Consider the following 57,671-nt stretch of genomic DNA (forward strand, 5'->3'; position numbering starts at 1 on the left):
ATAAAGATATTTGCCCATAGACGGATTTGCACCGCCGCCTTTGATTTCCAACGCTCTACTTAAGCTACCCGGGCATATGAAATTAATATACAAAAATATACTAAATTAAAGCAATTGTTTTAATTTCAGCCGAACCCGCTGCAGAGCATTATCGACTGCCTTTGAGGAAACGCCGAGTTTCACCGAAATATCGTGGTAACTGCAGCCGCCCAGATAAAGCGTGAGCACCTGCTGTTCCAGCTTTGAAAGCAGCTGCTTCATCCGCAGCTGCATGGCCGCGTAGCTTTCGCTGTCCATCAGCACTGTTTCAGGATCCGAGGCGCAATCTGTCATATCCATGTGCGAACCGTCGTCGCTGAGAGAAACAAAATTATTCAGCGGAAGATTTTTGCGGCTGGCCGCCGTGCGGTAAGCCATAATAATCCGGTTATTGATGCAAACGCCGGCATATGTTTTAAAACCGGCCTTTCCGGCTGAGTCATAAGTACGCGCCGCGTTTAAAAGGCCCAAAAGCCCTTCCTGGCACAGATCGTCGGCTTCCAGCATCGCACAGCGAAACGGCGCCGCCTTGACCCTGATCAGCGACATATAGCGCGCGGTAAGTTCTACAAAAGCATCCGAATTTCCGCTGTTCACAAGGCAGGCAAGCTGACTGTCGGTATAATCTGCCATTTTATTAAAATGGTTGTTATCAACCAAGCCCAACACCTCATGGCTCACATTAAACTTGAATTCTGCATCTATCATACCTCATTGTGTCTATTAAGTCAACAAATATTTTGCTTTTGAAGCTAAATATTTGTTTTATTTAGTTAAATTTTATAAAAAGACCGATTTTGTCGGACAATGTCTGATTGGACCTCCCCAATATTTTCTCTTTACACAGATCAGGCCCTGTTTGTAAAGCAAAAATCCTGATCGGCCAAAATCACTCCGACCGCATCAAAAACACCCGGCATACGGAAAACGGAGCCTGCAAGCACGTTTTGCCCGGAGGTTCCCTCAAAGGGTCTCAAAGCGAAGTGTGCGGAAAACCGTATGGAATAACCGTGGGTGACAGAGGCGGGCAAGACGCTTTGCATCCGAAAATCCTCGATTTTTCATTTACAAACAAGGCCTGATAAAGGAATATTTTTATTATATCATAAGAATCGTAAAACATCCAGAAAAATCTTAATCAGCGCTTTTCCCCGCCCCCCGCGGGAAGCGGAAGCTTTTCCATCAGCACGGCGCGCTTAACGGAGGCTTTTCCGTATTTATTTCTGACATGCTCCATCCGGCTTTCCAGCCGTTCCGTTTTTTCATCGCACAGGATACTGTGAAACAGAGACGTCTGCTGCATTTCCGACTCCGGCAGAAGACCGAAACCGCTGATGCCCAGCGCCCGCACGGGGCAGGACCATCCGTAGCCCTTCTGAAACAGCTCTTTCGCCGCCCGAGCCAGGTCCATCGTCAGCCGGGTGGGAACCTCCAGCCGCATCTGATGCTGCGAGACGTGCAGTCGGTTGTCCTTGATGGAAAGCTGAAGGCCCGAAGCGACCGCCCCGGCGTCCCTCATGCGGAAAGAGACTTTTTCGGCAAGGTACAGCAGCACCGGCCAGACCTCATCGAAGCCGAAGAGATCATGAACGCAGGTGATGCTGTTGCCGATGCTTTTCGGCGCGGCGGAAACCTCGCTTGAGCATACCCCGGAATCATCCAGCCCGTTCGCGTTTTTCCACATGTCGTATCCTGTTTTACCGAAGGAGGAAACGATATATTTGGAATCGGTGCGCGCCAGGTCGCCGATCGTTTTGATTCCCAGCGAATTCAGGCGCCGGGCGGTCACCCTTCCCACTCCCAGAAGGGAGTCCGTCGGAAGGGGCCACACCTTTTCCCTGAAATTTTCCCGGGTAATCACGGTAGTGGCGTCCGGTTTTTTCATATCGCTGCCGAGCTTCGCAAAGATTTTGTTGAAGCTGACCCCGACGGAAACGCCCAGCCCCAGCTCCGATTTTGTACGGTCCCGTATCTGATCCGCTATCTCCGGCCCGTTTCCGAACAAGCGGGTGCTTCCGGTCACATCCAGCCAGCATTCGTCGATGCTGAAAGCCTCCACCTGATTCGTATAGCTGAGATAAACCTGCTTTACCAGACCGGAAAAATACAGATACCGGTCAAAATGAGGCGGAACGACCAGCAGGTCCGGGCATTTTTGCTTCGCCTGCCAGACGGGCTCCGCCGTTTTCACGCCGAAGCCTTTGGCCCGCTCGTTTTTAGCCAGCACGATCCCGTGGCGGTCCTCCACGCTGCCGCAGACCGCGACGGATTTTCCAAAGAGTTCCGGATGGTCCCTGCATTCCACGGAAGCGAAAAAATTATTCAGATCACAGTGTAAGATAACCCGCTCCACGACACATTCCTCCGCATACCGTTTTTCAGCATCCCCCGCCCTATCCTAAATGGGTACTGGGAAATCCGCTTATTTTTCATTGTAGAATCAATAGAATACAGAGTATCGAAAAACCTGTCATGCATTCGAGAAATCATGTCAAGACGGTAAGCGCAGCCAGCGCAGAAAGCAAAATCGTCCCACAAGTTTGCGGCTGCATGACTTTTTCGGTTGTTAAATAGAACAAATGTTTGATACTATTATATACCGAGGAATGGATTCTGTAAAGCGGCCATTTTATTCCAAGCCGGGAATTGCCAACAGAATTCGACAGGAGTATAATCATTTTAGAAAAATAAAGGGAGGAATGGGGATGGTATCACGTTCCTACAGCATGGGGCTGTACGGTCTGGATTCCTTTACCGTGGCTGTCGAAGCCGACATCAGCGTCGGCCTGCCCGGTTTTGACGTGGTCGGGCTGCCGGACGCGGCAGTGAGAGAATCCCGGGACAGAGTGCGCTCCGCGATGAAAAACTGCGGGTTTCAATTTCCCGTGCATAAAATAACGGTGAATCTTGGTCCGGCCGACAAGCGCAAGGAAGGACCGATTTACGACCTGCCCCTCTTTGTCGCGCTGATGAAAGCAAGCGGCCAGCTTGACGCCGGAGTGGAGGACAGCGTGTTTATCGGCGAGCTGTCGCTTACGGGAGAGGTACGGCCCGTAAAAGGCGTGCTTCCCATGGCGATCAAGGCAAAGGAAGCGGGCTTTCAAAAGCTCTACGTGCCGGAAGCGAATTCCGCCGAAGGCGTGGTCGTGGAGGGAATTTCCGTATACCCCGTCAGGGACCTGCCGACGCTGATGAAGCATTTCGCCGGAGGGGAAGAAATCCTTCCCGCCTCGGAAGTACCGGCATCGCGGCAAAACCAGCCCCCTTTGCCGGACTTTTCGGAGGTGCGGGGGCAGAACGAGGCGAAGCGCGCGCTGGAAATTGCCGCTGCGGGCGGGCACAACGTTCTCCTGATCGGCCCTCCCGGTTCCGGCAAAAGCATGCTCGCGAAACGGATTCCCTCCATTCTTCCCGACATGACGTTTACAGAAACCATTGAAACCACCAAAATCCACTCTATTGCGGGCACCCTTCCGGACGGAGTCTCCCTGATCACCTCCCGCCCGTTCCGTTCGCCCCACCACACGGTATCGCCCGCGGGCCTGTCCGGCGGCGGAAACGTTCCGCACCCCGGAGAAATTTCCCTGGCGCACAACGGGGTGCTGTTTCTGGACGAGCTGCCCGAATTTTCGCGCGGAGCGATGGAAGTCCTGCGACAGCCGATCGAGGACGGCAAAGTGACGATTTCCCGCGTCAACGGTACCATCTCCTATCCCAGCGCCGTGATGCTGGTAGCGGCAATGAACCCGTGCCCCTGCGGTTACTTCGGGCACCCGACCAAACCGTGCACCTGTTCCTCCGGCGCGGTCTCCCGCTATCTTTCCAGAGTTTCCGGTCCGCTGCTGGACAGGCTGGACCTGCACATAGAGGTCCCGCCGGTGGAGTTTGACGAAATCAGTTCCCAGGAAAAGGCTGAAAGCTCCGCGGTCATTAAAGAACGCGTAAACAGCGCCAGAAAGCTGCAGAATGAGCGTTTCAAAGGCACGGCCGTTACCTGCAACGCGAGAATCACGCCGGATATGCTCCAGGAGGTATGCCGGCTGAGCGAGCCGGGACGGGAGCTGCTGAAAAAAGCGTTTGAAAAGCTCGGGCTTTCGGCAAGGGCCTATGACCGGATCCTGAAGGTGTCCCGCACGATTGCGGACCTGGACCAAAGCGAAGAAATCGAACCGCGGCATGTCGCCGAAGCGGTGCAGTACCGCAGCCTTGACCGGAAATACTGGACAAAAGAGCTCTGATTCCGTGAAAAAATCCCTGCGGCCGAACTGGAACCGGCCGCAGGGATTTTATGATATCGGAATTTAATATTTGCCGCTCTGGCCGCTTTCGGAAACGGAACCGGCGTCAAAAGAGGAAACCGTTCCTCCCGTTTCGTCCGGGACGCTTCCGGCGGAATCCTTCAGCTTCAGGAACGCGAGGGATTCCTTGAGCTGCTGCGCCTGCGCGCTCAGTTCCTCGCTGGTCGCCGCGCTTTCCTCCGCAGTGGCGGAGTTGGTCTGCACCACGGCGGAAATCTGATCGACCCCCGTCGTGACCTGATTGATGGAAGAAGCCTGCCCATCCGAGGACTTTGAAATCTCCCCGATCAGGTCCGTGGTTTTTCTTGTGCTGTCTATAATTTTATTAAGGGATTTGGCGGTCTCATCCGCGATCTTTGTGCCGTTTTCCACCGCCCTGATCGAGCTTTCAATCAGGTCCGTGGTATTTTTCGCGGCTTCCGCACTCTTGCTCGCAAGATTGCGGACCTCATCCGCGACAACGGCAAAGCCTTTCCCCGCCGCGCCGGCACGCGCCGCTTCCACCGCGGCGTTGAGCGCGAGGATATTGGTCTGGAAGGCGATATCCTCGATCGTCTTTATAATTTTACCGATTTCCTGTGAAGTTTCACTGATCTGCGCCATGGCTTCCACCATCTGCTGCATATGCTCGTTTCCGACCTCAACTTCGCTGGACGCTTCCAACGACAGCTGACTCGCCAGGCGGGAATTGCTGGCATTCTTATTGACTTCGTCCGCAATTTCCGTAATGGAAGCCGAAAGCTGCTCAATGGAGCTCGCCTGCTCCGTAGCGCCCTGTGAAAGCGCCTGCGAGGCGGAGGAAACCTGGCCCGCACCGTTCGCCACCTGATCCGCCGATCCGTTGATACCGGAGAAGATATTGTTCAGATTGTCGATAATGGTGTTCAGGGACGTTTTGATCGATACAAAATCGCCCTTATAATCCTCTGTTACTTCAATCGTACAGTCACCCATGGAAAGGCTGTCCAGAACGACGGCGATCTCCCCTATGTAGCTGGTCAGGATATCGATCGTATGGGAGAAGGTCTCCGCAAGAGTGCCGATTTCATTCCTGTTTTGGATCACAGGCACCTCGGAGTGGAGATCGCCTTCCGACAGTTTTTCGATACGCTGCACAAGGCCTTCGACCGGCTTGGCGATCGGCCCGGCGATTCTGAAGGCAACGAAAACAGACAACAAAATGAACAGAAGCATTAAGCCGACGGTGATGGCGACCGCGGTATAGCATCCGCTCATCATCTCATTGACATCCGCGCTGACCGCCAAGGACCAGCCGTCCGTACCGCTCATCGGAGCATACCCTATCAGCTGCTTGGTGCCGTTTAACGTAATGGTCGCGCTTCCCGTTCTTGCAGCAATCATTTTTTTTACGACAGACGCGGCATCCACGTAGGAACTGTTTTCTTTCGCCCTATTGATATAATTAACGAATTCAAGGACATTTTTTCTGTCCTTATGGGCAATGATCGTACCCGATTTATCAACGATAAACCCGTACCCGGATTTACCGACGGAAATATTGTCGATCATCTGGCTGAAAGTATCGCTGCTCAAAGTCGCGTAGACAACGCCGTCATAATTTCTGCCGTTGTTCACTTTTGCCGCAACATACATTACAATATTGGAATCGGACTTTCTGACCATGGGGCTGGAAACATAGGAGGTCCCTGACTGAGCCGCCTGAAAATAGTCGCTGTGGCTGATATCGGTGCCGTCCAGTGTCTTTCCGTTAAAATCCGCAAGCCCGACTTCCATGAAATTATACCGCTGGCAAAGCGTCTGCAAAATTACTTTCCTGGAGGAGATGGGCAGCGTTTCGTCCGTGATCTGCTCATTGGAGGCGATGGATTCCGCCCTGAGCTTATACATATTGATCGCCTGCTGCACGGCCTGATTGTAAGCAACCGAATTGGTATTGATCAGGGAAACCATGTTGCTGCTGGAATTGGAGTAAAGCAAAAAAGCGTTTGTCACGCCGCAGACGACGCTGATTGCAACCGCCAGACCCACCATTCCGAGAAGAAGAGTTTTTTTCAGGCTGGTCTTCTTTCTCACCCTGATCTTCTTTTTTCTTTCTTTTTTCACTGAATACCACGTACCTTTCTGAAGTGCTTTTTCCGGAGTGCTTTTCGCTACAGCTCAAGCATGAAAAGTAACGCATTCTCCCACACAACCACAATCAAAAGAATGCCTTTCCCTATCCTAATATCGACAATATTTCATAAAATTTAATCCATTCAGGCAAATATTTTCATTATAAATATTATTTATTCAATTTTTGAATGATTAACCTGGCAATGGAGGAACAGGACGCCTGTTTTTCAACCGCGCCGATCTCAAACGCCACCATCGGCATTCCGTAGACAACGGAGGACTGCTTGTCCTGTCCGATGGTATAGGAGCCCTTCCGCCGCATTTCCAAAAGCCCGTTCGCACCGTCCTTGCCCATACCGGTCAAGATAATGCCCATGGCGTCCTTCCCGGCCGTTCTGGCCACTGAGCGGAACAGGACATCCACCGACGGGCAATGGCCGCTGACCTTTTCCCCCGCGGCGCATTTCACGTAGTAGCCCTTAAAATCCTTCTCCAGGGTCATATGCCTGTCCCCGGCGGCAATCAGCGCCTGCCCCTGCACGACCCGGTCCCCGTCACTCGCCTCCCTGACCGTAAATTTGCAGATTTTGTTCAGCCGGTCCGCATACATCTTGGTAAAACCCGCGGGCATATGCTGCACCACCAGAATCCCCGGTATATCGCAGGGAAGCTGCTGCAGGATTTCGGCGGTAGCCTCCGTGCCGCCCGTGGATGCTCCGATGGCGATAATATGCTCCGTCGGATCCCTTCCCGAAAGAACAAGCGGGAGGGAAGCGATCGAGGCAAGGGAGGGCGTGTGCTTTACCTTTGCGGAAGAAGCGATCTTGATCTTGACGCACAGTTCCTGACAGAAAATGGAAAAGTCGCTGCTGTCGCGCAGGTTCGGCTTCAGGACAAAATCAACCGCTCCCGCGCTTAAAGCCTCAAAGATTCCAATATCGAGCGAGCTGACCAGAACCACCGGAACCGGATGGACGGGTATCAGCTTTTTCAGGAAATCCGTCCCCCTCATATCCGGCATTTCCACATCCATGGTCACGACGTCCGGAGACAGGTCCATGATTTTTTTCTCCGCTTCGGCCACGTTGGACGCGCTCCCGATGATTTCAATATTCGCGTCGCTCAGCAGCGCTTTCTGCAGCGCTGTTCTGAAAAAGAGGGAATCGTCTACAATGAGGACCCGGATTCTTCGATTCATCGGCATATTGATACTGATCCTTTCTGATAGACTGACGGTTCAACATATAAAAATTTCGAGGTATCCCTCTGCACTGTTTCGGAATGTCCGATAAAAAGATAGCCGCCCGGCTTCAGCACGTCGTAAAACTTGTTGATCAGCGCGTTTTTGGTCGGCTGGTCAAAATAGATCATGACATTTCTGCAGAAAATCAAATCAAACGGCTGCCGGAACGAAAACGGTTCCATCAGATTCAGCCGTTTAAAAAGGACCTGGTTTCTGACTTCGTCCTTTAATTCAAAAAGATTTTCGCCCTGTTTATTAAAATACCTTTGCTCCCACGCCTTTGGAATATCCTTCAGGGATTCCGTTCCGTACAGTCCGTGTTTCGCCGCCTCCATGGCTTTTAAAGAAATATCCGTCGCAAGGATCCGGAAGTCCCAGCCGGCCCTTTTCAGCCCAAAATAGTCCATCATCGTCATGATGGCGGTATACGCTTCTTCCCCCGACGAGCACCCGGCGCTCCAAATGCGGATGTCCCTGCGGGCGTTCGTCTTTTCCTGCATCGGCAGAATGGTGTTCTTTAAAAAATTGAAATGTGCGGGTTCTCTGTAAAAATAAGTATGGTTCGTCGTAAGCTTATTCAGCATTGCGGTGATTTCGTCGGATTTATTCTGCTTTATCAAATTGAAATAGTCCGAAAAATTGTTCATTCCCTTTCCGAGCAGAACGGACTGCATCCGCGATTCTATCAGCTGTCTTTTGTTGGTAAGGTTAATCCCGTAATTGCCTTTTATGTAAGCTACGATATCGTTGAACTCTTTATCGGTCAAACGTATCATCGTTTTCCTCCGCGAATTTCATATCTCCCCTGAAACATCAGTGATTGTTGTAAAGATTGAGGATATCCAGGATCAGGCTGATGCTGCCGTCGCCGAGAATGGCGCATCCGGTGATGCCGGTTTCCTTCACATTGTACTGGTTGAGGTAAATCGGCAGGGATTTGACGACCACCTGCTGTTCCCCCAGAAGAGCGTCCGCAAAAATGCAGTACGCCTTCTCGTGCGTCTCCACAAGAATGACGATACCGCTGTCGATGTCGGTGATTTCGGTTTCGATCCCGAAAATCCTGTGCAGCCTGAGGACCGGATAATACTGGTTGCGGACCATGAGGATCTCGTTCATGTCGGTGTCATAGTGGAGACTGGACTGGTCCACCTTGAACGACTGGCGGATATTGTTGATCGGAATCGTAAACACCGTCTCGCCGACGGAAATTTTCATGCCGTTCACAATGGCCAGCGTAAGCGGGATTTTAAAGAGAATTTTGGTTCCCTTCCCGACCTCGCTGATCAGGGAAACGTCTCCGCCGACCTTCTCCACATTCTTTTTTACAACGTCCATTCCAACCCCCCTGCCGGAATATTCCGTCACGACGTCGTTGGTGGAAAATCCGGGCATGAGCAGAAAGTTATAGATTTCGCGGGTGGAATACTCTTTTTCCGGTTTTTTCAGAAGCCCCTGTCTTTTCGCTTTCTGCAGAACGGATTTCTTGTCGATGCCCTTGCCGTCGTCCTGCACCGAAATCAGGATTTCGCCGCCCGTGTTCTGAGCGGAGAGCGTAATGGTTCCTCTGGGGGATTTGTTCGTCTGCGCGCGCTCTTCCTTTGTCTCGATCCCGTGGTCCATGGCGTTGCGGACCAGATGCATGATCGGATCGCCGATGTTGTCAATGATGGTTTTGTCCACCTCGGTGTCCTCGCCGACCATGACCAGCTGGACATCCTTGTCCAGCTTTTTGCTCATATCGCGCACGATACGGTTCATTTTCTGGAATACGCCGGAAATCGGAACCATCCGGATGGACATTACGACTTCCTGCAGCTCGTCCGTCAGCTTGCGCAGCTGGCGGGACGCCTTGTTAAAGTTATTGTCCACTCCCGCGCCGCTCTGGGCGGAAGGAGTCGTCGTCACCATGGACTCGGTAATCACGATCTCCCCCATCAAATCCATCAGGTTGTCCAGCTTGGAAAGATTGACGTTGATCAGATTCTGCTTAACGGAGCCATGGTTGGCTCCCGGGATTTCCTGCCCGGCCGCGCCGCTCCCCGAAGCGGTTTTTTCCACAGATTCTGCTTTTGGCGCATTTTCCGGTTTGTCCAGAACGGTATAATTTTTGGTGTAGACAAAATTTTCAATAATTTTCAGCACGCTTGCCAGGCCCCGCTGCTCTTTAAAGGAAATCAGGAAACCGTCCCTGATGATTTCTTCGGCGCTTTTGGGATTCGTGTCGATATCCTCCGGAAAATACCGGATATCCTGATAAATATCCCGGATCGCGTTCACCAGAATGATTGCGCGGAGATTTTCCATCTCTGTTTCTTCATCGAAAAACACCCTGACGGAATAGGGATAGTCAGGGTCCGTCCGGGCGGGAGCGGCCGACGCCTGAATCTGTTTGGAGGCTTCTTTCGCGGGAATGGCTTTGGACGGAGCCGCAGGCTGTTCGGGAGCCGGCGCGGGGGCCGGTATCTGAGGCTGAATTTCGGCGTGTTCGGGTTCTTTTTGAGAAATCTTTTTAAGAAAATCATTAATTTCCTGCTCAAAAGTGCCGATATCTGTTGTGAGCGGCTCGTTGTTTTCCACCTTGGATATTTCATCCTTGATAAAGTCGCTGGAACGGAACATCAGTTCAAAAAGCTCCGCGTTGTATTTTTCGTCGATGCCGTTCTCGCGCACATAATAAAACAAATCCTCCGCCTTGTGCGAAATCGTCATCAGACTGTTGAACTGCATCATTGCGGAAGAGCCTTTAATCGTATGCATGATCCTGAAAATCTCATTGATGCTGTCGGTATCGAAAGCATCCGCCTTCTCACAGTTAATCAGAATTTCATCAAGGTGCTCAAGCAGGTCGTTTGCTTCAAATAAATATACTTCCAGCATGGATTCCATATTGTTGTCCATTAATTTTCACCGCCTAATAATACTTTGTAATATATATATCGTAACAAATTTTATAAAATTAACGCCAATTTATATTTTCGAGGTGATTTTATGCCCGATAACCTGAGAATTACCGCACCCGTTACCACAAATGAAAGCCTTCCTAAAATTTCATCGGCAAAACAGCCGGAATCCATGGTGCCCATCGACCCCACGAAGGTGCTTCAGCCGAATACCGACAAGCAGGGCAACCAGAACGCCAGCTTTGATCTGCTGCTGAACCGGAATTCCGTTTTCAGTAAATTTCTGCAGCAGCTGGGCGAAACGCCCGCGCTTTCACAGACTTTGCAGAAAATCGTATTTGAAACCTTCAGCCGATCGGAAAACGTCCATGACAACAGGCCGGTCTCCCTGCTGATGAAGCAGCTCTCCGCCGCAATGAAAATGCAGCCGGACGACATGTTGAAAAACCTCATGTTTCAGGGAAGCAATCACACAAAATTTTCCGGGCCCGTGTTCGACGTTCTCCGGAACCTGATGAACGAATATCCGGAAAGCGGCCTGGAAAAGCCTCTGGCCGATTTTCTGAAGGCATTCGACGGGTATTTTTCAATCTCGGAAACCACATCGGCGATCGCCCAGAGCCTCGACACCCTCGCCCGTCAGATTCCCGGCGCCTACGGCAAACAGCTGCGGGAGCTGGCGGACCAGATGATGACCGAGCAGCCTGTCAACAGCCTGGACAGGAACCTCAGCCTGCTGAAGGAGAAAGTGCTTCCCCTTCTGAGCAGGTATGTCGCTTCCACCAACGACTTCGGCGCCGCGAGGGACACCATTACCCTTCTGGTCCATCATATCGCCCGCCTGAACACCAGTTCCCATCAGGAAGTCGTGGAGAAGCTTACGGCGCTGCTCGACTACTGCAAATACGAGCTCAGTCTGCCCGAGGACAAAATGAGCCAGATCCGGGCCATGTTTCTGAAGAGCGTCACCAACGCCGCCCAGAGGCCGGAAAACCAGCTGTACGATTCCCTGGTGAAGGTCCTTTCCGAAAACCTGCGCCAAAGCCCTGCCGGCGCAAGCCAGTCGGCTTACAGGGATACGGTCCTTTCCCTGCTGCTGGACAACAGCGTTTATATGCCCTTCACCCATCTGTTGCTGCCGCTGAATTACAACGGTCAGTTCCTGTTTTCAGAAATCTGGATCGAAAAAGACGACGACAGCGGAAAATCTTCAAAAAGAAGCCGCGGGGAGCCGAAGCCGGTCCGGCTCTATCTGTCGTTCGGCATCAAGGCTCTGGGGAATTTTGAAGCTTCGATTGTCCTTTCAAGCGGGAAAGCCGACATCCAGATGCGCTGCCCGCCCGCTTTAATGAAAAACAGCCGGGAGATCGGCAGCCGGATTTCCGAAATATTTTCCAGAAACGGCCTGTCCGCGCAGAGCGTTGAGTTTCTGCAGGAAGGCGGCCCAAGTATAGAAAAGCAGGTTTTAAAAAGAATCTACGAAAGGAAGAATGTCATTGATGTCACAGTATGACCGGACGAATCACGCCGCCGCCCTGCGGTATTCCCAGGATTCCCCGCACAGCGCGCCGGTTGTCGTCGCTTCCGGTTCCGGCTACGCGGCGCAGAAAATCATAGACATCGCGCAGGAGAACGGCGTGCCGGTTTACCACGACGACTCCCTCGCGTCCCTCCTTTCCCAGCTGGAAGCGGGAAGGGAAATCCCCCCCGAACTCTATCAGGCCATCGTGGACATTTACATATATTTTCTGAACTATTCCTTCGAAGCCACGGGAAAAGGAGCGGCCTCTCCGCAGAACGGCTCCGCACCCGCCCCGGAAAAAAACGCGGAAAAACAGATATTTTCCGAGCTGTGATACTAATTATTTTAAAATTAAGCCGATATATATCTATAAGGATTTTTTATGTGACCCGATGGCTGCGCGCCGCCAAAATAATGCCGGGATTGGCGGCACAAAAACCCTTACCGAAACGGCAACGGTAGAAAAGGTGAACCAGTATGGCAGAAACAACAGCAGTAAAAAATGGAATTACGACCTCGGTCAATGAGAATATGACGACGGAAAAATATCTTACCTTCTTTATTGAAGGGCAGCTGTTCGCAATTCCGAGCAGTGAGGTGGTCGAGATCATCCGGATGCAGCCCGTCACCTTCATCCCCAATTTGCCGCCTTTTATCATCGGCGTTATTAATCTGAGGGGAAAAATTGTTCCGCTGGTGGATATCAGGCTGAAATTCAACAAGGCCCCGAAGGAGTATGACGACCACACCAGCGTCATCGTGGCTGAGACCGGCGACCTGAGCGTCGGATTCATCGTCGACAGCGTAAACGACGTCACAAACATTTCCAAAAACCAGATCAGCGAGACCCCCAGATTTGCAAGGGACACGGCCAACCATTATGTAAAGGGAATCGCCACTCTGAACGAAAATGCGGTCATGCTTCTGGATATTGAAAAAATCCTTTCAGACGGCGAGGAAGTCCAACTCCCCGTTAAGTAATTTTGCCGAATACGTTTGTTTGGAGGTCTTCCCATGTATCCGCTTTCTGAACAATATCAGCACTCGCCCTGCGAAATCAAGACCCTTACCAACGAACTGCTCGCTACCGGAGTCCTCAGCGAAATCCGTAAGGACTCCGTTAAAATCCAGAACAGCTTTGACATCCTGCCGACCCTGCATTGCAATATGCCCGTGAAAATCAATATTTACAATGAATCTCTGGGTTTTAAAGTACTGATTGGAAAGGTTTTTCTCTCCACCTCGGAAATGATGGCGATCACGGATCTGCAAAGCCTTGCCGAATTCGAGCGAAGAAGCTTTTTCCGCCTGAAAGTCAACATTCCGACAAGGGCTTTCCTGCTTCGGGAGGATCCGTCGCCTGAAGAGGAGGAAATGAAGCTGTTCGGCGTAACCGTGACGGATCTGAGTCTGAGCGGCGTATTTATCACAACGAGGGAACGTCTCGATATCGGCCAGTCCTTTATCATGACGCTGGATCTGTACGATATGGATATCACATTTTGCTGTCAGGTTCAGCGAACCGAGCCCGTGAATTATGCGCTGAACGGGTACGGGTGTTCCTTTCTGGATAATTCAACCCGCCAGTTTGACCTTTTGTGCAAATTTATTTTTGAAACGCAGAGGGAACAAATCAAAAATTCACGCGAGGAAAAAGACGAGTCGGAATAAGATGCTCATATTTTATATTGATGAATAGGGTGGTAAAAAATGGAGAATGAAAAAAATCCGGCATTATCGGATGAGGAAATCGAAACCAATGAAATGAAGGGTAAATACCTGACCTTCTGGACGGATCACCAGCTGTTCGGCGTTCCGATCGCAGACGTGGTCCAGATCATCGGCAAACAGGAAATCACACCCATCCCCGACTCTCCCGGCTACGCCAAGGGAGTCATCAATCTCCGCGGCGATATCATCCCTGTGATAGACGTACGCCTGAGATTTAAAAAAGAAGAAGTGGAATACGACGAGCACACCTGTATTATCGTAACGAAAATCGAGGAGACCCATATCGGGTTCATCGTGGATTCCGTCGACGAGGTTACAACCATCGGCGACGAGAATATTTCACCCGCCCCAAGGATGTCCAAGGATCGTACCACGGCGTATCTGACCGGTATCGGGAAGGTGGACGACAAAGTCGTCATGCTGCTGGACACCAGCAAAATACTGAATGAGAAAGAAATTGAAATTGTCAGCAACGCCGCAAAAGCAGAAGCAGAATAAATACTAGAGGGGAATTATAAAAATGCGATTGAACAATCTGAAAATCTCAAGAAAACTGATGTTTTCATTTGCCGCGGTGACGGTGCTGTCCATCGTCTGCAGCGGAGCCGCGGTTTATCTGTACCTGAAATCCAGTGCCCTTTTCCCGCTGGCCATTGGATTGATTGCGGCAGCCTGCTTCCTGTCAATCCTTGTTGCGAAGCTCGTCTCGGCCGGTATCCGCCGTCCGCTTACGGAGCTGACGCAGGCCGCCGACCAGATGGCCCGGGGAAATCTGAAGGTGGACATTCAGTACCAGTCAAAAAATGAAATCGGCAACCTGGCAAAAGCGTTTTCCAGTACCACCTCGGAGCTGAAACAAAACATCAGCGAAATCACGGAAGCCCTGGGCGAAATGGCAAACGGCAATTTCGATATTCAAATTTCCCGCGATTTTCAAGGCGATTTCGCGGAAATCAGGACGGCGCTTGAAAATATTTCCTCCAAGCTGAACACTTACATGGTTCAAATCGACCGTTCCGCCGATCAGGTCACGAGCGGCTCCGTGCAGGTTGCAAGCGCGGCCCAGGCTTTGGCGCAGGGCGCCACCGAACAGGCCAGCTCCATTCAGGAGCTGTCGGCCTCCATCACCGAAATTTCAGAACAGGTAAAACAGAACGCCGCCAACGCGGCGGAAGCGAACAGGGCTTCTACCGAAGCAGAAACTAAAATTCATGGCGTTTCTAACGAAATGAACCAGATGCTGCAGGCGATGAGCGAGATCAGCGAGTCGTCCACCAAGATCAGCAATATCATTAAAACCATCGACGATATTGCGCGCCAGACCAATATCCTCGCGCTGAACGCTGCCGTGGAAGCGGCCCGCGCCGGCGCGGCCGGAAAAGGCTTCGCCGTCGTCGCGGATGAAGTCCGCAATCTTGCGAGCAAGAGCGCGGACGCGGCCAAGGACACCACTGCCCTGATTGAAAATTCGCTTTCGGCAGTCGAAAAAGGCAAGAAAATTACGGACGCCACCGCGTCCACCCTGAACGACGTCATTCAGGCGACCCTGAAATCCACCAATCTGATCACCAGCATTTCAGAAGCTTCCAACGCGCAGGCGACCGCAATCAGCCAGGTCACCCTGGGCGTGGATCAGATTTCCGCTGTGGTCCAGACCAATTCCGCCACCGCCGAACAGAGTGCGGCGGCAAGCGAGGAGATGTCCGGTCACGCGCGGAATCTGAAAAAGCTGGTCGGCCAGTTCCACGTCAAAGCCGACGCGGACGGCGAAATTCCGAAGTCCGCCGATACACAGCCTGTGCTGGATATGGCGGTCGGACAGGATTTTTCATTCCCGAAATACTAAGCGATTCAGCTTTTCTATGCGGGGAGGGCATCAGACCATGGTCTGATGCCCTCCCCGCTTTCCGCTCAATAATCTTCCGCTGTTTTTACATCACAGATATTTTCAATAACGATATTCTGTACGTCGCGCTGCATGCACAAATCCATCAGGACGTCCGGCTTATCGAAAAGGCGGATCACCGGCCTGGACGGATTATAATCGTTCTGTCTGACAATAATGGCAAGCTCTCCGTTGCTCAGCTTGACGCATGAGCCAATCGGGTAAGGGGCGACCTTGTTCAGGAACGCCCGCACAATGGCGAGGTCGAACGCGATGCCGCTGGAACCCATGATATATTCGATCGCTTCCGCCGGGGTCGACGGCTTTCGGTACGGTCTGAAAGAGGTCAAAGCATCGTAAACATCGGCTACGGAAATAATCCTTCCGAACAGGGGGATATCGTCGCCGGAAAGGCCGTTGGGGTAACCGGTCCCGTCATACTTTTCATGATGCGTAAGCACGCCGGCGCAGATTATATTGTTGGCCAGATGGTGCTTTAAAAAGAATTCCGCTCCCTTGGCGGGGTGCTGCTTGACTATATTGAACTCTTCCTCCGTCAGTTTGGAGGGCTTTGCAATAATGGAGATAGGCACCGCCATTTTTCCGATATCGTGAAGCAGGGCGCACAGGCCGAGGTCATACAGATCCTGTGTTTTCAGCCCCAGCTCCAGCCCAATGGCGATGGAAAGGATGGAGACTCCCAAAGAATGGTTATATGTATAATCGTCATACATCTTCAAATTTGCGATACTGATTTTAGCCTCTACGTTACATCTTAATGAGTTGACAAGCTTTTTGGAAATATTCATCGTCTGGTTGATGCTGCTGACGTTAATTTTCTGTGCTACCTGGTTGAACATGTCGTATACCTGATGGATATTGATAAGGGCTTCCTGACGCAGCTCCCTTTTGATCGGCTGCCTGACATATGATTGCGCCGTGGTGATCGTTCGTTCGTTCTCCTGACCGGTATGAATATAGGCGCCAAGAATATCGAATTCGTGCAGTTTTTCAATATATGCCTGTGTCAACATCTGCCCGCATCGCAGCATAATGATTTTTGAAGTGATGCTGTTAAACAGATAGATGTCTCTGTCCAGAATCATTCCCGCCTTCAATTTGTCAATCGGAACAAAAGTCATATTCCATACCATCCCCTTTATATCTTCAAATTCGAAGCAATTGTACTCAAGCATTTCTATCATACCATATTACGATATATATCGTCAAAAGAAAGTGCTTCTTTAAAGATAATTTTATGCTTTTCCTAATTTTTTAGGTTTTTCATACGATATATAAGACAAAGAGGTTACTATGGAAGGCCTTTTCTGTCAGGAGGTAAATTATGATCAGTACAGCATCATCGAGTCTTGCATCTTCCTTAAATGCAACTTCGACTTCATCCAAGCGCCTGAGCGGTCTGGTATCGGGCCTGGATACGGACACCCTGGTCAAACAGCTGACCTCGGGAACGCAGAGCAAAATAGACAAACAGGGACAATTAAAACAAATTGCCCTTTGGAGGCAGCAGTCCTACAGGGAAGTCACCACAGCCCTGCAGGAGTTTCAGTCCAAATATTTTTCCTCGGCCACCAGCAGCTCCAGCATTCTGAACGCGGCCTTTTTCAATTCGACATCCATCAAGAATACCTCTTCCTTTTTAAATGTCAGCGGAAGCGCAAGCGCCGCTAAGAATATGGTTGTGACCGGGATTACGCAGCTCGCGCAGCAGGCCGGTTTCTCTTCAAAGTACAAGGTGACGGATCAGACGATTTCCGGCGCCGTGAGCGACGTCTGGCGGCCGGGCACGGTTGCGGGTTCCACCATTACGGTCAATTACGACGGCAAGGATTATCAGCTTGCTCTGGACAGCGATTTTACGTTCGCGCAGGGCGACGATATCAAAAAGGTTACGGACGCTCTGAACGCGAAGGTCGCCAAAACGGACGGGCTGGCCGGTAATATCGAATTTGCCGTTGTCGGTGAAAAAGTCACCCTGGCGAAAACAGGCTCTTCCAGCGCGGATATTAAAATAACAGCGGGAAGCGACAGCCTTTTAAATGGCTTGGGGTTATCTAAGGATACCTCCGACAGCACCGCGATCGAGGGCGGAGACACCAATACGGACAGCTTCTTTAAAAGCACGCTGGCTTCCGGTTCCACGCTGGACATCGAAATCGACGGCAATGCCTATACGCTGACCATCCCCTCCGACACGGCTGTTTCCGCCGATCCTTCGCTGGGTACGAAAAGCGTGCAGACAGTCCTTGAGGAAGCGATCCGTTCCAATTCCAATCTGAACGGTAAGCTGAATGTCACGGTAGGGACCGACGGCGCCGTGTCGTTTACGAAAACGGACGGCACCACGGATGGTCTGAGCATCACGGGCGGAAGCCAGAACCTGCTGCAGGGCCTTGGCCTGAAGCAGGAAGACGGTTCCATCGCCATCACCGGTACCTATGACCGCGAAAGGCTGGTAAGCAGCTATCTGGGCGATTCCCTTGCCGGCTCGACCCTGACGGTCAGCCTGGACGGAGTCGATAAATACATCACCTTTAAAGAGAGCGATAACCAGAAAGGCTTGTATTCCACGCCTGAAAAGCTTGCCGAATATATTCAGAACTCCCTGACGGCGTCCTACGGAAAGGACACCGACGGAAACAGCAAATTTCAGGTTACTTACGATCCCGATACAAAAGCCCTGAATTTCAAAGCGGCGAGCAGCACCTCTATCATTGCGATTGAATCGAGCGACGTGTCCGGCATTCTGGGGAAAACCGGGGCGCTGGGGATTTACGCGGGCGAAACGAACCGCCTGAACACCAACAAGGATCTGGAGGACGTGCAGGAAAACCTGGCGACCCCTCTGGTCGCGTCTTCTGCGGACGGTACCTACGGCATTACCATCAACGACAAGACCTTTACCTTTAAAAGTACCGATACCATCAATACCATTCTCAAAACCATCAATAACGACGCGCAGGCCAACGTAACCATTACCTACTCCAGCGTCAACGATACGTTCAGCGTCACCGCCAAGAACGGCGGCAGCGGCAGCCGCGTGGACATTGAAGAGGTCGGCGACGGCAACCTTGCCGCGGTGCTTTTCGGGACCGTACCGCCAAAGGGCGCGAGTGAAAGCACCGAGGATTATACTCTGCAAAAGGCACAGGACGCGGTCATGACCGTCAGCTTTGACGGCAACCCGGCAAACGCGATTACAATCACGCGATCGGAAAACAAGTTCACGCTGGACGGCGTCGACTTTGAATTGCTTGCAGAAATGGACTCCACTGTAGAAAAGCCTATCACATTCTCCGTCAACAACCAGACGGACGATCTGTACGACAAAATCAAAAGCTTTGTGGAGGATTACAACGCGATTATCAAGCTGTGCAACGATAAGGTCAGCGAGCGCAAGGATACGGACGAAACCTATAATCCTCTGACGGACGCGCAGAAGGCGGACATGAGCGAGGATGAAATCAAGAATTGGGAAGCAAAGGCGAAAAAGGGGATCTTAAACGGCGATTCCATTTTGAACAATCTGAGTGTTGATCTGCGCAGCTCCATGACGGATCAGGTCGCGTCGATGAAAGCCGCTCTTTATGAGATCGGCATCGCGACCAAGGCCAACGATTATTCCGCCAACGGCCAGCTGACAATCGACGAAGATACGCTGAAGAACGCCCTGAACAACAACCCGGACAAAGTAGCTTCGCTGTTCACCGGCGAGGACGGCATTGCAGTCCGGATGCAGAGCGTCATCAATAAAAATATCAAGACCACCGGCGGCGACGGCATCTTGATTGCCAAAGCCGGTGTGGACAACAGTACCAAGGTAGACAACAGCACCCTGACAAAAGCGGTAACCGATTATAACACGAAAATCAAGGAGCTGAAAACGCTTCTTGAAACACAGCAGGAACAATATTACGCGAAATTCACCCGGCTGGAACAGTATCTGAGCAACATGAATTCCCAGGCCGCCCTGTTCTTTACCGGCACCTCAAGCTGACAGCCCCGATAGAATCAAACCCGCAGGAGGATGAAAATCATGCAGAGCAATCCGATTATGCAGTATAAGGAGCAATCCATCAACACCATGTCCAAAGGAGAACAGCTGGTCACCTTGCTGAACGAAGCGTTAAAGAACCTCCATTACGGCTCTATGATGCTGAAGGACAAGAACTACGCCACGGCTGAAAAGTGTACCGGAAAAAGCAAGAGGATCTTCAGCTACCTCTCTTCTGTATTGGACTGGAATTACGAAATCACCCATGATTTATATGATCTGTACTATTTCTTCAATCAGGAGATCATCAAAGCGGAAGTCAAACGCGACGCCGCCGTACTGGATGAATTGGTACCGCTGGTGGAGCAAATGCGGGATACGTGGGAAGAAGCGGAAAAGCTGAGCCATATGAATAAAAACAACGGGGTTTGACACCCCTGCCCTGCGGAGGACTTATGCCAACAGAAAATATCATTGCCTGCCTTGACCAAAAAGTGATCTTACTGACTCAAATCTGGGACCTGACAAAACAAATCGACCTGCGCTGCACGCAGGACGATATCCAGCTGGACGGTCTTTTGGAACAGCGCGGCGTGTTTATTGACCGTATCAATAAATGCAACGACCTGATCGGCCGGCTGACCGCAGAACTCCCGCCGGAGCAGCGGGAACGCGTGACAGAGCTCCTGAACGGGAAAGGAACGGAAGAGGACTGCGGAAGCGAAGAGGAACGGCATACCCTGAAGCTCTCCAAAGAGTATCATTTTATCCTGCAGAAAGCGGCTGTGCTGGATCAGTCTGCCCGCGGAAAACTCCGGAAGCGGTGTGACGAACTCAGAGAAAAGATCAATCAGGGCCGCCGAACCGAGGGACAGGACGGCATGTTTCAAAGCATCAAATAAATTGCGATAAAGAACAAAGGTTTTCTTTCAATCCGCTTGAAAGAAAACCTTTGTTCTTTATCCATTGTGTTCATTCGGATTAATATGTCTTGATCCCGTTGGAGAAAGATTTGACCACCATCCTGCCGTCCTCTGTATAAAAATAGACTGTCCTGCCGTAGTTCAGTCCCGTATCTTCCGCACAAATCCTGATTTGCAGCTTATTCAGGGTATTTTTAACCTCCGAAACATTGCGCTGGCCGATATTGCCGAAACTGGAATCATCCGCAACCTCAAACATTTTTGCTCCCCCGGCAATCTTAGCCGTAATCCGCCGGCGGTTGCAGCCCAGCTTTTCCATTTGAAGGAGCATTTCCGGAATACAGGTGTCCGCAAAGCGGAAGCGGTTTTCTTTGGGATTGTTAACCGGGTAGGTTGGGAGCATGATATGTCCCAACCCCCCTGTTTTCATTACCGGATCGTATAAACAGATTCCCACACAGGAACCAAGCGCGTAAGTCACCAGCGAGTTCGTACTTCTGACAACCTTCATATCCGATATCCCGATCGTAAACGTTTCACTCATAGTTGAATACCTAACTTCTCCATTAATCTATTCAGGGACTCAATAGAAGGCACCAGCAACATGTTTGCCGTAACATTGTCGCTGCCGCTTAAAAAATCATCTTCAATAAAGATAATTTTATCCGAAACAGAGCCCATTTCTATGGCCGGTACGCTGAGGAGAGCGCCGACCATATCCACAGTGATCGCGGGTACGGTGGTCTTCAGGTTCATTGACGAAAGCGTTCCGATGGAACCCGTATACGACGCGATCATGATATTTCCGATTTCCGAGATGGCGGAAAGCTCCATATCGGACAGCCGGTCACAGCTGACCTCCTGAACGCCCAGCAGGGAAGTCAGGATGGATTTCCCGAAATCCTGCTCAATGATGAACATCATGATCCCTTCGATGTCGCCCTTCAGCTTTGACAAAATGCCGATGACCACGTTTTCCGGGCCGCCCAGCAAATTCGCGGCTTCTGAGATATCCAGAATCTTGACGACCGGCGTCGTCATGTTTACTTCCGTGTCCAGCATTTTCGACAGGGATGTAGCGGCATTTCCGGCCCCGATATTGCCGATTTCCTTTAGAACATCAATGTGCATTTCATTCAGTTGCTCAAGCTTTTGAATGGACATCATACACTCCGTACCGCCGCACTTCGGCTGTAGCAGAAATAAGCATCCAGTGTGCGGTTTTATTTGGAGGCTTATCAAAAGAAAATCAGGGCAGGTCGGAAAGAAGGACCGGGGCGGAAACAATTCCTTCCGGACCCGCGTAGAATTTTGTATTGCTGTAGTCGTTGTTGATATTCACGATAAATGGCCCGATCGTCATCTTTGTCCCGATATAGATAATGCTTGTCCCAACAATTTTGTAGTCCGACAGTTGGTTTTTGGTTTCTTTCAGCTTCTGAATTTTCGCATCGATGGCTTTGATCGCTTCCCCCAGCTGGATTTTTTTCATTAAGGCGGCCTTCACCATCAGGTTTTCTCTTCCTGAATCGTCCCTGCCGCCCAGAGCAGTCAGCTCCGTAATTTTTTTCTGAAATTCCTCGAGTTCATTCTGAGCCTGCGACCGCTGATGTTCCAGCTGTTCCAAACTGTTTTCTTCTTTTCCGATTACAAGCTTATCGTTAAGCTGTTTGGACTGGATCGACACCTGCGTCGTCGTATAGGACGGCGCTCCGATATTTTTGACAACTATTTTCTGCCCGGTCTGATAGCTGCCGCCGATCAGGGAACCTCTGCGTCCTTTCAAAACGATGGAACCCTCTGCGGTCGCCTTACAGTTCATCAGGATATCCGCGTAAATATCATTTTCAGAAATTAAAATCGAATTTTCAAAATACTTGCCGACGATATTTCCGCCCGCTTTCAAAGTCCCCTTCCCCATTCCGTTCATCCCGTTGGAAATAGAGATGGTCCCCTGCGCTTCTATCAAAGCCCCCTCGGCCATTCCGCGAATGGAAATGTCTTTTCCCGCCTTGACGGAAAAGCCCTCTCTCACATCGCCCATAACCACCACCGAACCAATCGCGTTGATGTTGCCGGAAGCGCTGTCCACATCGCCCCGCACATAAAAAACCTCGCTGACATTGACGGACGAGTTTTTGTACTCGATGCATCCATCCACACCGGCAATCAGGCTCAGGCGGTCTTCCGAAACAAGCGTATTATTTCCCGTGGGCAAGGCCGGAAAGCGCCCCGGCTTAAAGGGAACCGACCGACCGAAAATATCCGTGCCGTCCGTACCGTCTTTCGGCGGCGTAATCGTACAGAGGACCGTATCCTTTTCCACATTTTTTACAATGTCCAAATCGCGGAAGTCGATCGTCCCGTCTTCCCTTTCCTTTGGTTTATAATCCGTACTGGTGTTGAAGAAATAATCAATAAAGCCGTCGGTGCCGTCAACGGGATAGGTACCCTTCGCGCAGAGCATCTCGGAATAGAACCTTTCCTCCTCACAGAAAAGGCGGATTTGCTCTTCGCAGACGCCGTAAGTGATTGCCTGCTGAGCCAAAGCGGCGCCCACAGCCTCATAGGAGATTTTCTGTCCGGAATACGCCGGTTTGACTTTCAGGTACGCCGCCATATTGTCCATGGATACCCTGACGTCGATCCGGGGCGGCTGTTCCTCTTTTTCCTGATTCGCATTCTCCGCATGGATATTGATTTGGTCTGAACCGGACTCTGTACTCATTTCATGACTCCTCCCCAGATTTTGAGATAACCCGCTTTACCTCAAAGAATTTACAGTCTGCATGATTTCATCCGAAAGCTGCACCATTTTGGAATTAAACTGAAAAGCCCTCTGCAGCTCGATGACGGAGGTCATCTGATCCGCGATATTCACGGCGGAATCCTCCAGATAGCTTTTTTTCAGTTCCGGGTCGGTGACAGCGGAAGCCGCGCCGGAAAGGCCGCTCAGCTGAAAACAGGTGTTCCCCGACCGGACAAGCCCGTCCTCATTTTTCACGGAAAAGACTCCGATGTCCGGAGTATCCTCTTCCCTTTCCATGGCGATCCGGCCGCCGTTGGCATCCAGCACATAGCCGCCGTCCGAAGAAACCAGATAACTGGCTCCGTCTTCCACCGAAAGATGGAAATTTCCGTTGCGCGTATAGTTTATTTCCCCGTTGGACTCCACCGCAAAATAATTGTTGGGGTTTACCAGCGCGTAATCAAGAGCGCGTCCCGTCTGTCTGAGCCCGCCCTCGTTAAAGAGGGTGTCGGTTTTTTCCACCTTCGTGCCGTGGCCGCTTTTCAGCTGACTGTCTGCCCCCGGTTCCGCGTGGATATTGGTATAAATCAAGTCCGCAAAGGAGGCGCTGGAAGGCTTGTAGCCAACCGTAGACACGTTTGCGATGTTGTTTGCCGTGACGTCAAAGCCGGACTGCAGGTTAATGGCTCCGGTAGCCGAGGTATAAAAAGAACTGATCATCGTTCATCCACCCTTCCTGTGGCAAATTATATTTTGGCGATATTGGTGACGGCATCCGACAAAACCTGGTCGTACATCTTGATCGCCTGGGAACAGGTCTGCAGATTGCGCTGGGCCGAAAGAGCGTCCGTCATTTCCTCGGCTGCGTTCACGTTGGAGCCTTCTATCGTCTTCCACATGATCTCCGGATTTTGTACCAGCGCCGCATTGGTACCCGTGAACATTCCGTCGCCGGATATCCGAAGGTTATTATAATCGTCAAAACCGTAAACGGCGATTTTGTCGACAACATTTCCTCCGACCGTCAGGTTTCCCTGCGCGTCGGCGGTAAACTGGTCGGTGCCGATCTGAATGGGGCCGTTCTGGCCCATTACGCGGCCGACATTGTCCAGAACAAGATATCCTTCCGCGTCAACGTTAAAGCTGCCGTTGCGCGTGTAGACCGTTCCGTTCGCCCCCTGTACCGCAAAGAAGCCCTCTCCCTGGATGGCAAAATCCAGCGGACGCTCCGTATTCTTGAGGGTGCCCTCGGAATGAATCACGTTGGTTTTATCCGCCGCCGTAATCAAACTCATGGTGCCGATGGGCGTTTTCTGCGAATCGACGCGGTTAATCACCATGCTGCCGAATGTGGAGGCGGTGACTTCCTTCTTCTTGTACCCCGGCGTTTCGATATTTGCCAAATTGTTGCTGACGCCGGTCAGGATCCTGCTCTGTGTCAGCATCCCGGAACCAAGCGCGTAAAATCCTCTGACCATGGCTGTTTCCTCCTACATTCTATTGATTCAGGTATTCCGCCAGAGATTTTTTCAGCTTTCTCAGCGCGCTGGAATGGATCTGCGACACTCTGGAATCGCTGATCCCCATCACGCTGGAGATTTCCTTGATTTTCAGCTGTTCCTTGTAATACAGCGAAATAACCACCTGTTCCTTTTCATTGAGCAGTTCGATGTCCTTCGCAAGCACGGCCTGCAGCTCTTTTTCCGCCACAACCTGCTCCGGCCCGTGAATCGAGTCCCCCGACTGGCTGACCTGAATATTTTCAACGCCTTTTTCATAGATCATCTCTTCAAAGGAAAGCATATTGAGCACGCAGGTTTCCGCCTGCATCTTTTCATAGTCCGGCAGGCTGATCTGCAGAAAATCCGCGGTTTCCTGATCGGTAGGATTGCGCCCCAGCCGGTGGTTGAGCATGTTCTCCGCCTCGCTGATATTTTTGGCGATGCGTTTGAGCCTTCTGGGGAAACAGTCCTGTTTGCGTATGTAATCGATCATGGCGCCGCGCACTTTAATGGAAGCATAGGTTTCAAACTTCACTTTTTTTTCAAAATCAAATTTCTCCACAGCATCCAGAAGAGCGATCAGGCCCTCATTGACGATATCGTCCATATAGTTGAAATACTGGTAGCGACCGACTGTTTTCAACGCTATGCACTTCACGATATAGCTGTACTGAACAACAAGCATATTCCGCAGGTCGGTGTTTCTTGTCTGACGATACCTGGTCCATAACTCCGCTGCCCCTATCTTCTCCGTTTCCGTATTCTTCACCGCAGCCGCCCCCTCCTTTCAAGCCTAAAATTGATCATGGGATCCTCTGTTTATTCCAATGTAACATTGGCAACCGCCTGGATCTGGACATTGGAATTCAGTTCGTTAAACGAAAGAACCACCGCGTTGGGATAAAACTGCTCCAGCATTTTGCTGAAATAGATCCTGACCAGCGGGGAGGTCAGTACAATCGGAATATTGATGACATCCTTGACCTTTGTGATACACTCCATCAGCTTGGATATGATCTTCTGCGTGGACTGGGGGTCAAGCGAAAGATAGGTGCCCTGATCGTTTTTGCTGATGGAATTGATAATCAGCCTTTCGACCTCGCTGTCCAGCGTAATCACCCTGATCTGGCCGCCGTCGGACCACTTGCGGGTGATCGTGCGCTTCAGGGCCTGCCGCACGTATTCGGTCAGGACCTCAAGGTCGCGGACAGTGGAGGCGTTGTCCGAAATCGTTTCCAGAATGGTTTCCATATCCCTGATGGGAACGCCCTCCTTCAGCAGGTTGCACAGAACCTTCTGAAGGCCGCCGAAGGTAATCTGATTGGGGATCACGTCGTCCACAATGGTGGAACCGGTCTTTTTGACGTTTTCCAGCAGCTGGTTCAAGTCCTGTCTGGAGAGCAGCTCATGCGCATATTTCTTGACGGTTTCGGAAAGGTGCGTTACCACCACGGACAGCGGGTCGATCACGGTATAGCCGTAAATTTCAGCCATTTCCTTCTTGTCCCGGGTGATCCACTTGCTTGGGATGCCGTAGGCCGGCTCAATGGTCTCTATGCCGTCGATGGTTCCGGTAAGGTTGCCCGGGTCCAATGCAAGGTAATAGTCGACCAGAATTTCGCCGCGGCTGACTTCCTCGCCCTTGATCTTGATCACATACTGGTTGGGATTCAGCGTGCCGTTGTCCCTTAACCGCACGGCCGGAATGACGATTCCCATATCCACTGCGAACTGCTTCCGGAAGGTAACCAGCCGTTCAATAAAGCTGCTGCCGCTGTTTTCGTCGACCAGCGGAATCAGGCTGTAGCCGAATTCCATTTCAATGACGTCGATTTTCAGCAGGTCGTAGATATTGTCGATATTTTTGAAATAATCCGTGTCGTCCGCCTGCTGCTGTGTTGCCGTGCGGGCCGTCTCGGCCTTGGCGGCCACAGCCGCCGCAAGCTCGTTCCTCTTCCGGAGGTTGAATCCGGCAAACAGCATACCGACCGCCACGATCAGAATCTGCGGGACAGGCATACCGGGGATAAAGCAAAGGCCGATCAGGGTGCAGCCGCTGATGATCATAACGACGGGATGGGAAAAAAACTGCCGCGAAACGTCCATGCTCAGGCTGGAATCGGACGCCGCGCGCGTAACGATCATGCCGGTCGCGGCGGAAATCATCAGCGCGGGAAGCTGCGATACAAGGCCGTCGCCGACGGTCGCAATCGAATAGACATTCAGCACCTCCTGAAAGGTACTGCCGCCCTGAACCATGCCGATCACGGTACCGGCGATAAAATTGATAAACGTGATGATGATGGAGGCGATCGCGTCGCCCTTTACAAACTTGGTGGCGCCGTCCATGGCCCCGTAAAACTCCGCCTCGCGCTGGATATCCGTCCGGCGCTGGCGTGCCGTCGATTCATCGATCAGCCCGGAGCTCAGGTCCGCGTCGATCGCCATCTGTTTTCCCGGCATCGCGTCCAGCTTGAACCTTGCGGAAACCTCGGAAACACGTTCCGCGCCTTTGGTAATGACCAGAAAGTTGACAATGACGATAATCAGAAAGACGATGAAACCGACGATGACGTTTCCTTTCAGCACAAAGCTGCCGAAGGTTTCAATCACCTGTCCGGCTTTTCCGGACTGGGTAAGAATCAGCCTGGTCGAAGAAATGTTCAGCGCCAGGCGGAACAGTGTGGTAATGAGCAGCATAGACGGAAAGACGGAAAACTGGAGCGCGTCCTTCACGTACATGGTCATCAGCAAAATCATAACGGAGATCGTAATATTTATGATAAACATCATATCCAGCAAAAAAGGAGACAGCGGAATGATGATAAATCCGACTATGAGGATGACAAAAATTGCTACGATATTATCGAGGACCTTCAATATCACCTCATCTCCTTTTTCAATGAATATACCCAGGCCATAATTTCAGCAAGAATCACATAATATTCCTCCGGAATTTCCCGGTTGACATCAACCGTTTTGTATAAGGCCCTTGCGAGCTGTACATTTTCCGTCATCGGGATATGGTTTTTCTCCGCGATCTCTATAATTTTCAGCGCAACGTGATCCTGCCCTTTGGCAACCACAATCGGGGCGCTGTTTTTTTCGATATCATATTTGAGCGCTACGGCAAAATGGGTCGGGTTCCTGACGATCACATCCGCAGTCGGCACCTGCTGCATCATCCTCTGCATGGAGATTTTGCGCTGCCGTTCCTTGATCTGTCCTTTAATCTGCGGGTCGCCCTCCATCTGCTTGTACTCTTCCTTGATTTCCTGCTTGGACATTTTAATATTCCGCTCATACTCCCACCACTGGTACAGATAGTCGAAGGCGGCGATCAAAATAAAAACCATGGAAAGCTGTATGACAATGTCCATGATGGAATTCAGGATGAACTGCACGGCATCGAAAATATCTTCGAACATCAGCTTCGTAAAATATTTTGCAATGTTCATGAACGACGAGTACAGGATGTAAAAAATAACGGAAATTTTGAGCATGGCTTTGACCAGTTCGGTAACGGAACGGATGGAGAACATCCGTTTGATTCCCTGCAGGGGGCTGATCCTGGAAAACTTCATTTTCAGGTTCTCTTTGGACACCCTAAATCTGGTCTGCGCCCCGGTAGCGATCACACCGACCGCTATGGCGGTGAGCATCATCGGCCCGGCCAGTGAAAAAAGAGCGATCAGCGCATCTTTGGCCACGTCCATTGCAAATTCGGCCGTAAGCACCGGAATCGTCTTTGCATAGGCAATATACCGGGAAAGGAAAAGGGAAAGAGAATGATAGATAAAGGGAAAAAGCATCTTTAAAATCAGAAAAAGCGACAGAATGGACAGTGCGCTGATTACGTCGCTGCTTTGAAAAATATTGCCTTTTTTTCGTTCGTCTTCCCTTTTTTTCGGGGTCGCTTTTTCGGTCTTGCTGCTGTCTGCCATATCATCCCCCCTAAAATCAGATCCGAACGGAGCCGGAAGCTACAGCAATGCCTGAAACACCTGATTGATATTGTCAAACATGAGTAAAATCAGTTTTTCAAGAAAAGACGCCAGAGGCGGCGCCATAATGATGATGATAACGAACCCAAGGATTACTTTCAGCTGGATATTGATGACGAAAACGTCGATCTGGGGAACAGCCCGCATCACCAGGCCCACAGCGATCTCGGTAATCAGCTCCGCCGCAAGGACGGGCAGCGACATTTTCACCGCGTACACCAGGATGAGGGAAAACAGGTTGATGAGCGGCTGGTACATGACCGGTTCAAAATGAAGGGAACCGTAGGGAACCATGACGCACAGCTTCACAAAAATCTGAATCAGGGTCAGATGGCCGTTTACAGCGAAAAAGATCAGAATAAACATCGTATTGATAAACGACGCGGAAAGAGGCATGGATACGTTGCTTTGCGGGTCGTAGATCTTCGACATGGAAATACCGATCTGCATGTCCATATTTTCGCCGCTGATGAGCATGACCGACAGAAACAGCTGGATGACATACCCCACCATATAACCGATCAGCAGTTCCTTCAGCAGGCTGACGGACAGGACCAGAAAAGAAGGGATTTCCATGGTCTGGGCGGGAACCAGGTGATAGGAAAAAACCGAAAGCATCAGGGTGAGACCGACTTTGAGAATAACCGGAAGATTTTTTCTTCCCAAAATGGGATTGAACAGAATGCAGCCGGACATTCTCATGAAAATAAAAAGCAGAAGAGTAAAATCATAATTCAATTCCATTTTTCGTTTATGACCACACCTTCCTGCCGTTCTGGAAAAGAGGCTGATTTAATTTAATTTTGTTATCAGGCTGAATATGTAGACGGTGAAATCATTCATGGTTTCCATCATCCACGGTCCCAGAATCATCAGGATCAGCGCGATGGCCACCAATTTGGGAACAAAGGTAAGGGTCTGCTCGTGAATCTGCGTGGCCGCCTGAAAGATGGATACGATCAGTCCCAGTAAGACACTGGCAATCAGAATGGGCGCGGACAGCTTGAGCGCCGCAACCATTGCAGCCTGTATCACTTCCGTGATTTGCGATGTTGACATGTCTGCATCCTCCCACAGTTATTTGAGCCAAGCTACAGATTGAAGCTGGCCGCCAGCGTTTTGAACAGGAGTCCCCACCCGTCCACAAGCACAAAAAGCAGCAGCTTAAACGGCAGCGAGATCATCGCCGGAGGAAGCATGATCATGCCCATCGACATCAGCGTGCTTGCCACAATCAGATCGATAATCAAAAAAGGAATAAAAAGCAGGAATCCGATTGTAAACGCCCGCTTCAGTTCACTGGTCATAAACGCGGGAATCACTACCGTAATGGACAGCTCGTCGACCGACTTGACCTCCTTTGCTTTGGAAAGATTGATAAACAGGTTCAAATCCTCTTTTTTTGTCTGTTTGAGCATAAATTTTTTCATTGGGACGGCCGCCTTATGCAGGAACTCCTCCTGCGTGATTTTCTGTTCCTTGTAAGGCTGGTACGCCTGCGTATTCACTTCATTCAGCACAGGATTCATGATAAAGAGCGACAGAAATAGTGCGATCCCGATCAGCACCTGATTCGGGGGAGTCTGCTGCAGCCCCAGCGCGTTGCGCAGGAAAGAGAGGACAATGATAATCCTGGTAAAGCAGGTCGTCATAATCAGAATGGAAGGCGCAAGGGCAAGGACCGTAAACATTTCGATAATTTCCAGCGTGTCCATTCCTTTGCCGTTCACATCGACATTGACGGACGCCGCGGAAGCGCCGACCGGGAGCAGAAAAATCAGCACAAGAGAGACCGTAATCAGAATCAGAGCCTTTTTACCGAGCTTACTTTTTTTCTTTTTTGTCTTCGGAGTCTTCCGTTTTATCGGCTCTTCTGAATATTGCATCGCTTATTTTCACATCCCATCTGCTTTTCAGCGTCGAATTCAAAACATTACGAAAGGTATCCTTCTGCAAAGGTCCGGGGATGTTCAATTCCGCTTCATCCAGTTCTTTCAGAATCTCGATGTTGTTGTTTGCAAAACCTACCAGATAGTACCGTTTGCAGACTTCAATAATAACAAGCCCCTTGTCCTGCGTCAGGGCCACCCGCTCCAGCACCTTGATATTTCCCGATTTTGAAACGTTGTTGACCTTGTTTGCCATGAATCTGCTGAACGCATAGCAAAAGTACAGCACTAAAACAATCGCAATCAGGGAAAACAGAAGCGGCAGGATATCTGAAAAAAAGCTGAGCAGCGGCAGAGTGCCCCAAGCAAAATTCAACACGGTTCCTCCTTTATCCAGCCGTCGGCCCCATCACCCTAAAATACCGTTTACCGTTTTCATGATGCGGTCCGGTTTGAACGGCTTTACAATAAAATCCTTTGCGCCCAGTTTCAGAGCTTCGACGACCATTGCTTCCTGGCCCATGGCGGAGCACATGACCACTTTGACGTTTGCGTCCAGCTCCTTTAAATGCTTCAGGGATTCCAGACCGTCCATGACGGGCATCGTGATATCCATGAGAATCAGGTCCGGCTTTTCAGAGGCGTAGACAGTAATGGCTTTTTCCCCGTTTTCCGCTTCGACAATTTCCGTATAGCCATTCTGCTGCAAAGTATTTTTAATCATCATCCTCATAAAAGCCGCGTCGTCTACCAACATAATTTTCTTGCTCATTTCTGTTCCTCCTAAAATTACACCTAACGGCGTTTTATATTAATTTCATGATTTCATTATTGCTCAGCACTTCTGTAATTCTGACACCGTAAAAGTCGTCTACCACAACGACGTCGCCCTTGGCGATCGGCTTGCCGTTCACAAAGATATCGACCTGAGAACCGGCCTGCTTATCCAGCTCCACAATCGTTCCCGAAGTGAAATCCAGAATATCTTTGATGGGCTTTCTGATCCGGCCGATTTCCACGGTAATTTGAAGAGGGACGGACATGATCATGTTCAGGTTGCTGCTCTGATCGCTGGTAAGGATCGAATCGGCTTCGTCAAAGCTTTGATAGGCCATTCTTCCCACGTTGTAATTCTGCTGATAACCCGGCTGCGGTTCCGGTTTTGCGGCGGGTTCCGGAGCCGCCGTTTGTACCGGCTCGGGCCTTCTCGGCGCTGCCGGCGTCTGGGGGGCTGTGGGCGTTTCCGGCTGCGGGGCAGGCGCTGGCTGCTGCTGGGTCATCTGCTGCTGCGTCGGCTGCGGACGCTTTTCCTCCGGGGCGGGCGAACCGAGGCTAAAGGAGGAAATAATTTCTTTCGCGAGGCTGACTGTCATTAAGCTGATAAATTCACTGTTGACAAGATCCCCGATCATCAGATTGAATTTAACGGAAACAACCAGTTCGTCGCTGCTGAAATATTTGCTTTTAAATTGTTCGGAATTATCGATCTGGAAGGAATTCGGCGGGGAAATGTTGATCGCCATGTTCAGGAATTGGGAAAGAGCGGTGGCGGAGGCGCCCATCATCAGGTTCATTACTTCACAGATGGCCCCGATGCTCATCTCATCCATAACAAATTCCTGATCGGAATAGTCGGTATGAAGCAGAAGCCCCACAATGACCTTTACATCCGACTCTTTCAGAATCAGGATGTTTTTCCCGCTCAGGCCGCTGACATAATTGATTTCGACCGCAACGGCCGGCTCCATGGATTCAAAATGGACCTCGGAGGAAGGCTGTATCTCAACATGCGGCGTCGTTATATTGACCCTCTGTTCCAGCATTTCCGAAACAGAAGTCGCCGACGAACCTAAACTGATATTCAGTATCTCCCCTATCGCATCAATTTCCATAGGAGAAAAAGTTTCTTCATTATTCGGCTCCATAGAAATCACCTTTCATCGTTTATTGCAGAGATTTGTCAATTTTAACTGCGTATTTTTTCTTTTTCGTTCCTATTACGCCGGTAAACCACGGCAAATTCTCCACTTCCAGGACAATAGAGTCTTTGTTTACCTGCGTATTGAGAGGAATGATATCGCCGACCTGCAGATTCAGCAATTCTCTCAGGCTGATTTCCGTTTTGCCTAATATTGCACACACCGTCAGCGGAGAGCTTTTCAGCCCATGCATAATCGCCGACTTACGCTGCTGCTCCACCATGGGGTCGTCTTTTTTCGGCGGCTTGACATACTTGGAATTAAAAAAGCGAAATACTTCTTCCAAAGAGGAAGCAGGCAAACAGATATTCATCGTTCCCTTCAGGTTTTCAAGGGTTATTTCGATCGCGACAATCGCAACCGCCTCATCCGGCTGTATGAGCTGAATGAGCCGGGAATTGGTTTCGATCATATCCAGGGTATGATCGATTTCCATATAATTGCTCCAGGCGTTATTTAAAAGAGGATTGACCTGCTTAAACAGATATTCGAGCAGCGAAAGCTCAATGTCCGTATAGTCTCTTTCTATCTCGTAACCCGTTCCGTTGCCGCCGAGCATGCGGTCCATGATGGAAAAGGAGACGGGACGCGACAGTTCGATCAATATCTGCTTATCGTCTATTTTATTTTCGGCATTGTGCATTCCGAAGATGGCGACCAATATGGAATCACCCAAAGCGTTGTTGAACTCCCGATACTCTTCCTCTTCGACCTGCAGGATTTCCATCTGACAGGTCGACCGGAGCATTCCGCCAAGCTGAAGGCTGAACATCCTCGAAAAGTTATCGAAAACATTATCCAAAAGCTTCAGCTGTTCCTTTGTAAACTTTTTAGGCGACATAAAGTCGTACTCTTTTACCTTGGAAGCCGTCGTCTGTTCTTCTATTTCATTAAAATTAACATGACCACTCTGCAAATTGCCCAACAATTCGTCAATTTGCTTCTGTGATAATACCTCTGCCATAAAACCTCCCATTCCCCGCACACCAGACATACGGAAAATTTAATACTGTCAAGCGGATCATTTGCTGCTTACAGTGCCTTTACTGTCGGCAGACCCAATGTCCTTATAAACCTCATCCAAAACGGAACTGACCTTCCCCGCTTTGGAAATATAAATTTCGACCCTTCTGTTTTTCGCACGGGTGGCTTCCGTCCCGTCATGCGGTACGATCGGGCGGTATTCTCCATAGCCCTCTGAAACCATTTTGGCCGGGTCGATTATATTTTTCAACTGGACATACAGCAAAACATTTTTTGCCCTGTCGGATGACAAAGCGCGGTCAAAAGCCTGTGCGGTGGTGGTGGTTGAGTTACCCGCGCGGGCGGTGTGGCCATAGAAACGGATTTCGCCGATCTGATCCGGAATATTTTTAATTCCGTCACAGACAAAGTCCAGGATCTTTTTCCCATCATCTCTCAGTTCAGAGCTGTCTCCGTTAAAAAAGATGCTGTTTTGAAAAGTCAGAAAGGTATAATTATCCCCTTTATGTACCTGCACAGAGTCCTGCAGGCCATTTTTATGGACGTAATCGTTTAAATATTTGTACAGGCTGTCAAAGTCCGTTACCTGATCGCTTCCGTCCCCGCTGCCGGCCTCTTCCCCCTGTCCGGATTCGGAACTCACATTGCTGGCACTGGCATCGGCATCGAAATAAGAGCCGCTGTCAGAATTCAGGGCATCCGACTGTATGGCCTGTTCCATAGTAGCGGTCGCCTGCTTATTGGTAGAGAAAGCTTTTACAAGCTTCTGCCATTTGGTGGCGTCCATGGTCGACATGGCAAACAGCATCACAAAAAAAGTCAGCAGCAACGTTACCATGTCCGCATATGTATCCAGCCAGTTCGGGCCGCCGCCGCCGGGATCCGCTTTTTTTCTGGCCATTTTCTCACACCCCCGCTTTTATATAAATACGCTGAAACTCAGCTTCTGTTTTTGAACAAAGTTACTTCTTCTTACTGCGTTTTGGCTTTTTTCCTTCAGGCACGCTGGACATGCTTTGAGAAGGACTCTGCCCTCTGTTTCCGGATTCGATTCTCTTCTTTTCGCACACGTAAGCGTTCAGTCTTTCCTCAATATGTTTCGGGTTATCCCCCGCCTGAATCGCCATAACGCCTTCCACAACAATTTCCTTACACACCATTTCTTCATCATGACGCATATGCAGCTTGTGGGCCAGCGGCGTCAATAACATGTTGGACATCATGGACCCGTAGAAAGTGGTCACCAGCGCCGTGGACATTCCCTGTGCCATTCTGGTAGCGCCGCCGTCCGCATTCATGTCCAGATTGGCAAGCATATTGATCAGTCCGATCAGGGTACCGATCATACCGAATGCCGGGCCGAAGGTGGAAAACTTTTCGTAGAACTGCCACGCATGGGAATGACGGTCCTCCAGCCCGTCCAGTTCGTCGTCCAGGATTTCCTTTACCTTTGCCGGGTCAATGGCGTCGACGATCAGCATGATGCTGTTTTTGAGGAATGAGTCCTGCTCCTGATTGGCCTTATCTTCCAGAGAAAGCAGGCCCTTTCTTCTGGCTTCCTGCGCGTAGTCCACGATCGTATCGATGTACTGCTGCGGATTGTACCTGTTCCGTGAAACGACGATTTTCATATGCTTCGGAATGTCTTTGAAATAAGTAATCGGGAATGCAATGACGGTAGCGGCAATCGCACCGCCAAAAGTAATTGCCATGCTTGGTACGTCGATAAAATTTTTGATGGTAGACCAAATAATTCCGGCGGAGGGATCGAAAACGATTCCGAAAATAACCAATCCAAGGCCGGCAATCAGCCCTATGATACTGGTAAAATCCACATAAACACTCCCTTGAATAAGATACCTGATACAGGAATATCCCGCTGAGGTTAATCCATTAGTTTAACTGTGTTTTGAAATATCTGCCGATTGTAATGAATGATTTTATCGATAATATCCTGCCTTTCCTCCGCAACAAGAAAATATTTTCCCGTGGTCAGGGTGATTTTTGTTTCCGGTATATTTTCTATCGTCTCGATCAGGTTTGAATTCAAGGCAAACGAAACACCGTTTAAGCTGGTTAAATCTATCATCTCAATTCCCCTTTTTTAACTAACGGACCGTTTCTGAGACCGCAGCCGGCCCCAGAAACGGCAGTCATTGAACTATCTCTTTAAATTGACGAGATCCTCAAGCATTTCATCGCTGACCGTGATGATTTTTGAGTTTGCCTGAAATCCGCGCTCGGTGATGATCATCTGTGAAAACTCATTCGCCAGATCCACATTGGAGGATTCCAGCGCGCTGGTGACTAATTTACCTGCGGCACCTTTGCCCGGGGCAAAATAGGTTGCATCGCCTGTATTGCTGACCGCTTTGTAATAAGAGCCGCCCTCTTGCGTAAGACCAGAGGGGTTGGGAATATTTGCGATCGCAATTGTAGCAAGAGTAACTACTTTTCCTGCGTCTGTGCCTGTAGTCGCCTGACCGGTGATTTTACCGTCACTGCCAATGGTAATATCTTTATAGGTACCGATATCTGCAACATTAATCGCCGTAGGATCTGTTTTACCATCGTCACTTGGAGCCCCGCAGACAATTTTCTTATTCCCATCCACCAGATTTCCGGCAGCGTCAAAGCTTAATGACCCGACACGGGTATAAAGATAATCGCTTCCGTCCTGAATGACAAAATACCCCTCGCCGTCGATATAGCAGTCCGTGGGGTTGCCTGTTGTAGCCATGCCGGAACGGGTATTGAGCACATCCACCGTTGCGGCGGTCGAGCCGTAACCTACCTGTGCTGGGTTGCCCCCGGCAACAGTGCTGGCGGTTCCCGCGGAAGATCCCGCCAGAGTCTGGTAATAAACATCGCGGTAGGTTGTTCTGGAGGACTTAAATCCGTAGGTGTTGACGTTGGCGATATTGTTGCCGATGACGTCCATACCGGTCTGGTATGCTTTTAATCCGGCTACTCCGGAAAACAATGCTCTCATCATAAGTTTGATCTCTCTCTTTCTTTTTGAAACCGCACGAGCTTCTCTGTCAGTCAAAGCTCAATAACTTCCTCAAGAGGTCCGGTTATAAAATTACGGCTCCGTCAATATTTGTAAATACGTTTTCGGTCATTTCCCGGCCGCTCATGGTTGTTACCACCGTACTGCTGGGAACATTCACGATAAATGCAGTCTGCCCGTTTAAAATCAAAGCGTCCTTGATTCCTTTGGATTTTGCTTTTTCTACCGCGCCGTTGATCTGGGAAACGAGCTGCGGGGAAACCGGAATATTTCTGGAATCCATGCGCTGCAGTGCGTGTTTGGAAAAGGTAAGCTGCTGCTGTTCCACAGTCTTGCGGAAAAGCTGCCCGAATTCGCTGCTGCCCGGATCGACCGCGCCGGTCTTCTGCGTATTTGTGCCGGCGGGGGGCACCGTGTAATTCGGATTGATAAACGAGGAATAATTCTTTTTGAATTGAATGTCATCCATGACTGTGCTCCTAACTGTTTCACCCTGTTAAAAACGGATTCAAACCGATTCTCCGCCCGTATCCGATCCATCGGAAGTATCCGGGTCATCCGGGTCCGGCGTTTCCTCGGGTGGTGTTGCGGCATCCGGATTGACGACCTTCATGACGGAGGAAATGTCATACGCCTTGCCGTTGACCACAAGGACGTTGGAACCGGTAGCAAAGTTGACGCTGTCTACGATACCGGTATCTTCCGTATACTTTCCGTTCGTGTCATAACTTGCGACCACAACCTTTTTACCGACAAGGGAAGCCCCGTACTGCGTATAGGAAATTTGCGAAAGCTCCTGCATTGCCTGCAGAGCGGAAAACTGGGCCATCTGGGAAATATACTCCGTATTGTCCGTCGGATTCATCACATCCTGATTGGCAAACTGGGCGGCCAGAAGCTGCAGAAAATCATTCAGTCCCAGCACGGATGAGTTTTGAGAAGCAGAGGTTTGCGAAGTGCCGGAAACGGAATTGGTACCGGAAGTGGAATTCGTGCCGTAGGAATAGGCATTGATCTGATTGATTGCCAAACAAAGTCCTCCTTTCCTTGAATTTTACAGCGAATAAGCCTGCCGCTTCAGCAGCTGCATAACGGAAAGAAAATCGCCGGTGCTGGTATCGTCGTCCCTTAAACCGACCCGGTGGAGCTGTTGATTGTGCTGCTGTTCTTCCTGCTGCTGCTGCGCCTGATCCTGTCGGCCCTGCTGATCCTGCTGGTACCACGCTTTTTCCTGAGCGGGTTCGGAAATCTGCACCGGCTGGGTGACGGTCGTCTGCAGAAGGGTACGGATGTCGGAGCTGTTCTCCATCAGCATGCTTTGGGTCCTGGGATTCGACGCCTGAATGGAAACAGTCAGCACACCGCTTTGCATTGCCAGCTTCACCGACACTTTCCCCAGATCCCGGGGATAGAGGTCCATCTGAAACTCCGGTTTTCCCGCCTTATAGTTGACAAGGATCTGGTCGGCAACCTGCTTACTGGTCGTCCTGGCGGTATCCGACGGAGCGTCGGAAACTTTGATCACCACATTGCCCGTCCGGTAAAGGTCCGAAAACTGCGCCGTATTCTGGCTTTGACCGTCTGCCGGAACAGCATCCCTGTCATCGGCAGGAGAGACATGCTTCGGCTGAATTTCAACCGTTGGAGCAGAGAGCGTTTTCTCCGTACCGGGTTTTGCCTGCACCTCTGAAAATGTCTGCTGCGCCGGTAAACCCTTTTCCCGCGGCTGCGCCGGAGACTGGACGGAAACGGCGGCTGCCGCATCCGAAACCGGAATCTGCTGAGAAGGATTGACACCCGGCTGACGATTCATCGGCGGAGCCGTCTGTTCGGAAGCATCGGCACCGGCGGCAGCGGGAATCGGAACGGATTGTGTTTGCTCGTTTTGGCAGGAAGTTTCCTGTGCGTCGGCTGCGCTTACGGACGAGGCCGCATCTGCCGTCGCCTGCTGAGGCGCATTGCCGGGCGCCGGGATATTCACTGCCGTCTGCGAAAGGGTATCCGCCGCCGTCAAAAGCGGGGTCGCGGTTTCCGCCTGCGGCCGGACTTGCTGAAGGAGCCCGGAACCGGCCGGCAGCTGCTGGACGGTATCCGCACTCAGAACCGGGTCCGCGGTCATTGCCTGGGGCAAAACCTGTAACGGCTCCGGTACAACGGATGGGAACTGTCCGGAGGACAGCAGCTGGCTCAGAAGAGAAACATCCGCTGTATTGAAAACCGGTAAATTTCCCTCGGAAACAGCTTTCCCGCCTTTTGTTTCCTCCTCTCCGGGTTCAGCGTCCGTCTGGGCCGTGCTTTTCAGATCCCTGCCAAGGGTCGCCAGCTCCATGAAAGTATCAAAGGCGTTCGCAGGGTTCTTTATCTGGGATGCTTTGGAATTTTGCGGTACGGTGGAACGTGTGACTTGCTGTATCGTTTTTATCACCTCCTTATCGGGATATTTTATAAATAAAAATATTTATAAGCATTTAAACGGCGCCGCGCGCCTGTCCGACATATTCATCCATTGCGAGCTCCTCGCTTTTCTGAATCTGCTTGAGATACTCCGTCAGCTGTTTGTCGCGAAGCTTTTCCAGCCCCGAAATTTCGCTGTTGACGGCTACAATGTCGGCTTTTTTCTGGGCGATGATATCCAAAAGCTGTTTTTTCTGATCGATCAAATGTAAAATCTTTTGATTCAGGGTATTGAAATACGTTTTATAAATAAGCATATCGCCGGCACTCAGCCCCTTTTGCAGCTCCTCAAGCATTTTGCGGTTGGTCGCTGTGAACTGATCGTTCAGCACATAAATTTCTTTTTCCAATTCGGTCAGCTTCACCTGCAGCAGTGCAAGCTCATTCTTTTTAACGTCGAGCGTCTGCTGTTTAAAGCCGAGTACTTTTTCAAGCGAAAACGCAAACTTCTTCATATCTTACAACTCTTTCATCCTGTTCAGGGTTTCTTCAAACGAAAAGCTCTCATCGGTTCTCTGACACAAAAAAGCATCGATCGCGTCTATTTTCTTAACCGCCTCGTCCAGCCTTGGATTCATCCCCGGCTTATACGCGCCGATCGAAATCAAATCGTAATTCTGGTAATAGACGGACAGAAGGTTCCGGACCTTCGCGGCGGCCTGCTTATGTTCCTCTGACACAATATCGTTCATCAGCCTGGAAACGCTCCCGTTCACATCGATCGCGGGATAGTGGTTTTTATGGGCAAGGGAACGGGTCAGAACGATGTGACCGTCGATGATGCCCCGGACGGTGTCGGAAATCGGCTCGTTGGTATCGTCTCCCTCCACCAGCACCGTATAGATACCGGTAATGGAGCCTTCTTTAAAGTTTCCGCTTCGCTCCAGAAGCTTGGGAAGCTCGGCGTAGATGGAAGGCGTATATCCTCTGGCAACCGGAGGTTCCCCGGCCGCCAGGCCGATTTCCCTCTGTGCCATTGCAAATCTGGTCAGGGAATCCATCATCAGCAGGACGTCCTTGCCCTGATCCCTGAAATACTCGGCGACCGCGGTGGCGACCGTAGCGCATTTCACGCGGTACATGGCCGGCTGGTCGGAGGTGGCGACCACCAGAACGGAGCGCGCCAGCCCTTCCTTCCCCAGATCCTTTTCAATAAACTCGGTAACTTCCCTGCCTCTTTCCCCGACAAGAGCGATTACGTTGATATCGGCTTTGACATTTTTCGCAATCATTCCCATGAGAGTGCTCTTGCCGACGCCGCTTCCGGCGAAAATCCCCATTCTCTGCCCCTTGCCGATGGTCAGCATCCCGTCTATCGCCTTGATGCCAAAGGTCAGCTGCTCGCTGATCCTGGGCCTTTCCAGAGGATTGGTATAGGTGGAATCGACGTCGTAATACTGCCGGATATCAAATTCGCCCAGCCCGTCAATGGGCCTGCCCGCGGCGTCGATGGTCCTGCCCACCAGGAAATCCCCCACCGGAACGCGGAGCTTGCTGCCGGTGGAACGCACCAGGCTGCCGGGGCCGATACCCTTGATATCGCCGTAAGCCATCAGCAGGATATTGCTGTTTTTAAACCCGATGACTTCAGCCATGACTGTTTTGTCGTCGTTGGAATTGCGGATGACGCAGATATCGCCGACATTGGCTTTCAGTCCGGCGGTCTCTATCATCATTCCGACGATATTTTTCACCTTGCCGATATAACAGAGCGGATTCAATTTTTCCAAAGCATCGTAGGAATCCTGAAAATTCAACATTTTTCGCTCCATCTTTAAAAATTGACTGTCATACCTGGAGTGCCTGTTTGATTTTTTCCATCTGCGTGTTCACGCCGGCGTCGACCATCCGGTCGGGCATTTCTATAATGCAGTCGCCGTCCTCCATATCGGGGGAGACTTCGATTTTAATGCTGTCGGAAACATCTCTGAGCGCCTCAACAAGGGACTTGTCCACCTTCTGAAGCAGCGTTTTCGTGTTTTTGGAGACGAAGATTCTGACCCATTCCTGATTGCGGTAAGCGTCCACCGCGTTGGTAATGATGGACTGCATCGCTTTTTCATTCATGCTCAGTTCCCGCCGGATGACTTTTTCCGCAATCGAGACGGCCAGCTTTTTAAGATCGGCCTCATATTTTTGCAGGATTTCGGCCTTCCTGGTTTCCACGGTATCCAGCATCCCGGAAAGCTCTTCGGCGACGGCCCGATTTTCTTCTTCGGCTTTTTGCAGACCGGCCTGCCGGCCTTCCTCATAACCGTCCCGGTACCCGAGCTCCCGTCCCTCTTTGTTTCCTTCCGCAAAGCCCCTGCCGTAGCCTTCCTCCCTGCTTTGCACCAGAACCTGAGCGGCTTCCTGGTTCATCTGCTGGGTGGATTCCCGTACCTTGTTCACGGTGTAATTCTGGGCGGCCTCCATAATCTGCTGCGCTTTCTGAAAGGCCTCGTTTACAATCTTTCTATGCTGATCCTCTTCCAGGGGCGGATCGGGCACTTTCTGAACGCTTCCGTTATTCGACGGAAAGGCAGTCCCGTTTTTAACCGTAACATACTGGGAAGCTTTGATAACGTTAGGCAATAACCTCATCCTTTCCGCCCTTGCTGATGACTAACTCACCCTCACTTTCAAGCCGCCGGATAACGCCGACAATCCGCTGCTGCGCTTCTTCGACATCCCTGAGCCGGACGTTGTGCGTGAATTCCAGATCGGATTTGATGGTTTCGGTGGTACGGTTCGACATGTTCTTGAAGATGACGTCGGAGACCTCCTGATTGGCTCCCTTGAGCGCGAATACCAGATCCTTGGAATCCACCTCGCGCAGGAAACGCTGAATGGACATATCGTCCAGAACGGTGATGTCTTCGAAGACGAACATTCTCTTTTTGATTTCATCGCAGAGCTGTGCGTCCTTGCGCGTCAGTTCATCAAAGATATACTTCTCGTTGGCGCGGTCCATATTGTTCATAATGTCCGCAATATAATTGACGCCGCCGAATTCCATGAAGTCCAGAGACATCAGCGAGGAGAATTTATTTTCAAGGTTATTTTCCACAATCCTGATAATTTCAGGGGAAGTGCGGTCCATGGTGGCAATCCGTTCCACGACGTCAAGCCGCTTGTCCTTCGGAAGATCCGCGATGACCATGGCCGCCTGATCCGCTCTGGCATAGGAGAGAATCAGGGCGATGGTCTGAGGATGCTCGTTCTGGATCATTGCCATCAAATTTTTATAGTCCGTTTTCCGGATAAATTCAAAGGCCTTGGTCCTCAGCGACTTGGTGACGCGTTCCAGAAGAGACGACGCCGTCTGGGCGCCATACGCCTTTTCCAGAACATTCTTCGCGTACTCCATGCCGCCCTCCGTAATGACCTTCTGGGTCAGGCAGACCTGATAAAAATCTCCGAGGACGTTTTCAATCTCTTCGGAAGACATGTGGGACATTCTCGCTATTTCATAGGTCAGCTGCTCCACTTCGTCTTCTTTCAGATATTTATAGACCCTGGAAGCGTTTTCCGCTCCCAGCGAGATAATGACAGCGGCGGCTTTCTGCTGTCCGCTCATCTGCTTATCTGCCATTGCCATCGTCTCCTCTCAGCCAGGATCGGATCAGTTGAGCGGCAATTTCAGGATTCTGTGAGGAGAAATCCTGAATTTCTTTGGTCAAAGCCTGTTCCATGGACGCTTTTTCAGCACGTGCGTCTTCAATTGCCTGCAATTCAATCTCTTCCTCTTCTTCCGGCTGCTGCTCTTCCTCCTCTTCCAGGCGGTCTTTCAGAGAAGCGTCCTCCTGATTTTCGTTCTCTTCCAGCTGGGCCTGCTCCAGCATCTGTTTCTTCTTGCGTCCGCGCGCGACCATCGCCGCAACAAGGATGACGATCAGCAGGGTGAGCAGCACGACGCCGCCGATAATCAAAAGCTGGTTTAACGGGAAGGCCGTCGGCGACGGGCCGCCCGTCTGCTGATCCACACCCGGGAAGACGGCGTTGTATACAGCCACCTTATCCGGCTTTATGGCGGCGGCGTAGGCGGCGAGCTTCGCAATCTCCTGCTTCTGGGTGTCGTCCATCATTTCCTTGTTGACGGCAACGGAAATCGTCATGTCCGCAACGCTTGCGGCGTCCCCCTGAATCTGCTGTTTTACCTGGCTCACAAGATATTTGTAGCTTTCGCTGTCTTTCGTGTAAATTGTATCGCCGTTCACGGTCACGCCCGGATAGGTCGTGGTTTCCGTATTGGATTCGGTCCCGGCGGCTCCCCCGGTTGTTTTCTGGCCGCCTGTTTCCTGCTCCTTCTGCGTTTCGGATTCGCTGATAACACCTTTATTGTCCTGTGACGGATTATAAGTGATGATCTCCTGTACCTTTTTGTCCACATCCATCACGCTTTTGGCGGTCACTTTTACATTGTTCTGGCCAAAAAGCGGCGTCAGGACCTTCAGAACGTTTTTCTCAATATCGTTTTCATATTCTTTTTCAATTTCAAGCTTAAACTGTGAAATGTTGACCTGGTTGGCTCCGTCTGTGCTGGAAACATTCAACTCGTTGCCGGTGGCCGTATCAATGACCGCAACGTCGTCCGTTTTTAAATTCGGCACGCTTTTCGCGACCAATTGCTTGATTCCGTTGACCTGGGACGATTCCAGCGTCTTGCCCGCCGCCAGCGTTACCGTGACGGAAGCGGTCGGCGTTTCGGAATTTTCATCCCACGCATAGCCGCTGCTGTCGGGAATGCTGATGGTCACATTCGCGTTCCGGATGCAGTCCAGCGTTTTGATAACGGCCTCCAGCCTTTGGTTCAGCTGATATTTTTCTATGGTTTTCTTTTCAAAATCAGTGGACATGATATCGACATTATTGGTAAAGAAATCATAGTTCGGCGCCGTTTTCGGATACCCCTCGTTGGCCAGTTCCATCCTCAGGGCATTTTCCTTGTCCTTAGGGACCATGATGGTGCCGTTGTCCTCTTTATAGCTGATATCCCGGTCCTTGAGCTCGTTCATAACCTCAACGGCCTCTGTGTGATCCATCCCGGGATAAAGCACGACATAGGGCTGCCTGTTCAGCAGAATCCCCGCGATTACAGAAAGCAGGACAATTCCGCCCAGAACGCTTAGGATGATGATTTTTTTCTTCTTTGTCAAATTTGCCCAAAAAGCTTTGATTGGGTCAATATATTTTTTAATTTGTATATTCATTGTTTAACCCGCAATCACCCTTCCAGTATACTTTGGCCTAAACACTGATCCTCATGACTTCGTTATACGCGTCAAGGGCTTTGTTGCGGAGCTGAACCAGCATCTGCACGGAGAGAGTTGCCTTTGTAGATGCAATGGCGATATCATGCAAATTGTCGGACTGGCCGGTGGTCAGCTTGTAAAGCTCCCGGTCAAGGCCGGCGTTGGTCGTTTTTACGTTCTGGACAGCGTCCTGAAAAAGATCCTGAAACGGAACTGCCGCGGTACTGGCGGAAGAAGATACTTTTCCGGAGCCTTCAGGGTCAATGACGGAGCTGATTTTTTCAATCGGAACTATCTGCAATTTACGTTACCTCCCCAATTCCAAAGCCTTTACCGCCATTCCTTTTACGGCGTTAAAGGCGGTCAGATTTGCATCGTATGCTCTGGTGGCCGACATCATGTCCAGCGTTTCCTTGATCGGGTCCACGTTCGGCATCATCACATAGCCCTGCTCGTTCGCGTCCGGGTTGGAAGGGTCGTAAACAGGGGTAAAATCGCTGGGATCTTCCTCGATTTTTGAAACCCTGACTCCTTTGGGAGTCTGCTCCGACTCATTTTCACTCATTTTTCTGTCAAGAATGTGCCGGAACGAATTTTGTTCCGCCGGTTCATAAACGACGATTTTTCTGCGGTAGGGTCCCCCGTTTTCCGTTCTGGTGGTGGAAGCGTTTGCGATATTCTCAGAAATAACATCCATGCGAAGCCTGCCCGCAGTAAGGGCAGAACCGCTGATATCCAGCGAATTTAAAAAGGCCACACGAATTCCTCCTACTTTTTACTTTCTCATTCTATTCCCGGGAAGCCGTCAGGCTTTCCCGTCCGTAATGGCGTACCTCAGGCGTGAAAAATAATCCGAAAGCTCGCGGAGGGAATAATAATAGTTAATCTGTGACCTTGCCAACTCTATGTTCTCTTTTTCCGCGTCCACGTTATTTCCGTCCAGCCGCAAGGATTCGTCATCCGACACGCTGGTCCGCGGAGCTGCGCTTTCAATCCGGCTGATCAGATCACCGCTGTTTTCGCCGCCCTCGGACATCAGCTTTTTCAGCTGGTCCTCAAAGCTGACGGACTTACTCTTATACCCCGGCGTTTCAATATTGGAGATGTTGTCGGAGATTTCCCGCTGCCTGATCCACAGGCCGTCCAGGTCCTTGTTCAATAGCGCGGCAGAAACACTGTTAAACCAATCCAAAGCAATCCCTTCTTTCATTTATTAAAAGTATTAAAAATCATTAAAATTCGGTCACGAATTTCTTTGAATATTAAACAAATAATTTCAAAGATATAAATCTGTGACCAAACTTATAAACAATAATAATTGTTTTATATCATATATTTTACCTAATTATATATGCAAATAATGACAAAAGTCAACTGAAATTCGCTTAAAATTCTCTTAATTCGAAATATTTCGATTGTATTTTTTATTTCATAATCATACAACCGTCCAATATAGGAAAAAAGTATTTGGAAATTCAGCTTTTTCTTCTAAATATTTAATCAAACCTGCCGATAATTTTTGCAGAGGTGAGTATTGATGATTATTAAAAGTACCGACCACAATTTCAATTATATAACCAGCCAATATCCCGCCAGACAGCCGGGCCGGGCCGACACCGACGGCACGGTGACCGGGCCGGCGTTTTCCGGCAATCTGAATAAGGCGGCAAATGCTTCCAGGGTGGATAAAATTGAAATCTCGCAAGGCGCCGCGCGCCTTTCAAATAACAGCCAGTTTATTTCGGAAACCAAAGATAAAATTATCGCGGAAATAAACGGGGACAAGGACGAGGAAGCCGTCGGCAGAATCAAGGAACAGCTGAACGTCAGGCAATATGCCGTAAGCCCTGTGGAAATTGCGAAAATCCTTTTGACGGACAATAACGAATGAATATACAAAACAGATGCAAAAAATCAAAGGGCGGGTGAGCAGAGAAAATGATTGGAAAAGAGCTTGCTGAAAAGCTGCTGAAATTCCTTCGCGATTACCTGAATTTTTATAAAAGCTTTCTGGAGATCGAATCTGAAAAATACAACGATTTGGCAAACAACAACGTCGCCACCCTGGACGGGCATGTCAGAAAAGAAGAGGCGTTCATGCTCAAGGCCAGAGGGCTTGAACAGGAGCGCGACAAGCTGGTCGCGCAGACCGGCGATCCAAAGGCGACCTTCCGGCAGCTGATCCCGATGTTCGAGCCTTCCCTGCAGCCGCAGGCGAAAAGTATTTTCGACGAACTTTCACAGGTGACGCTGAATCTGAAGGAGATCAACCTCCGCTGCAATCAGCTCACCGAGCTGAAGCTGCACAAAATCGAAAAAGACGTCAGTAAACTGAAAAACAATCCCGAACTGCAACGGATATACTCCTCAAAAGCGGAAGAGGGATCCACTCCCCCCAGCATTCTGTCCAAAAAAGTTTAAGGAGGTATTCCCATGTCGTCAACTTTTTCCGGGTTCTACGTCGCCAAAAGCGGAATTCAGGCAGCCCGGGCCAATCTGCAGATCACCGGCCAGAATATGACCAATGTAAATACCACGGGCTACACAAGGCAGCGGGTGGACTCCTATTCGGTCGGCCCGACCGGCAGCAACATGCGTTATACGGGCGGCAACCTTGCCCTCGGCAACGGCGTGTACTGCGGCGGGACCAGCCAGATCAGGGACCCCTATCTGGATATCCGCTACCGCGCGGAACACGCTTATGTGGGCAAAACCGACGTCCAGCTGGATACCCTGAGCGACCTTGAGGATATTTTTGACGAATCCTCCAAGGACGGACTCAGCGCACAGTTTTCGGACCTGATCACGCAGCTGAACACACTCGCGTCTTCCCCCACCTATTCCAGCGAGAATATCGTCAAGAACTCCGCCATGCTTCTGACCAAGGCGTTCAACAGCGCGTCCCAGCAGCTGTCGAAAATCCGGAAAGAACAGACAAAGTCTCTTCAGGACGACGCGATCACCAAAGTGAATAATCTTTTAAAGAATATAGCACACCTGAATCAGGAAATCAAAAGCTCGGAAATTTCCGGCACCTCCGCGCTGGAGCTGACCGATCAGCGCAATACCATGATCGACGAACTGTCAAAGTACGCCAATATCGAGGTTTCCACAAAAACGGTGGAGGTGGGTTCCGACCGTTCGGTTTCGGAGCTGCACATCGACCTTGTGTCCGGCGATCAGAAATTCAGCCTGGTGGCGAACGGGGATTACAGCGAGTTCAGCATGGAAACGGATGCCGGCACGGGCTGTGTCACTATGTCACTGGATAACGCCGCAGCCAAAACCCCCGTTCAGGCAGTGGGTTCCGACGGAACGCCCCTTTTCGACAGTGTCACCGGCGATCCCGTCGTTATGGGCAACGCGGACCTGACGGAAGGAGCGTTCGGCGGATATCTTTCCATGCTGAACGAAAGCGGGGAATTCGACTCTGTCACCGGGGAACGCGGCCTCGGTTATTATGAAAAGATGCTGGACAAGCTCGCCGGCGATTTCGCGGACACAATGAACCGGGTCAACAGTACGAACGACGACGGGGACAACAAGCCGCTGTTCACCACCGAGGACGGCACGACGACGACCGGCATCACCGCCGGGAACATCAGTATTTCCAACGCGTGGAACACCGCGACCAGCTCCTATATCACCGCCACCAAACAGACGGGCAGCGTGGATACTTCCAGCAAGGGCGACAACGTGCTTTATATGATCAGCGAGCTCGGCAAAGACAAAACTTACAAAACTACGGACGACGCGGATGCCAAGACTCTGTTTACTACCTCCATCGACTCGTTTATGTCGGACTTATCGGTTTCCGTGCTGGCCCTGCAAAAAAGCGACGTCGGCCGGCAGAACACCACTTACAATTCCACTCTTGCGGAAATCGACACGCAGAGAGCCTCCATATCCTCTGTCGACGTCAACGAGGAAGGCATCAACCTGATTATGTACAATCAGGCGCTGACCGCTTCCTCCCGATTTATGACTACTCTGGACGAGGCGCTGGATACGATCATCAACAAAATGGGGATAGTGGGAAGATAATCCCCACGGTTTAAAAGGAGGACGGCAGCTATGAGAATCACCATGGGAATGGTCATGAAACAATATAACACAAACCTCAATCGTTCGCTGAACGCGCTGAACGCGGCAAACCAGCAGGAATTGTCGCTGCGGAAGTTCGACAAAGCGTCGGAAGACCCGTTTTCGGCTTCCAAGGCATTCGCGCTCCGACGCGAATATCTGAAGAACCAAAGTTATCAGAGCGAGCTGAACGACGCGGCGGATAAGCTTACAACCGCAAACTCCACCTTTCTGACCATCAAAAAGGTCCTGACAGAGGCGGGGTCGGGCGAATGCCTTCAGGCCATCAGCGACACCACTTCCGACACCGGACGCAGCGCGATCGCGAAAACGCTCCGCGGGTATCAGCAGACCATTTTAACACAGATGAACACCCAGTTCGGCGACGGATACCTTTTTGGCGGCGCCAATACCAACGACCCTCCTTTTTCCGTCGGCGAAAGCGGGAATCTGTTATACCGCGGCATCGACGTCAACACGGGCAAAATTGAAGCAGGCTCCACCCTGAGCTATAACGGCGCGCAGATCACGCTGGGCGATACGCAGTTTAACGGCTACAAAATTAAGGTAAAAACCGCGGGGGGCGCCACCCCTTCCGCTTCGGTGGACACCGCTTCGCAAACGCTGACCGTCACCCTGCCGACGGGCGCGAAAAACAGCGATATCCTGGCGGCGCTGAAAGGTTCCTCTCCCCTGCCCGCCACGGATAATCCCTCCGTGACTTTTGATCTTTCAAAAGCAGCAATCTCGGGCGATCTGAACTGTCCGGTGGATCTTTCCGACCAGACGGCCAAGGCGACTGATACCATCGGGCCGGAAGGCCTGAAGGAGCTTGCCAATGAACAGACCTTTATCAACATCGGGCTGGGACTCAGTACGGAAAGCGGAAGCGCGGCAATCAACAGCCAAAGCGTCTATAACTCCGCTATACCCGGTATATCGATTATTGGCTACGGCACATCGGACGGCACGGAAAGCGGCGTTTCCAACAATCTTTACACCCTGCTCGGGCAGATCGCCGACCAGCTTGACGGCGGTAAGAACGCCTCTAATTTTACTTATTCTTACGATGAAATAAAGCCCCTTCTGGACAATTTCAGCGACCAGAGCGACGCTATGATCGGAAAAATTTCGGAATACGGTTCAAAATCCACTTTTCTTTCGACAACACTGACCAACCTGACGTCCATCGGCGATAAAGTCCTTGAAAAAATCGACAGCACCGAATATATCGGTTTTGAGGAAGCCGTTACGGCACAGCTCTATCAGCAGTCTTCCTACAACGCCGCTTTAAAAGTGGGCGCGCAGATCCTTCAGCCGACCTTTTTGGACTTTATGAATTAGGAATCACGCAGCAGGCGAGGTGATTGAAGATGGAACAGCTTTTGGATATCATTCATGTTCCCCTTTCTTTTGAAATGAAAGTCCACAATGCGAAACTGGAAATATCGGACGACACTTTTTCCCAGCAGGGGATTGTGGATTTTACGGATTTAACCCCCTATACGTCCCGGCTGTATTTCGATACGCACGAGTACAAATACAAAGCGAGATCAACCGCCGCAAAAAACCAAACCGGTCAGGTTTCCTGCGAAGATCAGATCCTGATGTCCATGAGCGGCACCGCCGGTCTTGCAAAGGAAGAGAAAACGCTGATGGAAACACAAAACAGCACAAGCACGTTGAGTACCCTTGCTTTTCAGCATCTTCAGCCCACCGTCCAAAGCACGATCGGGATTCCTTCTTATCCAACCGATTTTGACTGGGACGCGCAGAGCCTTTCCGTCCAATATGAAACGGACAGGCAGAATTACGATTGGCTGGCGAAAAACAGGCCGAAGCTGAAGTTTACCCCCGCAAGCGTTGAGTTTGTCGTAAAGGAATACGCTCGGGTAGAGTTCAAATATCTGGGCAAGCCCCAGTACGTTCCGCCGTCGGCCAGCCCCGACTATCAGCCGCCGAAGCTCAATGTGACCGCATAACGCAAAACAGATACAGCCCCCTTCGGGAGGCTGTTTTTTCTAACAGCTGACAAGGAGGAAATTATGGACACGAATCAGGCAGAATTACAGAACATGGAAACCAGCGTTCAAAATATCATTTATTTTGAAGAAGGGATTTTAGGCTTTGAGGATATCAGGGAATATCTTCTGTACCATGAAGAGGAAAATGGGATTATCTGGAGCCTGCAGGCCGCCCACAGCGACATCCCCTCTTTCGTGGTGGTGGACCCCTACCCGATCGTCCACGGCTACAGCCCCGTTTTCCCCCAATCGGAGCTGGATTATTTCGGAGAAACGGACGCGGAAAACCTCTGTGTTCTGGCAGTGGCGGTCATCAAGCCGAATCTGAGCGAATCCGTCATCAACCTGAAAGCGCCGATCGTGATCGACGTCAACACCAAAAAGGCGAAACAGATCATTCTGGAAAATTCAGATTACCCCATCCGCTATCAGTTATTCAGCGATAAAAGATAGGAGGCGCTTCCGATGCTCGTCATCAGCCGAAAAGTCTCCGAATCCGTTATTATTGGAGACAACATTGAAATTATTGTATCCGAAATCAGCGGCGACCGCGTGAAAATCTGCATCAACGCGCCGAAGGAAATCCCGATCATCCGCAAAGAGCTTTGGGAGACCCGCGCCATGAATGAGGAAGCCAGCGTGGCGCCTAAACAGCAGGCCCTTGACCAGCTGAAAAAGGCTTTACAGAAAAAGCCGGAGGATTGAGACTCCCTCCGTCGCGCCCGGCGCGACACCTCCCTCTGAGAGGGAGGCAGGGGTTAGGCTCTCTTTTTGAGAGGGCCGGCAGACAAAATCTGACCAGGAGAGTCAAAAAGAAAAAATATTTCGAAATTCCGCAAAATACCCTAAACTTTTCCAGATTCATACCGAAATATCAGTTGTAAGCAAAAAACTTACACAGTATCTTGTTTCTGCTGCGACAGGGCCCGTCGGGGCAGGAATCAACCGCACGGCAAAGAACATGGACGTTCTTTCAAAAAAGGCGTGACCGGCGTTTCGCCGCACGTACGAAACAAAATTCAGGAGGAAAAAATTATGCGTATTCAACACAATATTGCAGCCTTAAATGCAAACAGAATGCTGGCCAGCAACAACAACGCCGTCAGCAAAAACCTTGAGAAGCTGTCTTCCGGCTACCGCATCAACAGCGCCGCCGACGACGCCGCAGGCCTTGCGATTTCCGAGAAAATGAGAAGCCAGATCCGTGGACTGGATCAGGCCGAAAACAACGCGAACGACGGTATTTCCCTTGTACAGACCGCTGAAGGCGCTCTGAATGAGACCGCTTCCATTCTGCAGAGAATGAAAGAGCTGGCCACTCAGTCCTCTAACGGTACTTACCAGAATGACGTTGACCGCGAGAACATCAGCAAGGAAGTTGAAGCCCTGTCAAAGGAAATCAACAGAATTTCCTCTTCCACCAACTTCAACAAGATCAATCTTCTGGATGGTACCCTTGGCACATCGGAGATTGCTTCTTCCTCTGATAACGCAGTGGTAGTAGCTCATGCCGCAGAGAAAGGTACATTTACCGCTGCTGCTGTTGGTACTCCATCTGCCAAAGGAGTAGAAACAGCGTATGACGTTTCCTATCTTGATGACAATGGCAAAAAGCAAACTGTATCTGTTAAGTATACTGATAATGAAGATACTCCCACTAAAGCAACAAATGCTACTGAAATTGCCAAATCTTTAAATGCTGACCCTGGTGTTTCTGCCAATTTTATTGTAAAAGCTGAAAGTGATGGTACCATCACTTTCACAGCGAAGACAGCCGGTAAAGATGGAGCCAGTCTTCTTACTGCTACAACCGCTGTTACGGATAATAAAACCGCTAAGAATGAATATTCTACAATTACGTTTACAGCCGCTCCTACTGCTGGCGACACTGTTTCCATTGGCGGTCGTACCTATGAATTCCAAGATGCGGATACACTGACGGATGTCAAAGCCGGAAATATTGCAGTTGTAATTGGCGACGATAGCAACGGCAATGACGCAGCTGCAAATCTTAAAGCTACTCTGGCGGCATATGATATTACTTCCGCGACTAATTCTTCTAACGTCGTTACGATTTCTGATATGAAAGAAGTCGGCGGCAAGGGTCTTACTTTACAGATCGGCGCAAGTGCTTCTGAAGATCAGCAGGTTTCGCTGAACATTGCCAGCATGAGCTCCAAGGGCTTAGGCATTGACAAGATTTCTGTCGCGAATCAGGACGCCGCAAACGCCGCAATTGCGACAATTGAAGCCGCTATCAACACGGTTTCCGGCACAAGAGCCGACCTTGGCGCACTGCAGAACAGACTTGAGCACACTGTGAACAACCTGGGTACCACCAGCGAGAACCTGACTTCCGCTGAGAGCCGTATCCGTGACGTTGACATGGCTGCTGAGATGATGGAAATGACCAAGAACAACGTTCTTGCTCAGGCCGCTCAGTCCATGCTTGCTCAGGCAAATACACAGCCTCAGAACGTTCTGAAACTCTTACAGTAATTTTTTCCAAGCATATTTACTTCATTCACAAAGCGCCCGCGGACAATGTCCGCGGGCGCTTTTCGCGTTGCAGGTTGACTCCCGCCGTCGCGCCGGGCGGCAGACCTGCTGGTCGGGAAGCGCCTGCGGAGTTACTCTTAATTGGTCTAATGTGGAATTGACGTCTGTCAGTCGAAGCCTGCTGGGGGAGTCCGTTTCCCGCAAGCTTTCCCACTCCTTCTGTCACACCAGACGTGGACCTTTCTCGACCGACAAGTCGCCGTCGGTTCATTAGCTCGCCCTCAGGCCGGGCGGGCCCCTACTTTCGCTCTTGTCCGAAAGTAGGCAAAGGACGCGCAGGGGGATTTTGGATTCCCGGCGGGAGGGTTCCATAAAATCCCCCTGCACCCCCAGGTATCCCCAAATACCATTACACAATACGATGCCATGGTGGTTTTCATTGACGGGGGTACGGGGGCAAATGGGCTTGTTGTTTCCTCCTACTAATTGAGCGCCGCCGAGGGCATTACCTTTCTCATAGTAGACAAAGAAAGGCCCCCTCCTCGAGGGGGCCTCAGCTTATAGGCAATCTGCCAAACTGCGAGAGTTCGCTTCTCAGCTCAGTCCCGCTGCCGCGTTGGGATAGGTGTAATTGTAACGGTTGAACTTCACCGCTTCATAATCGCCGTAGTTGTAAACGTTCGCTTCGCCGAGCCTTCTGTAGAACAGGCCGGCATAGAACTTGCCACCCGCCTGATTCCAGCGGATGAGGTCGGAGCCGAACGCGTTGGCGTTGGTGTAGTTGAGGTCGTGGGTCAGGGAGTCGGAGTTGGACAGATTGATGTATCCGGAATTGACCCAGCCGGTGCTTCCATTGGAAAGCTGTACCTTATACCAGCCATCCCTCGTGTTAGCGAAGTTACATTCGGTCACATTGAGCGAGGTACCCGACAGCACGCTGCAGACCTCGTTCCCGCCGATGCTGGGCTGATCCCTGACGATAGTGTCCTTCGTCACAGTCGCCGCAAGCGTTTGCCCGGAGAAGAGCGCCGGCGGGATCACCGCATTTTTCATGATCCTTCTGAAATCCATCTCCGCGCTGCTGTTGAAATAGCCCGCGCCGACATTATAGGCAAAGCTGATCAGGCAGTCGGCCTGATTCTGGCTCATCAGGAAACGGTTGTTCTGAATCATTTTGTTCAGTTCGGTTGTGTAAGAGGAATTATTGATCTTATTGATCAGAAGCGACCATGCTTCCGTTTCCGTCATATTGTTGTAGAAAATCGCGTTTGCCCCGAAGGTGCAGCCGTATCCGATCGTGGGCACCTGATTCGACGTCAGCTGGTCGGCGTACACGGTCGGGCTGTAACCCTCCCACTTGGCAATCAGGGAAATCATCTGGTCGCTGGCCCTGCGCTCCTCACTGGAAGTCGTAACGAAATCCTGCTGGTTGGAAACATACGCATTGGTGGTGTAGCCCGTGGCGCTCATGCTTCCGTTCAGCAGCGAATAAGCGGTAAAGGAATAGGTTCCGGCCGTGCTGAAGGTCGTGGTAGCCGTCCATTTTTTCGTATCGGTGTTTTGTTTGGACTCGTTCGTGCAGGAATCGGCGTTCAGCGCTCTTTTGCTGCCGTCCGGCATCGTAATGACGAACTGCACGCCGGCGCGCGCGGTGTCGGTCACCGCGGTCAGCGTTACCGCCGCGCCCGTACTCGCAATATTCGGAGAAGCAAACGCGGTCTTTACCGGTTCCGCGTCCGTTACCGTTACATTGCAGGCCGCCGTATAGGTTCCCGATTTGGCCGTGATCACCGCGGTGCCGTTGGAAACGGCATAGACATATCCGTTTGAAACCGTGGCGACATTCGGATTGCTGCTCGTCCAGCTGACATAGGTTCCGCTCGGGGAAATGCCGGCCTGAATATACAGCGTCTTCCCCACCGGGATACTCTGGGCCGTGGTGGAGAGCGAAAGCGCGGTGGTGTTCGTTACATCGTCGGAATAATGAAGCTGAATATACTCCGAGCTGACGTAGCCCGCAACCCCGCTGGCGGTCTGCACCTTGGTCCAGGCCGAATTGGAAGTGTCCAGCACCGTCAGGCTCGTCCCCCTCGGCAGGTTTGCGAGAATTTTGGCGCTTGTATCGGGCGATTCCCTGAGCCGCAGCATGTCGGCCGTTACGCTCGCACCCGTAATGGTGTGGGAATCGGAGCCTGTAGGATCCCCGGAACCGGGATCCGTTCCGGGGTTCGTATTGGGATCCGTACCGTTATTGTTGCCGGTCTGTGCGATATTCAGGAATTCCTTGCTGCAATAGCCTTCCTTCCCATCGGAAGTCTTTATTTTCGCCCATGACGCGTTGGAATTGTCCGTTACCGTCACGGTAACGCCTTTGGCCAGCGTAACAATGACCCCGTAGGTCGTTCCCGCGCCGCTGCGCACATTGAGGGAATCGGTCGTCACCGCCGTGGCAGTGCCGGCGGTTCCCGTGGAAGGAGCGGGATTGGGATTCGTGTTGGTTCCGGTGGAAGTGCTGACATTCAGATATTGCTTGCTGCAATAGCCTTCTTTCCCATCCGAAGTCCTGATTTTCGCCCACGACGCGTTGGAATTGTCCGTTACCGTCACGGTGACGCCCTTCGCCAGCGTGACAATGGCCCCGTAGGTCGTTCCCGCGCCGCCGCGCACATTGAGGGAATCGGTCGTCACCGCCGTGGTACCGGTGGTTCCCGTGGCAGGAGCGGGATTGGTGTTTGTGTTCGTCGTACCGCCGGAAGTGCTGATGTTCAGATACTCTTTGCTGCAGTACCCCTGTTTGCCGCCGGAAGTTTCCACCCTGGCCCACTGTGCGTTGGAGTTGTCCAGCACCTTTACGGCCGTCCCCTTGCTGATGGTCAGTATGACCTTATAATTGGTACCCGCGCCCTCGCGCAGGTTCAGATAATCCGTGGTCAGCGCGGAGACCGACGCCGCGGAACCGGTATTGGCGGAGCCGGTATTTGCCGTCGTACCGGAGCCGGACGAGGAGGACACGTTTAAAAACTCCTTGCTGCAGTACCCCTGTTTGCCGTCCGCTGTCTGCACCTTCAGCCAGGAGGGGTTGGAGCTGTCGATCACCTTGACGGAAGTCCCCTTCGGAAGGGTAACGATAATTTTGCTGGTGGTGCCCGCGCCCTCGCGCATATTCAAAGACGCCGTGGTAACCGCGGTCGTCCCGGAAGACGAAGTCCCGGAATTGGAAGCGGCGCCGGAGACGCTGAGATACTGCTTGCTGCAGTACCCCTGTTTGCCGCCGGAGGTCTGCACCTTCGCCCACGTTGCGTTGGACGAGTCAAGGACCGTAACGGTGACTCCTTTGCTGAGCGTCAAAATGACTTTCTTATCCATACCCGCGCCCTCGCGCAGATTCAAATAATCCGTTGTTTGCGCGGTCGCAGCCGCCGCTGCGGAAACAGCCGGCGGCAGGGTGATCATAACACCCGCGGCACAGATCAGCGAAAGCGTTCCCGCCGCAATCCGCTTTTTCAGATTTTTCAATTCATTCACTCCAATTATGTAGTATTTATTCAATACAGACGGGCAATCATCCATAGATACGGAAGAATTTTTCCTTCCTGTAAAAAACAGGCCCGCCTTACAATCAAATCAGCTCTGGCATCCGTTGACATTACTGGTTCGATTATACCTTAAAAACTGGCAATTATCAAGTTAATATGTCAAATGTTAACAATTTCCGCCTCTTTGGAACGGGCGGTTTTTCCGGCCGTGGCATCCCATTTTTTAATCTCTTTTTAACAGAAAAAATTGGATACCACCAATTGACATTTTCAGTAAATTGTGCTATTTTTAATGAAGATAGTTAGCTTTCGCTAACTGATATAAAAAACATAAGGAGGGCAAGCAATATGTCTGACTATCGTATTAAAAATATTGTTGCAAGAGAAATTCTGGATTCCAGAGGAAATCCAACGGTTGAGGCGGCCGTAACGCTGAACGACGGCACCGTGGGAACGGGTTCTGTTCCGAGCGGAGCGTCCACGGGTTCGTTTGAGGCCCTCGAGCTTCGCGACGGGGATGTTGCCCGCTACGGCGGAAAAGGCGTCTTGAAAGCGGTCGACAACATCAACACGGTAATCAACGATGCCCTCTGCGGATGGGACAGCACCCGCACGGCGGCCATTGACCAAAGGCTGATCGAGCTCGACGGCACCAAAGAGAAATCCAAGCTGGGGGCGAACGCCATTCTGGCGGTTTCCCTCGCGGCGGCAAGGGCCGCGGCAGCCGCGCTCCATCTGCCGCTGTACCGTTTTATCGGCGGCGTAAACGCCGACACCCTCCCCGTCCCCATGATGAACATCCTGAACGGCGGAGCGCACGCGGCAAACAACGTGGACATCCAGGAGTTCATGATTATGCCCGTAGGGGCGCCGTCTTTCCGGGAAGGGCTGCGCTGGTGCGCGGAAGTGTTCCATACGCTTGCTTCCATCCTGAAGGAAAGAGGGCTGTCCACCTCCGTCGGCGACGAAGGCGGCTACGCCCCCAACCTCGACACGGACGAAGAAGCGATCGAGCTGATTCTGGAAGCGGTCAAAAAAGCGGGCTACCAGCCCTCCAGGGACTTTGTT

Annotated in this window: 57 protein-coding genes (1 of these 57 running past the window's edge); 19 read left to right on the forward strand and 38 right to left on the reverse strand. The window is 51.0% G+C overall.

Annotated features, from left to right (window positions below; translation table 11 throughout):
• Window positions 1–105 precede the first annotated feature (105 nt).
• Together ACQGQ5_RS13530 and dinB are read right to left on the reverse strand one after the other, a co-directional pair.
• Window positions 106–747, reverse strand: coding sequence for a sigma-70 family RNA polymerase sigma factor (locus ACQGQ5_RS13530; protein ID WP_455737021.1), 642 nt, complete (start codon window positions 745–747; stop codon window positions 106–108).
• 430 nt (window positions 748–1,177) lie between these two features.
• Window positions 1,178–2,392 (reverse strand): DNA polymerase IV, encoded by a 1,215-nt coding sequence (gene dinB / locus ACQGQ5_RS13535; protein WP_455737022.1) that lies wholly within the window; start codon window positions 2,390–2,392, stop codon window positions 1,178–1,180.
• A 352-nt stretch (window positions 2,393–2,744) separates the two neighbouring features.
• On the opposite strand from dinB, the gene ACQGQ5_RS13540 reads away from it, so the two are divergent.
• Window positions 2,745–4,277, forward strand: coding sequence for a YifB family Mg chelatase-like AAA ATPase (locus tag ACQGQ5_RS13540; RefSeq protein ID WP_455737093.1), 1,533 nt, complete (start codon window positions 2,745–2,747; stop codon window positions 4,275–4,277).
• A 63-nt stretch (window positions 4,278–4,340) separates the two neighbouring features.
• On the opposite strand, the gene ACQGQ5_RS13545 is transcribed toward ACQGQ5_RS13540, so the two are convergent.
• The 4 genes from ACQGQ5_RS13545 to ACQGQ5_RS13560 form a co-directional block, all read right to left on the reverse strand.
• Entirely contained in the window at window positions 4,341–6,422 is a 2,082-nt protein-coding gene (locus ACQGQ5_RS13545; RefSeq protein WP_455737023.1) for a methyl-accepting chemotaxis protein, read from the reverse strand.
• 178 nt (window positions 6,423–6,600) lie between these two features.
• Window positions 6,601–7,635 (reverse strand): protein-glutamate methylesterase/protein-glutamine glutaminase, encoded by a 1,035-nt coding sequence (locus ACQGQ5_RS13550; protein WP_455737024.1) that lies wholly within the window; start codon window positions 7,633–7,635, stop codon window positions 6,601–6,603.
• Window positions 7,626–8,450: a CheR family methyltransferase gene (locus ACQGQ5_RS13555; RefSeq protein WP_455737025.1), complete on the reverse strand. Its 825-nt coding sequence runs from the start codon at window positions 8,448–8,450 to the stop codon at window positions 7,626–7,628. Before ACQGQ5_RS13555 ends, ACQGQ5_RS13550 begins: the two co-directional genes overlap by 10 nt.
• Before the next feature lie 37 nt (window positions 8,451–8,487).
• Window positions 8,488–10,575 carry a chemotaxis protein CheA gene (locus tag ACQGQ5_RS13560; protein WP_455737026.1) on the reverse strand — a complete coding sequence of 696 codons (2,088 nt, stop codon included), beginning with the start codon at window positions 10,573–10,575 and terminating at the stop codon, window positions 8,488–8,490.
• 90 nt (window positions 10,576–10,665) lie between these two features.
• Here ACQGQ5_RS13560 and ACQGQ5_RS13565 point away from each other — a divergent pair, with 90 nt between their 5' ends.
• The 6 genes from ACQGQ5_RS13565 (at window position 10,666) to ACQGQ5_RS13590 (ending at window position 15,676) form a co-directional block, all read left to right on the forward strand.
• Window positions 10,666–12,090: a hypothetical protein gene (locus ACQGQ5_RS13565; RefSeq protein ID WP_455737027.1), complete on the forward strand. Its 1,425-nt coding sequence runs from the start codon at window positions 10,666–10,668 to the stop codon at window positions 12,088–12,090.
• Entirely contained in the window at window positions 12,077–12,433 is a 357-nt protein-coding gene (locus tag ACQGQ5_RS13570) for an EscU/YscU/HrcU family type III secretion system export apparatus switch protein (protein ID WP_455737094.1), read from the forward strand. The genes ACQGQ5_RS13565 and ACQGQ5_RS13570 overlap by 14 nt, the downstream gene beginning before the upstream one ends.
• A gap of 143 nt (window positions 12,434–12,576) precedes the next feature.
• The gene (locus ACQGQ5_RS13575) at window positions 12,577–13,080 is read left to right on the forward strand and encodes a chemotaxis protein CheW (RefSeq protein ID WP_455737028.1); all 504 of its coding nucleotides are present in this window, start codon (window positions 12,577–12,579) and stop codon (window positions 13,078–13,080) included.
• Between the two features lie 33 nt (window positions 13,081–13,113).
• The gene (locus ACQGQ5_RS13580; RefSeq protein WP_455737029.1) at window positions 13,114–13,770 is read left to right on the forward strand and encodes a PilZ domain-containing protein; all 657 of its coding nucleotides are present in this window, start codon (window positions 13,114–13,116) and stop codon (window positions 13,768–13,770) included.
• 39 nt (window positions 13,771–13,809) lie between these two features.
• Window positions 13,810–14,328, forward strand: a complete 519-nt coding sequence (locus ACQGQ5_RS13585) for a chemotaxis protein CheW (protein ID WP_455737030.1) — start codon at window positions 13,810–13,812, stop codon at window positions 14,326–14,328.
• A 22-nt stretch (window positions 14,329–14,350) separates the two neighbouring features.
• Complete coding sequence (locus ACQGQ5_RS13590) at window positions 14,351–15,676, forward strand: methyl-accepting chemotaxis protein (RefSeq protein ID WP_455737031.1); 1,326 nt, start codon at window positions 14,351–14,353, stop codon at window positions 15,674–15,676.
• Between the two features lie 65 nt (window positions 15,677–15,741).
• Here ACQGQ5_RS13590 and ACQGQ5_RS13595 read toward each other — a convergent pair whose 3' ends face one another.
• The gene (locus ACQGQ5_RS13595; protein WP_455737032.1) at window positions 15,742–16,857 is read right to left on the reverse strand and encodes an HD-GYP domain-containing protein; all 1,116 of its coding nucleotides are present in this window, start codon (window positions 16,855–16,857) and stop codon (window positions 15,742–15,744) included.
• Between the two features lie 203 nt (window positions 16,858–17,060).
• Here ACQGQ5_RS13595 and fliD point away from each other — a divergent pair, with 203 nt between their 5' ends.
• Genes fliD through ACQGQ5_RS13610 form a run of 3 tightly spaced genes read left to right on the forward strand, consistent with a single transcriptional unit; the run spans window position 17,061 to window position 20,632 of the window.
• Entirely contained in the window at window positions 17,061–19,733 is a 2,673-nt protein-coding gene (gene fliD, locus ACQGQ5_RS13600) for a flagellar filament capping protein FliD (protein WP_455737033.1), read from the forward strand.
• A 39-nt stretch (window positions 19,734–19,772) separates the two neighbouring features.
• Entirely contained in the window at window positions 19,773–20,162 is a 390-nt protein-coding gene (locus ACQGQ5_RS13605) for a flagellar export chaperone FliS (protein WP_455737034.1), read from the forward strand.
• Window positions 20,163–20,185: 23 nt separating this feature from the next.
• On the forward strand, window positions 20,186–20,632 hold the full coding sequence (locus ACQGQ5_RS13610) for a hypothetical protein (protein ID WP_455737035.1): 447 nt from the start codon (window positions 20,186–20,188) through the stop codon (window positions 20,630–20,632).
• A 79-nt stretch (window positions 20,633–20,711) separates the two neighbouring features.
• On the opposite strand, the gene ACQGQ5_RS13615 is transcribed toward ACQGQ5_RS13610, so the two are convergent.
• From ACQGQ5_RS13615 to flgB, 30 genes are all read right to left on the reverse strand, one after another.
• On the reverse strand, window positions 20,712–21,197 hold the full coding sequence (locus ACQGQ5_RS13615) for a chemotaxis protein CheD (protein WP_455737036.1): 486 nt from the start codon (window positions 21,195–21,197) through the stop codon (window positions 20,712–20,714).
• A complete protein-coding gene (locus ACQGQ5_RS13620) occupies window positions 21,194–21,820 on the reverse strand; it encodes a chemotaxis protein CheC (RefSeq protein WP_455737037.1) in 627 nt (208 codons plus the stop codon). The genes ACQGQ5_RS13615 and ACQGQ5_RS13620 overlap by 4 nt, the downstream gene beginning before the upstream one ends.
• Window positions 21,821–21,902: 82 nt before the next feature.
• Window positions 21,903–23,381, reverse strand: coding sequence for a FapA family protein (locus tag ACQGQ5_RS13625; protein ID WP_455737038.1), 1,479 nt, complete (start codon window positions 23,379–23,381; stop codon window positions 21,903–21,905).
• A 36-nt stretch (window positions 23,382–23,417) separates the two neighbouring features.
• Window positions 23,418–24,122, reverse strand: coding sequence for a flagellar hook-basal body protein (locus tag ACQGQ5_RS13630; protein ID WP_455737039.1), 705 nt, complete (start codon window positions 24,120–24,122; stop codon window positions 23,418–23,420).
• A 26-nt stretch (window positions 24,123–24,148) separates the two neighbouring features.
• Window positions 24,149–24,880: a flagellar hook-basal body protein gene (locus tag ACQGQ5_RS13635; RefSeq protein ID WP_455737040.1), complete on the reverse strand. Its 732-nt coding sequence runs from the start codon at window positions 24,878–24,880 to the stop codon at window positions 24,149–24,151.
• Between the two features lie 19 nt (window positions 24,881–24,899).
• Window positions 24,900–25,673 carry a sigma-70 family RNA polymerase sigma factor gene (locus tag ACQGQ5_RS13640; protein WP_455737041.1) on the reverse strand — a complete coding sequence of 258 codons (774 nt, stop codon included), beginning with the start codon at window positions 25,671–25,673 and terminating at the stop codon, window positions 24,900–24,902.
• A 50-nt stretch (window positions 25,674–25,723) separates the two neighbouring features.
• The gene (gene flhA / locus ACQGQ5_RS13645; protein ID WP_455737095.1) at window positions 25,724–27,784 is read right to left on the reverse strand and encodes a flagellar biosynthesis protein FlhA; all 2,061 of its coding nucleotides are present in this window, start codon (window positions 27,782–27,784) and stop codon (window positions 25,724–25,726) included.
• 2 nt (window positions 27,785–27,786) lie between these two features.
• Window positions 27,787–28,848, reverse strand: coding sequence for a flagellar biosynthesis protein FlhB (gene flhB, locus ACQGQ5_RS13650; protein ID WP_455737042.1), 1,062 nt, complete (start codon window positions 28,846–28,848; stop codon window positions 27,787–27,789).
• Between the two features lie 39 nt (window positions 28,849–28,887).
• Window positions 28,888–29,652 (reverse strand): flagellar biosynthetic protein FliR, encoded by a 765-nt coding sequence (locus ACQGQ5_RS13655; protein WP_455737043.1) that lies wholly within the window; start codon window positions 29,650–29,652, stop codon window positions 28,888–28,890.
• A gap of 48 nt (window positions 29,653–29,700) precedes the next feature.
• Window positions 29,701–29,967 carry a flagellar biosynthesis protein FliQ gene (fliQ, locus tag ACQGQ5_RS13660; RefSeq protein ID WP_455737044.1) on the reverse strand — a complete coding sequence of 89 codons (267 nt, stop codon included), beginning with the start codon at window positions 29,965–29,967 and terminating at the stop codon, window positions 29,701–29,703.
• Window positions 29,968–29,999: 32 nt separating this feature from the next.
• Window positions 30,000–30,794, reverse strand: a complete 795-nt coding sequence (gene fliP / locus ACQGQ5_RS13665; protein ID WP_455737045.1) for a flagellar type III secretion system pore protein FliP — start codon at window positions 30,792–30,794, stop codon at window positions 30,000–30,002.
• Entirely contained in the window at window positions 30,733–31,173 is a 441-nt protein-coding gene (locus ACQGQ5_RS13670; RefSeq protein ID WP_455737046.1) for a FliO/MopB family protein, read from the reverse strand. The genes fliP and ACQGQ5_RS13670 overlap by 62 nt, the downstream gene beginning before the upstream one ends.
• Window positions 31,174–31,206: 33 nt before the next feature.
• Window positions 31,207–31,569 carry a response regulator gene (locus ACQGQ5_RS13675; protein ID WP_455737047.1) on the reverse strand — a complete coding sequence of 121 codons (363 nt, stop codon included), beginning with the start codon at window positions 31,567–31,569 and terminating at the stop codon, window positions 31,207–31,209.
• Between the two features lie 34 nt (window positions 31,570–31,603).
• Complete coding sequence (gene fliY, locus ACQGQ5_RS13680; protein WP_455737048.1) at window positions 31,604–32,722, reverse strand: flagellar motor switch phosphatase FliY; 1,119 nt, start codon at window positions 32,720–32,722, stop codon at window positions 31,604–31,606.
• 19 nt (window positions 32,723–32,741) lie between these two features.
• Window positions 32,742–33,740: a flagellar motor switch protein FliM gene (gene fliM, locus ACQGQ5_RS13685; protein ID WP_455737049.1), complete on the reverse strand. Its 999-nt coding sequence runs from the start codon at window positions 33,738–33,740 to the stop codon at window positions 32,742–32,744.
• Window positions 33,741–33,797: 57 nt separating this feature from the next.
• Window positions 33,798–34,661 (reverse strand): flagellar motor protein MotB, encoded by an 864-nt coding sequence (locus tag ACQGQ5_RS13690; protein WP_455737050.1) that lies wholly within the window; start codon window positions 34,659–34,661, stop codon window positions 33,798–33,800.
• Between the two features lie 61 nt (window positions 34,662–34,722).
• Window positions 34,723–35,595 (reverse strand): motility protein A, encoded by an 873-nt coding sequence (locus ACQGQ5_RS13695; protein ID WP_455737051.1) that lies wholly within the window; start codon window positions 35,593–35,595, stop codon window positions 34,723–34,725.
• 50 nt (window positions 35,596–35,645) lie between these two features.
• Window positions 35,646–35,849, reverse strand: coding sequence for a flagellar FlbD family protein (locus ACQGQ5_RS13700; protein WP_455737052.1), 204 nt, complete (start codon window positions 35,847–35,849; stop codon window positions 35,646–35,648).
• Window positions 35,850–35,921: 72 nt separating this feature from the next.
• On the reverse strand, window positions 35,922–36,755 hold the full coding sequence (locus tag ACQGQ5_RS13705; RefSeq protein ID WP_455737053.1) for a flagellar hook-basal body complex protein: 834 nt from the start codon (window positions 36,753–36,755) through the stop codon (window positions 35,922–35,924).
• Window positions 36,756–36,837: 82 nt separating this feature from the next.
• The gene (locus ACQGQ5_RS13710; RefSeq protein WP_455737054.1) at window positions 36,838–37,242 is read right to left on the reverse strand and encodes a TIGR02530 family flagellar biosynthesis protein; all 405 of its coding nucleotides are present in this window, start codon (window positions 37,240–37,242) and stop codon (window positions 36,838–36,840) included.
• A gap of 39 nt (window positions 37,243–37,281) precedes the next feature.
• Window positions 37,282–37,803, reverse strand: coding sequence for a flagellar hook capping FlgD N-terminal domain-containing protein (locus ACQGQ5_RS13715; protein WP_455737055.1), 522 nt, complete (start codon window positions 37,801–37,803; stop codon window positions 37,282–37,284).
• A gap of 24 nt (window positions 37,804–37,827) precedes the next feature.
• Window positions 37,828–39,198: a flagellar hook-length control protein FliK gene (locus ACQGQ5_RS13720; protein WP_455737056.1), complete on the reverse strand. Its 1,371-nt coding sequence runs from the start codon at window positions 39,196–39,198 to the stop codon at window positions 37,828–37,830.
• 43 nt (window positions 39,199–39,241) lie between these two features.
• On the reverse strand, window positions 39,242–39,682 hold the full coding sequence (gene fliJ / locus ACQGQ5_RS13725; RefSeq protein WP_455737057.1) for a flagellar export protein FliJ: 441 nt from the start codon (window positions 39,680–39,682) through the stop codon (window positions 39,242–39,244).
• Between the two features lie 3 nt (window positions 39,683–39,685).
• The gene (fliI, locus tag ACQGQ5_RS13730; RefSeq protein ID WP_455737058.1) at window positions 39,686–40,987 is read right to left on the reverse strand and encodes a flagellar protein export ATPase FliI; all 1,302 of its coding nucleotides are present in this window, start codon (window positions 40,985–40,987) and stop codon (window positions 39,686–39,688) included.
• A gap of 28 nt (window positions 40,988–41,015) precedes the next feature.
• Window positions 41,016–41,801: a FliH/SctL family protein gene (locus ACQGQ5_RS13735; RefSeq protein WP_455737059.1), complete on the reverse strand. Its 786-nt coding sequence runs from the start codon at window positions 41,799–41,801 to the stop codon at window positions 41,016–41,018.
• On the reverse strand, window positions 41,794–42,801 hold the full coding sequence (gene fliG, locus ACQGQ5_RS13740; RefSeq protein WP_455737060.1) for a flagellar motor switch protein FliG: 1,008 nt from the start codon (window positions 42,799–42,801) through the stop codon (window positions 41,794–41,796). Before fliG ends, ACQGQ5_RS13735 begins: the two co-directional genes overlap by 8 nt.
• Complete coding sequence (gene fliF / locus ACQGQ5_RS13745) at window positions 42,791–44,419, reverse strand: flagellar basal-body MS-ring/collar protein FliF (RefSeq protein WP_455737061.1); 1,629 nt, start codon at window positions 44,417–44,419, stop codon at window positions 42,791–42,793. Before fliF ends, fliG begins: the two co-directional genes overlap by 11 nt.
• Window positions 44,420–44,456: 37 nt before the next feature.
• Complete coding sequence (gene fliE, locus ACQGQ5_RS13750) at window positions 44,457–44,762, reverse strand: flagellar hook-basal body complex protein FliE (protein WP_455737062.1); 306 nt, start codon at window positions 44,760–44,762, stop codon at window positions 44,457–44,459.
• A gap of 6 nt (window positions 44,763–44,768) precedes the next feature.
• Complete coding sequence (flgC, locus tag ACQGQ5_RS13755) at window positions 44,769–45,218, reverse strand: flagellar basal body rod protein FlgC (protein ID WP_455737063.1); 450 nt, start codon at window positions 45,216–45,218, stop codon at window positions 44,769–44,771.
• A gap of 48 nt (window positions 45,219–45,266) precedes the next feature.
• The gene (flgB, locus tag ACQGQ5_RS13760; protein WP_455737064.1) at window positions 45,267–45,653 is read right to left on the reverse strand and encodes a flagellar basal body rod protein FlgB; all 387 of its coding nucleotides are present in this window, start codon (window positions 45,651–45,653) and stop codon (window positions 45,267–45,269) included.
• Between the two features lie 345 nt (window positions 45,654–45,998).
• Here flgB and ACQGQ5_RS13765 point away from each other — a divergent pair, with 345 nt between their 5' ends.
• From ACQGQ5_RS13765 to ACQGQ5_RS13800, 8 genes are all read left to right on the forward strand, one after another.
• The gene (locus ACQGQ5_RS13765; RefSeq protein WP_455737065.1) at window positions 45,999–46,352 is read left to right on the forward strand and encodes a hypothetical protein; all 354 of its coding nucleotides are present in this window, start codon (window positions 45,999–46,001) and stop codon (window positions 46,350–46,352) included.
• A gap of 47 nt (window positions 46,353–46,399) precedes the next feature.
• Window positions 46,400–46,882, forward strand: a complete 483-nt coding sequence (locus tag ACQGQ5_RS13770) for a flagellar protein FlgN (protein WP_455737066.1) — start codon at window positions 46,400–46,402, stop codon at window positions 46,880–46,882.
• Window positions 46,883–46,894: 12 nt separating this feature from the next.
• Entirely contained in the window at window positions 46,895–48,505 is a 1,611-nt protein-coding gene (flgK, locus tag ACQGQ5_RS13775; protein WP_455737067.1) for a flagellar hook-associated protein FlgK, read from the forward strand.
• A 30-nt stretch (window positions 48,506–48,535) separates the two neighbouring features.
• Window positions 48,536–49,888 (forward strand): flagellin N-terminal helical domain-containing protein, encoded by a 1,353-nt coding sequence (locus ACQGQ5_RS13780; protein WP_455737068.1) that lies wholly within the window; start codon window positions 48,536–48,538, stop codon window positions 49,886–49,888.
• A 29-nt stretch (window positions 49,889–49,917) separates the two neighbouring features.
• Entirely contained in the window at window positions 49,918–50,526 is a 609-nt protein-coding gene (locus ACQGQ5_RS13785; RefSeq protein WP_455737069.1) for a DUF6470 family protein, read from the forward strand.
• A 63-nt stretch (window positions 50,527–50,589) separates the two neighbouring features.
• On the forward strand, window positions 50,590–51,021 hold the full coding sequence (gene fliW / locus ACQGQ5_RS13790; RefSeq protein WP_455737070.1) for a flagellar assembly protein FliW: 432 nt from the start codon (window positions 50,590–50,592) through the stop codon (window positions 51,019–51,021).
• A gap of 12 nt (window positions 51,022–51,033) precedes the next feature.
• A complete protein-coding gene (locus ACQGQ5_RS13795; protein ID WP_455737071.1) occupies window positions 51,034–51,273 on the forward strand; it encodes a carbon storage regulator in 240 nt (79 codons plus the stop codon).
• Between the two features lie 330 nt (window positions 51,274–51,603).
• Window positions 51,604–53,067 (forward strand): flagellin N-terminal helical domain-containing protein, encoded by a 1,464-nt coding sequence (locus ACQGQ5_RS13800; RefSeq protein ID WP_455737072.1) that lies wholly within the window; start codon window positions 51,604–51,606, stop codon window positions 53,065–53,067.
• A 594-nt stretch (window positions 53,068–53,661) separates the two neighbouring features.
• On the opposite strand, the gene ACQGQ5_RS13805 is transcribed toward ACQGQ5_RS13800, so the two are convergent.
• Window positions 53,662–56,583 carry an SH3 domain-containing protein gene (locus tag ACQGQ5_RS13805; RefSeq protein WP_455737073.1) on the reverse strand — a complete coding sequence of 974 codons (2,922 nt, stop codon included), beginning with the start codon at window positions 56,581–56,583 and terminating at the stop codon, window positions 53,662–53,664.
• Between the two features lie 368 nt (window positions 56,584–56,951).
• Here ACQGQ5_RS13805 and eno point away from each other — a divergent pair, with 368 nt between their 5' ends.
• Window positions 56,952–57,671: the 5' portion of a phosphopyruvate hydratase gene (gene eno / locus ACQGQ5_RS13810; protein ID WP_455737074.1), read on the forward strand. The gene runs 561 nt beyond the window's last position; 720 of the gene's 1,281 nt are visible here — the first part of the coding sequence; it begins with the start codon at window positions 56,952–56,954; its stop codon lies beyond the right edge, outside the window.

The organism is Caproiciproducens sp. (assembly GCF_053840905.1).

Coding starts and splice junctions, on each gene's coding strand:
- ACQGQ5_RS13530 (WP_455737021.1), bottom strand. CDS start 747: ATGATAGATGCAGAATTCAAGTTTAATGTGAGCCATGAGGTGTTGGGC.
- ACQGQ5_RS13540 (WP_455737093.1), top strand. CDS start 2,745: ATGGTATCACGTTCCTACAGCATGGGGCTGTACGGTCTGGATTCCTTT.
- ACQGQ5_RS13550 (WP_455737024.1), bottom strand. CDS start 7,635: ATGCCGATGAATCGAAGAATCCGGGTCCTCATTGTAGACGATTCCCTC.
- ACQGQ5_RS13555 (WP_455737025.1), bottom strand. CDS start 8,450: ATGATACGTTTGACCGATAAAGAGTTCAACGATATCGTAGCTTACATA.
- ACQGQ5_RS13560 (WP_455737026.1), bottom strand. CDS start 10,575: ATGGACAACAATATGGAATCCATGCTGGAAGTATATTTATTTGAAGCA.
- ACQGQ5_RS13565 (WP_455737027.1), top strand. CDS start 10,666: ATGCCCGATAACCTGAGAATTACCGCACCCGTTACCACAAATGAAAGC.
- ACQGQ5_RS13570 (WP_455737094.1), top strand. CDS start 12,077: ATGTCACAGTATGACCGGACGAATCACGCCGCCGCCCTGCGGTATTCC.
- ACQGQ5_RS13575 (WP_455737028.1), top strand. CDS start 12,577: ATGGCAGAAACAACAGCAGTAAAAAATGGAATTACGACCTCGGTCAAT.
- ACQGQ5_RS13580 (WP_455737029.1), top strand. CDS start 13,114: ATGTATCCGCTTTCTGAACAATATCAGCACTCGCCCTGCGAAATCAAG.
- ACQGQ5_RS13585 (WP_455737030.1), top strand. CDS start 13,810: ATGGAGAATGAAAAAAATCCGGCATTATCGGATGAGGAAATCGAAACC.
- ACQGQ5_RS13590 (WP_455737031.1), top strand. CDS start 14,351: ATGCGATTGAACAATCTGAAAATCTCAAGAAAACTGATGTTTTCATTT.
- ACQGQ5_RS13595 (WP_455737032.1), bottom strand. CDS start 16,857: ATGACTTTTGTTCCGATTGACAAATTGAAGGCGGGAATGATTCTGGAC.
- fliD (WP_455737033.1), top strand. CDS start 17,061: ATGATCAGTACAGCATCATCGAGTCTTGCATCTTCCTTAAATGCAACT.
- ACQGQ5_RS13605 (WP_455737034.1), top strand. CDS start 19,773: ATGCAGAGCAATCCGATTATGCAGTATAAGGAGCAATCCATCAACACC.
- ACQGQ5_RS13610 (WP_455737035.1), top strand. CDS start 20,186: ATGCCAACAGAAAATATCATTGCCTGCCTTGACCAAAAAGTGATCTTA.
- ACQGQ5_RS13615 (WP_455737036.1), bottom strand. CDS start 21,197: ATGAGTGAAACGTTTACGATCGGGATATCGGATATGAAGGTTGTCAGA.
- ACQGQ5_RS13620 (WP_455737037.1), bottom strand. CDS start 21,820: ATGATGTCCATTCAAAAGCTTGAGCAACTGAATGAAATGCACATTGAT.
- ACQGQ5_RS13625 (WP_455737038.1), bottom strand. CDS start 23,381: ATGAGTACAGAGTCCGGTTCAGACCAAATCAATATCCATGCGGAGAAT.
- ACQGQ5_RS13630 (WP_455737039.1), bottom strand. CDS start 24,122: ATGATCAGTTCTTTTTATACCTCGGCTACCGGAGCCATTAACCTGCAG.
- ACQGQ5_RS13635 (WP_455737040.1), bottom strand. CDS start 24,880: ATGGTCAGAGGATTTTACGCGCTTGGTTCCGGGATGCTGACACAGAGC.
- flhB (WP_455737042.1), bottom strand. CDS start 28,848: ATGGCAGACAGCAGCAAGACCGAAAAAGCGACCCCGAAAAAAAGGGAA.
- ACQGQ5_RS13655 (WP_455737043.1), bottom strand. CDS start 29,652: ATGGAATTGAATTATGATTTTACTCTTCTGCTTTTTATTTTCATGAGA.
- fliQ (WP_455737044.1), bottom strand. CDS start 29,967: ATGTCAACATCGCAAATCACGGAAGTGATACAGGCTGCAATGGTTGCG.
- fliP (WP_455737045.1), bottom strand. CDS start 30,794: ATGCAATATTCAGAAGAGCCGATAAAACGGAAGACTCCGAAGACAAAA.
- ACQGQ5_RS13675 (WP_455737047.1), bottom strand. CDS start 31,569: ATGAGCAAGAAAATTATGTTGGTAGACGACGCGGCTTTTATGAGGATG.
- fliY (WP_455737048.1), bottom strand. CDS start 32,722: ATGGAGCCGAATAATGAAGAAACTTTTTCTCCTATGGAAATTGATGCG.
- fliM (WP_455737049.1), bottom strand. CDS start 33,740: ATGGCAGAGGTATTATCACAGAAGCAAATTGACGAATTGTTGGGCAAT.
- ACQGQ5_RS13690 (WP_455737050.1), bottom strand. CDS start 34,661: ATGGCCAGAAAAAAAGCGGATCCCGGCGGCGGCGGCCCGAACTGGCTG.
- ACQGQ5_RS13700 (WP_455737052.1), bottom strand. CDS start 35,849: ATGATAGATTTAACCAGCTTAAACGGTGTTTCGTTTGCCTTGAATTCA.
- ACQGQ5_RS13705 (WP_455737053.1), bottom strand. CDS start 36,755: ATGATGAGAGCATTGTTTTCCGGAGTAGCCGGATTAAAAGCATACCAG.
- ACQGQ5_RS13710 (WP_455737054.1), bottom strand. CDS start 37,242: ATGGATGACATTCAATTCAAAAAGAATTATTCCTCGTTTATCAATCCG.
- fliJ (WP_455737057.1), bottom strand. CDS start 39,682: ATGAAGAAGTTTGCGTTTTCGCTTGAAAAAGTACTCGGCTTTAAACAG.
- fliI (WP_455737058.1), bottom strand. CDS start 40,987: ATGTTGAATTTTCAGGATTCCTACGATGCTTTGGAAAAATTGAATCCG.
- fliG (WP_455737060.1), bottom strand. CDS start 42,801: ATGGCAGATAAGCAGATGAGCGGACAGCAGAAAGCCGCCGCTGTCATT.
- fliF (WP_455737061.1), bottom strand. CDS start 44,419: ATGAATATACAAATTAAAAAATATATTGACCCAATCAAAGCTTTTTGG.
- ACQGQ5_RS13765 (WP_455737065.1), top strand. CDS start 45,999: ATGATTATTAAAAGTACCGACCACAATTTCAATTATATAACCAGCCAA.
- ACQGQ5_RS13770 (WP_455737066.1), top strand. CDS start 46,400: ATGATTGGAAAAGAGCTTGCTGAAAAGCTGCTGAAATTCCTTCGCGAT.
- flgK (WP_455737067.1), top strand. CDS start 46,895: ATGTCGTCAACTTTTTCCGGGTTCTACGTCGCCAAAAGCGGAATTCAG.
- ACQGQ5_RS13780 (WP_455737068.1), top strand. CDS start 48,536: ATGAGAATCACCATGGGAATGGTCATGAAACAATATAACACAAACCTC.
- ACQGQ5_RS13785 (WP_455737069.1), top strand. CDS start 49,918: ATGGAACAGCTTTTGGATATCATTCATGTTCCCCTTTCTTTTGAAATG.
- fliW (WP_455737070.1), top strand. CDS start 50,590: ATGGACACGAATCAGGCAGAATTACAGAACATGGAAACCAGCGTTCAA.
- ACQGQ5_RS13795 (WP_455737071.1), top strand. CDS start 51,034: ATGCTCGTCATCAGCCGAAAAGTCTCCGAATCCGTTATTATTGGAGAC.
- ACQGQ5_RS13800 (WP_455737072.1), top strand. CDS start 51,604: ATGCGTATTCAACACAATATTGCAGCCTTAAATGCAAACAGAATGCTG.